This window comes from Brenneria izadpanahii (genome assembly GCF_017569925.1).
Lineage (GTDB): Bacteria > Pseudomonadota > Gammaproteobacteria > Enterobacterales > Enterobacteriaceae > Brenneria > Brenneria izadpanahii.
Map to the genome: position 1 here is coordinate 403,700 of NZ_CP050854.1, position 57,671 is coordinate 461,370.

The window sequence follows — 57,671 nt, forward strand, 5'->3', positions numbered from 1 at the left end:
CTGGATGTGCTGTCTAAAAACAAGGACGGTTTCTTCCTGATGGTGGAATCCGCGCTGATCGACAAAGCCTCGCATCCGCTGGACTGGGAACGCGCATTTTATAACACCATCATGCTGGATCAGTCGGTGGCGATCGCCAAGAAGTTTGTTGAGAAAAATCCGGATACGCTGATCATCGTAACGGGCGACCACACGCACGGTATCTCTATTATCGGGACGGTGGATGACAACAAACCCGGTACTGAAATGCGCGAGAAGGTGGGCGTGTATGAAGACGCCGGCTATCCGAACTACCAGGACGCCAATAAAGACGGCTACCCGGATGACGTGAATGTCTCCAAACGTCTGGCGGTCTTCTTCAACAACTTCCCCGACTACTACGAAACTTTCCGTCCGAAACTGGATGGCACCTTTGTGCCGGCAATCAAGAACGAGAAAGACGAGTACGTCGCCAATAAAGCCTATGAAAACGTACCGGGTGCCGTGTTCCGCGAAGGTATTTTACCGCGTTCCGTCGATACCGGCGTTCACTCGGTAGACGATATGGTTATCCAGGCCAGCGGTCCGGGGGCCGAGCGTATACATGGTTATATGGATAATACCGAGCTGTTCCGGGTGATTGTGGATGCCCTGGCGGTAAGACCGCAGGATAAGAAATAATCGAACGGTATGATTGAACTTAATGGCAATCCGGTGGGGGAAACCCCGTCAACGTTTGATGCTATGCACGACCCCCTTCCAGCCTCCCCCTTTGCAGGGGGAGAAGCCTCTTCGCTCCCTCTCTTACGAAGGGGAGGGTTGGAATGGGAAGGAGCTGCTTCACTCCCTCCCCTGCGAAGGGGAGGGTTGGGGTGGGGTAAGTGCCGGTATCAAACGGAAGTGGGCAAAATCCCGCTATTTATCTGGTTGAAAGCCGTCTTGCTGATCGTGTTGCTGGCGCTGTCGGCGCAAATAAAAGCGGCGCCGCCGGAACTCTCTTTCGACAAGCTCTATTCGTCCTATGGCGTATTGGGGCTGGAATTCTCCGATGAGGTTAAAGCGTTATCCGGCAAACGGATAAGGATGCGCGGTTTTATGGCGCCGCCGCTGAAAGCCGAGTCGCAATTCTTCGTATTAACCAAAATGCCGATGGCATTGTGTCCTTTCTGTTCTTCCGACGCCGACTGGCCGGAAGACATCGTCGTGATCTATCTGGCCAAACGGCAAACCTTCGTCCAGAACAACACCATGATTGAGGTGGAAGGCGTGCTGGAGTATGGCTCATGGACCGATCCGGAAACCGGTTTTGTCAGCCTGCTGCGGATGCGTGAAGCGACATTCGACACTTTGTAGGAGAAACCATGGCTGAATTACTGATCCAGGGGCTGAACGTCACTTTCCCTGATACCTCTGATGCCGTGCTGGATATTCCGGCGCTGCATATTGCCGCGGGTTCGCTGGTCGCGGTAATGGGGCCTTCCGGTTCGGGAAAAACCACGCTGGTGAATGCCATTACCGGTATGGATAACAGCGGTACGGGCAGCGTGCTCTGGGCGCGGCAGGATATCCGGCGGCTAAATGAAGCCGAACGCGATCGCTGGCGGGCCGGACATGTGGGCCTGGTCATGCAGGATTTCCATCTCTTTCCCGGAATGAACGCGTTGGAAAACGTATTGCTGCCTATGCATTTTCATTACTGGCGAATACCGGGCGAGCTAAGAAAACGCGCGGCAGATTTGCTGTCGCAGGTCGGATTGTCAACCGGCGGCCGTCCGGTTGAAGTGCTGTCCCGCGGCGAGAAACAGCGGGTGGCCGTCGCCAGAGCGTTATTGAGCTCGCCGGAAATTATTGTGGCGGATGAGCCGACGGCAAGTCTGGATGCGCACAGCGGCGAGCAAATCGCCGATCTGCTGGCGACGCTGGCGCGCGACAATAACGCCACGCTGGTTGCGATCACCCACGATAAACGTTTGGCATCGCAGATGACGCGTTGTCTGCAATTGGAAAAAGGGCGGCTGGTTGCGGATAGCGACAGCGATCGACAGGAGGCGAAATCATGATCCCATGGCGTTTGATCTGGGTAGACTGGCGCCGATTGTGGCCCGGCGTGCTTGTCGTGGTGCTGTTGATTGCGATGGCCACGGCGTTGAGTATCTCCGTCAGCTTGCAGGAAAGGGCGCTGCGTATGGGAAGCGCCAAGGCGGCGGAGCGTTTTGATTTAGTCATCGGCGCGCCGGGAAGCGAAACCCAACTGGTGTTATCGTCGGTTTTTCTGCAACCTTCGGCGCTGACGCTGATCCCCGCGCAGATACTGGACGATCTGGCGAAAAATCCGCTGGTTGCCTGGGCGGCGCCGATAGCGTTCGGCGATTTCTATCAGGGGATGCCGATTGTCGGCACCACGGCGCCGCTGGTGACGGATAACGGCAAACGCCGACTGGCGGCCGGACGGGTATTCAACCAAAATTTTGAAGCGGTGGCGGGGGCGAATACCGGCCTGGCGCTGGGGGATACCTTTAGTCCCGTGCATGGGCAAATCGGCACGGAGGGCGCTCATGCGCATGAAGGGGTGAGTTATACCGTGGTGGGCATTTTACCCGCGGATGGCAGCGCATGGGATAAGGCGATTCTGGTGCCGGTGAATGCAGTCTGGCTGGTTCATGGCATTCATCCGCATGAGGGAGAAGACGGGCACGATAGCCATGAGGCGGATGAACATCATGAGGCAGGCGGCGAACGCCACGACGACGATGAAGTGCATCATCATGAAGGCGAAGCGGATCATGCGGATGAACATAGCCATCCGGCGGGCGTGCCGGCCATTGTGGTGAAACCCAAGACCATTGCCGGAGCCTATCAGCTGCGCTCACTGTACCGCAACAACTCGACGCTGGCGGTCTTCCCTGGTGAAGTTTTGGTGAAGCTCTATTCCATTCTGGGTGATATCAGGGAACTGCTGGTTTACATCTCGCTGGGCACTCAGGCGCTGGTTGGCGTGGCGGTGGCGATGGTGGCGGTGATCCATCTGAAACAGCGGCAAAGACAGATTGGCGCTCTGCGCGCATTCGGCGCGCCGCGTTACGGTATTTTCGCGCTTATCTGGTGCGGACTGATGTCGCTGGTCGGCGCCGGGGTGCTATTGGGGGTCGGCGTCGGCTATGCCGCCGCACGCGCTATCGCCGTGGTAATGAGCGAAAAAAGCGGTTTTGTGCTGCCCATTACGCTGGAGCGGGAGGACGTGACGTTCGTGCTGATTCTGTTACTGGTTGCCGCCGCGGTGCTGACGCTGCCCGCCATGCTGGCCTACCGTCAGTCGCCGGCGACGGCGCTGCGGGGGGAATAGCGGCAGTTGTTCGCGGTTGGCCGGAGACTTTCCTTCGTACGGTACTAACGGGCTGATGTTACATCAATACTTTCAGCCCGTGTTTTTGTACCACCGACAGCAACTTCAGAGATAGCCCGCTAGGGCGTTTTACCCCGGTTTCCCATTTCTGGACCGTTGAAACACTGGTATTCAGATAATGAGCGAAAACCGATTGACTTACATTGAGTTTTTCACGTAATGCTTTGATCTCCAATGGCTTTAGATCATTAACACTACAGATGCAGGTTTTATCAAAATTACGCATCGTTTCCTGTGGGATCGCGCCAACGCTGAATAACCCGGAAGCCGCACTATGGATTGCTTCAAATGCAGGACTTTTGAATTTACTTTTTGTGGTCATAGCCAATCTCCACCAGTTCTTTACGCATAATCAGCTCTGTAATCTTTTCATCTGAAAGGCTGGAATAATGTTTTGCCAATTCTCGGAAGCTCGCTAATTCGCTATCGGCAATGTTTGCCATGTCCTGTTTGGCATAGAGGAAAGTATAGAACCAATGTTCCCCGCCTTTAGCCAATATGATGGCGCGATCGCGATTCCGGTTAAGGCGTTTTTTATAGACTCCGCCGCCAAGATCGCTTGCTTTTCCTTGCACAACGGCTTCAATAGCCCGGCATAGCTCGCTATCTTTGATTGAATGAGATTTAGCTGCTTTAGTAAACCATTTGGTTTTGAATACGCGCATCAGGCTGACATCCTGTTACCCTTAGATATAGCACTTGGTGCTACATTACCTTTTTTCTGCTACAGATCCAATCTGTTTGAATATTCGCCAAAGGTTTGTCATAGCGATAACCACCGCAATCTTTTATCAAAGATGGATATATTCCTGAGATCTTGAAATAGCCAGCCCGATACCAGGCTAATGCCGCAGCGTGCATGGCGTAAATCCTGCTCGCCATACACGCTGCGATACAGATTCAGCGCTTTTTGAACGCCGCGGCCAGCGCGTCGCTCATGGCGCTGTTGCCTGCCGCAGGGGAATTGGCCGGACGGGAGCGGGATTTGCCTGCCGGACGGTTGCCCGGCGCGTTGTTCTCGCGCGCGCCGCCGCGCCGCGAAGCGGTTTCGCCGGGCTGTTCGTCCAGCCGCATGGTCAGCGCGATGCGCTTGCGTTGCAGATCAACCTCCATCACTTTCACTTTCACGATATCTCCGGCTTTCACTACCTTGTGCGGATCGTCGACAAAGCGATCGGCCAGCGAAGAGATATGCACCAGACCGTCCTGATGAACGCCGATATCGACAAAGGCGCCGAAGTTGGTGACGTTGGTCACCGATCCTTCCAGGATCATGCCCGGCGTCAGATCGTTAAGGGTTTCCACGCCGTCGGCGAAGCTGGCGGTTTTGAACTCCGGCCGGGGGTCGCGTCCCGGTTTTTCCAGCTCTTTGATAATGTCGCTCACCGTCGGAACGCCAAAGCGTTCGTCGGTGAAATCCGCCGCTTTCAGGTTACGCAGCGCGGCGGGGTTGCCCATCAGATCTCGCAGCGCCTGTTCAGTGGCCGCCAGTATTCGTTCCACCACCGGATAGGCTTCCGGGTGAACGGTGGAGGCGTCCAGCGGATTGTCTCCGTGATTGATGCGCAGAAAGCCGGCGCACTGTTCAAAGGCTTTCGGTCCCAGGCGGCTGACCTTCAGCAACTGTTCCCGGCTGCGGAATCGGCCGTTTTCGTCGCGCCATGCCACAATGTTCTGCGCCATCATCCGCGTTAGGCCCGCCACGCGGGTCAGCAGCGCAACCGACGCGGTGTTCAGATCGACGCCGACGGCGTTCACGCAGTCTTCCACCACCGCGTCCAGCTTTTTCGCCAGCAGGCTCTGGCTGACGTCATGCTGATACTGGCCGACGCCGATGGATTTCGGGTCGATTTTCACCAGTTCGGCCAGCGGATCCTGCAGGCGGCGGGCGATGGAGACCGCGCCGCGCAGGGAAACGTCCAGATCGGGGAATTCCTGCGCGGCCAGTTCCGATGCCGAATAGACCGAAGCGCCGGCTTCGCTGACGATAACCTTCTGCGCTTTCACCTCAGGGAACTGTTTTTGCGTATCCAGGAAGAAACGCTCGGTTTCGCGCGACGCGGTGCCGTTGCCGATCGCCACCAGTTCGACCTGATGTTTGATGCACAGGGCGGCAACGATGGCCGCTGCTTTGGCGGCCTGGCCGGTGTGAGGATAAATCGTGTCGGTGGCGACCAGCTTCCCGGTGGCGTCCACCACCGCGACTTTTACGCCGGTACGCAAACCCGGATCCAGCCCCATGGTGGCGCGCATGCCGGCCGGAGCCGCCATCAGCAGATCGTGCATATTGCGGGCGAATACGTTGATCGCCTCCTCTTCCGCTTTTTCACGCACGCTGCCCATCAGCTCGGTTTCGAGATGCAGCAGGATTTTAATGCGCCAGGTCCAGTTGATGACCGCGCGCCGCCAACTGTCCGCCGGCGCGTTACCCAGACGCAGATTCAGGTGGTCGATAATAATCTGTTCGCACTGGCTTTCACGCGGCGCTTCTTCAAATTGCGGATCGGCATTCAGCGACAGTTGCAATATCCCTTCGTTGCGGCCGCGGAACATGGCCAGCGCACGGTGGGACGGCACCTGGGAAACGGGTTCGTGGTGATCGAAATAGTCGCGGAATTTTGCGCCTTCTTCCTCTTTCCCGTCGACCACTTTGGAAACCAGATGGGCGTTTTTCCACAGATAGCGGCGCACTTTGGCCAGCAGCGCCGCATCTTCGGCGAAACGCTCCATCAGAATATAACGCGCGCCATCCAGCGCGGCCTTCACATCCGCCACGCCTTTGTCGGCATCGACGTAAGCCTGCGCCGCCTGCTCCGGCTCCTGGCCGGGATCCTGCCATAGTCCGTCGGCCAGCGGCTCCAGCCCGGCTTCAATCGCAATCTGTCCGCGGGTGCGGCGTTTGGGCTTGTAAGGCAGATAGAGATCTTCCAGTTCGGTTTTGCTCAGCGTGCCGTTAATGGCCTTGGCGAGTTGTTCGGTCAGTTTTCCCTGCTCGTCGATGGATTTCAGAATTGTCTGGCGCCGATCTTCCAGTTCACGCAGGTAACTCAACCGGGTTTCCAACTGACGCAACTGGGTGTCGTCCAGCCCGCCGGTCACTTCCTTACGGTAACGTGCGATAAAAGGGACGGTGTTTCCTTCGTCCAGCAGGCGGACAGCGGCGTCCACCTGCTCCGTTCTGGCCTGCAATTCGCTGGCGATAATCTGGCTTAATGAATCATTCATAGGTCTGATATCGATGGTCATCAATTAATGGGTTAAACAACTGGAGGACAGTTATACGGATTGGCGGCGGAAAATACCAGCCGTACCCGCTTGAGAAAAAGGGGGGATAGCGTTCCCACAAGGATGCCCGATTGTGGTAGCTTCAAATATCCGGCTCTTCAAACTAGCGGTAATGGGGAGGCGGGTAGGGTAAACTTTATCTAAATCAATATAACGTAAGATTATTATAACCGCGCGGCCTTTTTAGCGTATTAAATAAACAGTAGCGTTGTTCAACGGCGGGGTATGACGTTTGCCGGCCCTGGCAAAAGATAACAACCACGATTACTTATTCGGTCAGGAGAGATAATCAATGACAGCAAAAAAGTCCACCCTGATAGTCGACGGGCAGGAAGATGTCACGCTGAATATTCGTTCGGGGGTGATGGGAAAAAATGGCGTGGATATCCGTCCGTTAGGCGAGCAGGGGTTATGTAGCTACGATCCCGGATTCGCCAATACGGCAGGGTGTGAATCGGCGATTACCTACATTGACGCCGCCAACAGCGTGTTGTTACATCGGGGCTTTCCTGTCGAACAACTGGCCGCTCAATGCGACTTTACCGAAGTCTGTTATATCCTGCTGCACGGCGAAGCGCCTACGAAGGAAGAGTACGCCAAATTCGCCAATACCATTACCCGCCATACCCTGGTTCATGAGCAGATTAGCCGTATGTTCAGCGGTTTTCGCCGCGACGCCCATCCGATGGCGCTGATGTGCGGGGTCGTCGGGGCTTTGGCCTCGTTCTACCATGATGTGCTGGATATCGATAACGTGGAACACCGTGAACTGGCGGCGGTCCGGCTGCTGTCGAAGATGCCGACGCTGGCGGCGATGAGCTACAAATACTCTATCGAACAGCCTGCCGTTTATCCGCGCAATTCGCTTTCCTATACCGGCAATTTCCTGCATATGCTGTTTTCCATTCCGGCGGAAAAATATGAGGTGAACCCGGTGCTGGAAAGCGCAATGAACCAAATCCTGATTCTGCATGCCGACCACGGCCAGTGTCCGTCCACCATGGCGGTTCGCGCCTCCGGCTCATCCGGCGCCAATCCGTTCGCCTGTATCGCGGCGGGGCTGGCTTCCATGTGGGGGCCGTTGCATGGCGGCGCGAACGAAGCCTGTATGCGTATGCTGGAAGAGATCAAAACCGTGGATCGTATTCCCGAATTTGTGCGTCAGGCGAAGGATCGGCGCAATTCGCTGCGGCTGATGGGATTCGGCAATTCGGTCTATCAACATTTTGATCCGCGGGCCGCCATTCTGCGTAAAACCTGTTACGACGTACTCAGCGAACTGGGGATGGAAGATAGCCTGTTGCAGGTCGCCATCGAACTGGAGCACATCGCCATCACCGATCCTTACTTCCTGGAAAATAAACTGTATCCCAGCGCCGATTTTTATACCGCGGTTATTCTGAAGGCGATGGGGCTGCCGTCATCCATGTTTACCGTGATCTCCGTCGTTGGCCGTACCGTGGGGTGGATCGCCCACTGGAATGAAATGCATGAGCAGGAGCTCAAAATTTATCGACCCACCCAGATTTACACCGGCCAGCCGCGCCGGGATTATGTTTCCCGCTTGGATAAATAACGCGGGCGCGTAATTGATGTCCTGACGCGTTGAGTCATTCGCTGTTCCGGGAGCCGCGAAGCCGCAGCGGCCCCGGTCAGCGCCGCTGCGGTTTTAACGCAGCCAGTTGGTTTTAGCCAGTTCAATCACTTCATCGCCGCGTCCGTTGATAATGGCGCGCAGCATATAAAGACTGAAGCCTTTCGCCTGATCCAGTTTGATTTGCGGCGGCATCGCCAGCTCCGAGGTGGCGGTGATAACGTCGATCAACACCGGGCCGTCGTAGGCAAACGCCTCTTCCAGCGCGGCGTTTAGCTCAGAGGCTTTCTCCACGCGGATTCCCTTGACGCCGCAGGCGTTGGCGATAGCGGCGAAGTTGGGATTTTCCAACTCGGTGCCGTCCGTCAGGTAACCGCCGGCCTTCATTTCCATGGCGACGAATCCCAGCACGCTGTTGTTAAACACCACGATTTTCACCGGCAGCTTGAGCTGGGCGATAGATAGAAAATCCCCCATCAGCATGCTGAACCCGCCGTCGCCGCTCAGCGAAATGACCTGGCGTTCGCGATTGAGCGATTGCGCGCCCAGCGCCTGCGGCATTGCATTGGCCATCGAACCGTGGCTGAACGAGCCGATAAGGCGGCGTTTGCCGTTCATTTTCAAATAGCGCGCCGCCCATACGGTCGGCGTACCCACGTCGCAGGTGAAAATGGCGTCCTCACTGGCATAGCGGCTGATCTGCTGCGCCAGATACTGCGGGTGGATCGCCTGTTTATCATTGGCCGTCGCCAGATCGTCGAGCTCTTTACGCGCATCGGCATAGTGTTTCAACGCTTTGTCGAGAAAATCGCGTTTGGTTTTCACTGTTAAGCGCGGCAGCAGCGCGGTCAGCGTGGATTTGATATCGCCGATCAGCGCCATGTCGACGTGGCAGTGCGAACCGAGGCTGCCGGGATTGATATCGATTTGAATGATGGCGGCATTGGTCGGGTAGAAGGCGCGATAAGGGAACTGGGTGCCCAGCAGCACCAGCGTGTCGGCACTCATCATCGCATGGTAGCCGGATGAGAAGCCAATCAGACCGGTCATGCCGACGCTGTACGGGTTGTCATATTCAATGTATTCCTTGCCGCGCAGCGCGTGTACCACCGGCGCCTTCAGCACCTCGGCCAGTTGCACTACTTCGTCATGCGCGCCCGCACAGCCGCTGCCGCACATCAGCGTGATATTTTTCGCTTCGTTCAATAGGTCGGCCAACTTGCCCATCTCGCTTTCGTTTGGCTGGACGATGGGGAGCTGTGGCGGATACCAGTCTGATGTCGCCTCTTCCGGCGCGGGTTTTAGCGCCACATCGCCGGGCAGCACCACAACGGAAACGCCGCGGTTGAGGATCGCTTTGCGCATCGCGATGCCCAACACCTGCGGCAACTGTTCAGGATTGGAAACCAGTTCGCAGTAGTGGCTGCATTCGCGGAATAGCTCCTGCGGATGGGTTTCCTGGAAGTAGTTGCTGCCGATTTCACTGGAAGGAATATGTGCCGCGATGGCGAGAACCGGAACGTGATTGCGGTGACAATCAAACAGGCCGTTAATCAAATGCAGGTTGCCGGGGCCACATGAACCGGCGCAAACCGCCAACTCGCCGCTAATCTGCGCTTCTGCGCCGGCGGCGAATGCGGCCACCTCTTCATGACGCGTGGGCATCCATTCGATGGTGCCCATGCGATTCAGGCTATCGCTCAGCCCGTTAAGCGAATCCCCGGTTACGCCCCAAATGCGCTTTACGCCAGCGCTTTCCAGAGTTTTTGCTACTAAAGCGGCAACGGATTGTTTCATACTCTTTCGCTCCTTTCAGATGAATGACCATTTTCCCGATTGAGAATCACTACACTGAAAAAAGCATACACGCATTACGCTGAATGAGACGGCTAAGCGCGCGGTAAAATTGTGAACCGATGTTGTGACGGCGTTTCCAGACAGGAGAAAGCATTCAGATAAGGGAATACGGCGGGAGATTGCGCGGTCAGTGCATGGTCATGCCGCCGGTGACGTTCAACGCCTGTCCGGTCATATAGGATGAGAGCGGGCTGGCAAGAAAGGCCACCACATTCGCCACGTCCTGCGGTTGCGCCGTGCGGCCGAGGGGAATTTGCGAGCAGTCTTCCGCCAGAATATCGTCGGCCGTCATTCCCCGTAATGCCGCGCCTTCAATGCGTTCGCGCCGCTTCATGGCGGTTTCGACAATCCCCGGACAGACGGCGTTGACCAGTATATTGTCCCGCGCCAGTTCAATCGCCATTACTTTGGTTAACCCAAGCACGGCATGTTTTGAAGCGACATACTGCCCCATCAGCCGATAGCCGTTTTTACCCGCCTGCGAGGCGATATTAATGATGCGTCCACCTCCTTGTCTGCGCATCGGCGCAATCGCCGCCTGGGATACCAGATAAACGCCCTTCGCGTTGACGTCCATGACCCGGTTCCAGTCGGCCTCGGTTATGTGTTCAATACGGCTCATTACGGAAATGCCGCTGTTGTTGATAACGAAGTCCACCGCGCCGAAATGATCGAGCGTGCTGTCGATCAGCGTTTGCGCATCCCGCGTCCGGGTAACGTCGGCCCGGATTTCAAGGCGGTTAGCGTCCCTGAGCCGCTGGCCGGGCGCGCAGCCGATATCGCCGATGGCGACGCGCGCGCCGGCCCGCAAAAACATATCGCTAATCGCCAGGCCGATGCCCTGCAGACCGCCGGTGACAATGGCCGTTTTGCCGCGGAAATCCAGCGTCAACATGGCGATCAGGCCCGGAACGGATCGTCGCTGATGCCGGCTTCAAGCACTATTTTGGCGTACTCTTTGGCGGAAAACAGCGAATGGTCGCGGTAGTTACCGCACTCCAGCGGTGAAACGGCGGGAACGCCGTCGGCCGTCAGCACCTTTTCCAGCACTCTGGTCAGCGCGGCGGCGACATCGCCGGGGTTGTGCTCATTCCAGAGAATCAGGTAAAAGCCGGTGCGGCAGCCCATGGGCGAGACGTCGATAATCCCCGGCAGTTCATCGCGCAGCCAGGTCGCCAGCAGATGTTCCAGCGTATGCAGCGCCGCAGTCGGCAGGGCGTTCTGATTGGGTTGCAGCAGGCGCAGGTCATATTTTTGTACGATGCTGCCGCGATCGTTGGTTTCCGTGCCGGCCAGACGCACATAGGGCGCTTTGACCTTGGTGTGATCCAATTTAAAACTTTCTACTTCAGCCATGATGATAGTTCCAGTTAATGAAAGGAGATGGCGTCAGGCTCTGGTAAGGAACGCCCGGTGCCGGTTAACGTTCGAGCCTGCCGGCTATTCGCGGCGAATCCGCCGGGCGATATGGTTTCCCAGCGATTGCAGCAGTTGCACCAGCGCGATCAGCACCAGCGCGGTGGTGACGGTGGCAAAGGTGTCGAAGCGTTGGTAGCCGTATGTGATCGCCAGATCGCCGATTCCGCCGCCGCCCACGGTGCCGGCCATCGCCGTTGCGCCAATCAGGCCGATGGTCGCGGTGGTTAGCGCCAGAATCAGCGATGACAGCGCCTCGGGCAGCATGAAGTGCCAAATGGTCTGCAGCGGCGTGGCGCCCATCGCTTTGGCCGCTTCGATGATGCCTTCATCGACCTCCAGCAGCGAGTTTTCCACCAGCCGGGAAATATAGGGCGCAATAAAGATAATCAGCGGCACGGTGGCGCCCGGCGTGCCTATCGTGGTGCCCACGATCAGCCGGGTTAACGGCAGGATGACGATCAGCAGGATAATGAACGGCAGCGAACGAATGATGTTTACCAGCGGGTTCAATACGCCGTACAGCACCGGGCTTTGCAGCAGTCCGCTGGGGCGGGTGACCACCAATAAAATGCCGAGCGGAATGCCGAACAGCGAGCCGAGCGCCAGAGAGACGCTAACCATGATCAGCGTATCGTGCAGGGCCAGGAGGAATTGATCGGCGGTTATCGCGGTTTCAAACATGGCTACGGCTCCTGAATAATCACGCCGGCGGCGGCCAGATAATCCATGGATTGGGCTATCTGCATCTCATCGCCGTTCAACAGCACCATCATAAAGCCGAGGGTGGTGTCCTGAACTTCGGACATGCTGGCAAACAGGATGGTGATCTCTACGTCGTACTTCTTGATCGCGTTGCAGATCACCGGCCGGCCGGCAGATGGCCCGACAAACTCAAGGCGCAGCAGCTTGCCGCTTTCCGCATGAAGGGTTTGCGCCAGACTGTCCGGCAGGCGATCCTGGATCACCGTGCGGACAAAATTGACCGTGGCGGGGTGGACGGGCCGGCCGAAAACATCGATCACCGCGCCCTGTTCAATAACCCGGCCTTTCTCCATCACCGCCACTTTATTGCAGATCTTTTGAATAACCGACATTTCATGGGTGATCAGCACCACCGTAATGTTGTATTCGCGGTTAATGCGTTTTAGTAGCAGGAGTATCTGAGCGGTAGTCTGCGGATCGAGCGCGGAAGTCGCCTCGTCGCACAATAGAATGGACGGATTCATCGCCAGCGCGCGGGCAATGCCGACGCGCTGTTTCTGACCGCCGGAGAGCTCGTTGGGATAACTGCGGGCGCGATCGCCCAGGCCGACGTAATCCAGCAGCTCGGCCGCCCGCTGACGGATAAACGCTTTGCTTTTTCCCGCCAACACCAGCGGCATCGCCACATTTTGAAAAACGGTTTTCGATCTCAGCAAACTGAAATGCTGGAAGATCATGCCGATATCTCTTTTCAGGGCGCTTAACTGACGCTGATGCAAGGTATTCAACGACACGCCGTTAATGCTGACCTCGCCGGCTGTCGGCGTTTCCAGCGCGTTGATCATCCGCAGCAAGGTGCTTTTCCCCGCGCCGCTATAGCCGATAATGCCAAATATATCGCCTCTCTCTATGCGTAAATCAATATTCTGTAGCGCGTTAACGGCGATGCCTTTACGCTGAAAGGTTTTACTTACATTTTTCAGCTCAATCATTATTTTTACTCATACACTCCTGCCGCGCGCGCTATTTTAAATAGTCAGGCAATAGGTAACCTTCATACTGTTGATGAGTTTGAATGTATTGTTTAAATTCCGCGGAGTGATAGCCGGAAATAATATCTTTGGCGAACTGCGCATCTTTATTTCTGCCCGCGACGGTCACCACATTAATGAAGCCTTTGGTCGGATTTTCGAGTTTCAGCGCGGAATTGAGCTTCATACCGCTTGATACCGCAAAATTGCCCTGAATCGCGCCATAGTCGACATCGGGCAATGCCCGCACCTGTTGGGCGTTATCCATCTCTTTCAAAACAATTTTATAAGGATTCTCGCTGATATTTTTCTGTGAAAAGGTAGCGGGCTCCGCATTATCCGCAATTTTTATCCAGCCTAAATCCTGCAGCAACAACGCGGCCCGGTATTCATTAGACGGCTGGTTGGGAACAGAGATAACGGTGCCGGGCGCCGGTTTGTCCGCCTGTTGATGCTTTTGCGAATAAAGGCCCATCGGCGGGGTAGGCACTTGCACGATGCCGACATTCTCAATGCCCAGCCGTTCGTTTACCGACTGAAGGTATACCGGATGCTGCATGATATTGGCGTCGATATCGCCCGTATTGACCGCATTATTGACCTGGATGCCATCGCTGAAATCAAGGTATTCAATTTTATATCCTTTCTGTTGCAGATAAGGCGCCACGCCTTCGGCGAACTGCTCTTTATAAGGGCCGGGATTGAAGCCCAGCTTCAGCGTTTTTCCATCACCTTCCGCCCCCTGAACGGCATAGGCGCTCATCAATGCTACGGCGGAAAAAAACAATATTGAGATACGCCATTTCATTTTTAATATCCTAAAAACAATGAGTAATTATTTTATTGGTGATAATGATTAGCCTGGTAATAACAGCTTTAGTGATTCAAACATGACGGAATTTAATTGAAAACGATGAATTTGATGTTTGCTTATCTGCTTTTTTGCTAATGTGGATGATACGGGTGAATTAATAATTATGGTGTGAAAGCCGTTTGCTTTTACCTGGTTTTATTCGCCTAAAGACAAATATAATGATTTATCATGTCATATGTTTTTTATTTATAATTGCGGCGATTCTTTTTCGGCATTATCAGCGGCATAGTACTGATATTCATTATGCGTCTGCGAAGGATAATTCATGCCTTGGTTTGTTCCTGCCCGGCGAGTCGGCCAATTGACGGAAAATTTGTTCAGTCGGTTAGAGAATCAGGCTCGTTTGATGAACGATGAGACGCGTCCGTTGATCGATCTGTCCAAAGGCAGCCCGGATGGATTACCGCCCCCGGAGGTGATCGAACGGCTGCACTCGGCGATTGGCGAACCGGCCAATCATGCTTATCCGCCTTTTCTCGGCAAACGCAGCACTCGTTTGGCGGTAGCGAATTTTTATCAGCGTGAATACGGCGTCGAACTGGATCCCGATACCGAAGTGTGTCTGTTTCAGGGATCGCATATCGGCATCATCGGCATCCCTCAGGCGATAGTGAACCCAGGCGAAACCATTATTACAACCGACCCTTGTTATCCGATGTACCGTTCGGCGGCGACGCTGGCGCAGGCCCGGCTTTATACCATCGCCGTCGATGAGCGGCGGGGGTTCCTGCCGGATTATCGCCAGGTTCCAGCGGATATCGCCCGTCAGGCGGCGCTGTTGATGCTTAATTACCCGAATAATCCAACCGGCGCCGTGGCTTCGCGGGCGTTTTTCGAACAGACGCTGGCGTTTGCCCGCCATCATCGGCTCGCCATTCTGCATGATTTCGCTTACGCCGAACTGGGCCGCCGCGTGGGCGAACGGCCTTTAAGCCTGTTGCAGACGCCGGGCGCGAAAGAGTATGCGGTGGAGACATACACGCTATCAAAAACTTTTAACATGGCCGGTTGGCGTTTGGGGTTCGCTGTGGGCAATGCGTCGATTATTCAGGCGTTTAATAAGCTGCATACCAACAGTTACAGTACGATTTTCGGCGCGATTCAGGATGCGGCGGAAACCGCGTTATCGTTGCCGCGGGAGCGCATTGACGAAATCGGCGCGGTTTACCATCGGCGCCGTCGGATATTGACCGAGGGGTTGCGAAATATTGGTTGGCCGTCGCCGGCGGCGCAGGGGACTTTTTTTGTCTGGCTGCCGGTGCCTGAAGGCTATGATTCGCTGACGTTCGCCAATCTGTTGCTGGAGCGGGCGCAGGTGCTGGCGGCGCCTGGCGAAGGGTTTGGTCCCGCCGGCCGGGGATTTATCCGGCTGAGCCTGACCAGTCATCAGGATCGGCTAACCGAGGCCGTGGCAAGGCTCGGTCAACTTGCTCTGTTTTAATCCTTCTCCGCTATGCCGGCCTCATCATTGGCTTTAATAAACGGCGCGATGTAACGCTGATAGCGGGAGGGTTTCAACTGTTGAAGATCGACCAACACCAGCCCGTCGATGCAGTTGTTGAAATCCGGATCGATACCGAAATCGACGAACTGTACCCCGCCGTGTTCACAGAGTTCCGAATATTGCTTGTAAAGCGTGGGGATGCCGCATCCCATATTGCTGAGCATGCTTTTCAGCCGGATTAAATCCTGCTGGTAATCGGCGCCCTCAAACTGTTGCAGCACATCGGGCAGCGAAGCGGGATACGGACGGCGGGAGTGAGCCAACTGCTGGCTGGGGGCGAAATGCAGCCGGTAAAAAGCAATCAGCAGATCCCGCGCCGTTGGCGGTAAAGCGCCGGATAAGGAAACCGGCCCGAACAGATAACGGCACTGCGGATAACGGGCCAGATACGCGCCGATGCCCAGCCAGAGATAATCCAACCCTCTTTTGCCCCAATATTTGGGCTGAATGAAACTGCGCCCAAGTTCGATGCCGGAAGCCAGTATTGGATTCATCTCTTCGCCGTAATGGAACAGGCTGTGGCTGTACAGGCCATTTTTGCCTTTTTCGGCGATTTGCCGGGCCGTTGGAATAAAACGATAGGCTCCGACGATTTCCAGTTCGCTCTCATCCCACAAAATAAGATGCAGGTAGTCGTCATCGTAGCTATCCAGGTCGCGCCGCTGCCCCGATCCTTCGCCTACGGCGCGGAATGCGATTTCCCGCAGCCGTCCGAGTTCGCGCAACAGCGGCGAATAATCTTCTTCTCCCCGGCGATACAGATACACGTTTTTACCGTCGGGGGTCGTCCCCAAGGTTTCGCAATCGGCCAGCGCGCGCTTTAACAGGACGCGATCTTCAGCCAGCGCGATGGGTTTTTCACCGGCAAAACAGCCGGATTTTCCTTGTCCCAGCCGGTAAACATGGCGGCGGAAACGGGCCGCCAGATCGTTAACCTGCAGGCCGCCCTGACTCCAGGCGGCGTAGGGAATGCGCGCGCCGATGCGGATTTTGAGCTTATGCCCTTGCTGATGAAACATTTCCCTGACCAGCAGCAGCGTCGATAGCGGGCGGTAGATGAGGGACGAAAGGTAAAACAAGGCGCTGTTGCGTCCGCTGATATGTATCGGGACTATCGGTGCGCGGGCCTTCCCGGCCATACGGATAAAACCGCTGTGCCAGTGGCCGTCGCGGATCCCTTGCAGGCTGATTCGGGAAACCTCGCCGGCCGGGAAGACGATAATGGCGCCGTCGTTACCAAGATGTTGCTGTATCGCGTTAATCTGCTGGCGTTTGGTGCGGTTATTAAAGTTATCGACTGAAAAGAACAGGTTCTTCAGCGGCTCAACGTAAGAGAGCAGTTGGCTGGCGACGATACGTACATCGGGCCTGACGCTGGCGACCGTGCGCAGCAACGCCAGACCATCAAGGGAACCGATCGGATGATTCGCCACCAGCACCACGGGGCCCTGGCTGGGGATATTTTCTAAATCGCCTTCGACCATCTCACAGTCGAAGTGGAAATAATCGAGGATTTGCTCAACCAGATCCAACCCTTTCAGATAGGGGTAACGTTGGGAGAATTGCTGGATTTGGTTCTCGAATAGCAGAGCCCGTAATAAGGTCCGTTGCCAGGAAGGCGTGTGGCGATCAGGTGCAATGTCTTGAAGAATGGCATCTAAGCTAAACATAAAGAGTTCTCCGTTGCCCACCGTTGCCAAAAGTAAGGGATGGAGGTGACACATTTATGTCAGTGTAGAAATAATATCTAAATTGTTCCACTCGATATCAACCAGATATTAAAAGGTAAATTATGGCGAGTGGAATGATGATAACGGGCGACGTTATTTTCTATCGCTAAGCAGGCGGTTTATTTATTCCTCTTCGTACCGGGTATAGACGATAGAATTGACGAACCACTGTTTGGCGCCTTCCGGCGTGTTGACGGTGAACTCCTCATCGACCTCTTTTTTCAGCAACGCGCGCGCCATCGGAGAATCAATAGAAATATAGTCTTTTGATTCGCCATAGATTTCATCCGGGCCGACGATGCGAAAACGTTTTACCTGACCGGCTTCATTTTCAATTTCGACCCAGGCGCCAAAGAAGACTTTTCCCTCCTGCTGAGGGGAGTAATCGACGATCTGCAGTTCGGTCAGACACTTTCTCAAGTACCTTACGCGCCGGTCAATCTGACGTAATAAGCGTTTGTTGTAAGTGTAATCGGCATTTTCCGAGCGATCCCCCAGACTGGCCGCCCACGACACAATTTTGGTTATTTCCGGCCGTTTCACATTCCAGAGATGATCATGTTCCGCTTTGAGCTTGTTGTATCCTTCCCGGGTGATCAGGTTCGTTTTCACTCGTTTTCAATCTCATGCTAGTGGGGAAATTGGCCGGCATTATATCAAGTCTTGCCGATGCGGCGCGCCTGGTTTCATCGGCGATCGCCTGCAGCAGGCTCGCGCGCTACGCGCTGGTGGCCCGGCTATAGATCGGGAACGCCGCTTCGGCGGCAGCGGCATCATCGGCGCAACCCAGGCGTTGGATGAGGCTTTTCGGCTTGATGCGCGTCTGAAGCAACTGCCGCGTTCGCAAACCCTGCTGTGCCGCTGTGAAAATGTACCGCTGGGGCTGGTGACGCAAGCCGCCGATTGGCGACAGACAATATATTATACAGCCGGTGCGGGATGGGCGCCTGTCAGGGTAAAGTGTGCGGCGCGGCGGGCTAGGTATCCGGCATGTCCAACGCCTTCCCGCAGGAGGAAGAAACCCTGTTCCGCCTCGCCAAGGCGGGCCGTTTCGCCGAAGCGATGCAACTGTACGAGTGGTTTATGCCGTTGCTGCATCTGGATGCGCGGCCGGATCTGGTTCAATGCATTAAACTATGTGAAGCCGTCATGGGAAGGGGGCCGCGCTGACGCGGCCGCCGCGTCTGCCCTTGCCGGAACAGGAACGGCGACAGGTGGAGACGATTATGCGGCAGGCGCTGGCGCGGCGCTCCTCCCTGCCGGACGCGGGGCTGTAACGCGGGAAGAGGAAACGTCCGGCGCTGCGCAATTTATTGGGTATCTCATAGGGAGACATTGTCATGACGGCTGATAGAGAAGAAACCCCCGTAAATGAACTCAGTTCACCACCATCCTACCGGCCTTTTCACGGGCTGATGCCGGAAACCGGCGAATGGGATAAGCAGAGAATGGCGATCGCCCATGCATGGGCGTTACCCGAGCCGGAGCTGGTTCCTAAGCTGTTGGCGAGGGCCAGGGTGCCGGACGAGGTGAATAAAGGCGTGCACGATCTGGCCTATTCGCTGTCATCCGCGTTGCGGGGAAATAAGGGATCCGCGGATCGCGCCTCGTTGGTGCAAAATCTGTTGCAGGAATATTCGCTGTCTTCACAGGAAGGCATCGCGCTGATGTGCCTGGCCGAGGCGCTATTGCGCATACCGGATGACGATACGCGCGACCTGTTGATCCGCGATAAACTCGCCGGGCGCGACTGGAAACGCCACCTTGGCGGCAGCCGCTCGCTGCTGGTCAACGCGGCGACCTGGGGGCTGCTGATTACCGGGTCGCTGGTGCGGCCCGGCGATCGGGACAAGGTCGCGCATGGCATGAAAGAAATCATAAAAACCGGTTCGGCGCCGTTGATCAGAAAGGCCATGACCGTCGCCATGCATATCATGAGCGAACATTTCGTCACCGGCGAAAAGATCACGCAGGCGCTGGAGCAGGCGGTAAAAATAGAGGCGCAGGGATTCACCTATACCTACGATATGCTGGGCGAGGCGGCGTTGACCGGCGGCGATGCGGAGAATTACATCGCGAGATGCCAGAGCGCCCTGCACGCTATCGGTCGTCATGCCAGGGGAAAGGGCATCTATGCGGGGGCGGAGTTTTCGCTCAAGCTGTCGGCGCTGCACCCGCGCTATAGTCTTCATCAATATGACCGGGTAATGAATGAAGTTTATCCGGCGCTGAAATCCCTGGTGCTGCTGGCGCATTCCTATGATGTCGCCATCACGATCGACGCCGAAGAAACGGAGCGCCTGGATATTTCGCTGGATTTGCTGGCCAAACTGTGCGGCGAGCCCGAACTGGCGTCGTGGAACGGCATCGGCTTCGTGGTGCAGGCGTATCAAAAGCGCTGTTCCTACGTCATCGACTATCTGACGGATCTCGCCAAGAAGCATCAACGCCGGCTGCGCGTGCGCCTGGTGAAGGGAGCCTACTGGGACAGCGAAATAAAACGCGCTCAGATCGCCGGTCATGACGACTATCCCGTCTTCACCCGCAAGGTCTACACGGATATCTCCTATCTGGCCTGCGCCAGAGCGCTGCTCGCCGCACCCGAACATATCTATCCGCAGTTCGCCACGCACAACGCCCGCACGCTGGCCGCCGTATATCACCTGGCCGGTTCCCGCTACGTTGCGGATCAGTATGAATTCCAATGTCTGCATGGCATGGGGGTTCCTCTTTATCAGCACGTCGTCGGGAAAGATAAACTGGATCGTCCCTGCCGCATCTATGCCCCGGTGGGAACGCACGAAACGCTGCTGCCCTATCTGGTGCGGCGCTTGCTCGAAAACGGCTCCAACAGCTCTTTCGTCAACCAGATCGCCGATCCGTCGATCTCCATTGAGAGCCTGATCGCGGATCCGGTGGCGAAGGTCGAGGCGCTGGGAATGAAGGAGCAGGGCGTCGGTTCGTCCCATCCTGGGATCCCGTTGCCCGGCAACATTTATGGCGATGGCAGAAAAAATTCAGCCGGGCTGAACCTGTATAACGAGGATTGTCTGCGCGAGCTGTCCGCCGTTTTGCGCCACAGCTCGCGCGAACCGGTCGCCGCCGCGTCCATCATCGCCGGCGAGGCCGTTCCCGTCGCGCCCAGAGCGGTCGTCAATCCGGCGGAGCCCGCGGATATCGTCGGTTACGTGCATGAAGCGGCGGACGGCGATATCGCGCTGTCGCTCGCGGCGGCCGAAAAGGCCGCCGGCCGCTGGGCGGCGGAGTCGCCCTCGCGGCGCGCGGATATACTCCTGCGCGCCGCGGCGCTGCTGGAACAGAACATGGGGCCGCTTATCGGCGTGCTTGTCCGCGAGGCGGGCAAGACGTTTAATAACGCCGTCGCGGAAGTGCGCGAAGCGGTCGATTTCCTGAATTATTACGCGGCGCAGGTGAAAACGACCTTCGACAACGCCACCCATGTTCCTCTTGGCACGGTGGTGTGCATCAGCCCCTGGAATTTTCCGCTGGCTATTTTCACCGGGCAGATCGCGGCCGCGCTGGCCGCGGGCAACGCGGTCATCGCCAAGCCGGCGGAACAGACGCCGTTAGTCGCCAGCCTGGCGGTGAAGCTGCTGCTTGAGGCCGGGATCCCGCATGATGTGTTGCAGATGCTGCCCGGTCTGGGGGAAACCGTCGGGCAAACGCTGATTGCCGACGCGCGCGTGAAAGGCGTCATGTTTACGGGCTCCACCGCGGTCGCGTCGCTCATCCAGCGAAAGATTGCCGACAGGCTCGACGCCGCCGGCCGTCCGGTGCCGCTGATCGCCGAAACGGGCGGGATCAACGCCATGATTGTCGATTCTTCGGCCCTGCCGGAACAGGTCATCATTGATTGCATCAATTCGGCCTTCGACAGCGCGGGCCAGCGCTGTTCCGCCTTGCGGCTGCTCTGCGTGCAGCAGGATATCGCCGATACGCTGCTGGAAGCCCTGCGCGGGGCGATGGTCGAATACCGGTTGGGCAACCCGGAGCGGCTGTCCACCGATATCGGGCCGGTGATCGACGCCGAGGCGAAAAACGGTATCGATGCGCATATCAGACGCATGACGGATAGGGGGCTTAAGGTCTACCAGGCCGCTTACGGCGAGCCGCAAGCCCGCGACGGCTACTTTGTCACCCCCGCCCTGATCGAACTGAATGACATCGGGGAACTCGACCGGGAAGTGTTCGGGCCGGTGCTGCATGTGCTGCGCTATGAGAGCGGTCAGCTTCCCGCACTGGTTGAGCGGATCAACGCCCTTGGCTATGGGCTGACCTTCGGCATTCACTCGCGCATCGATCGCACCGTCCGCCAGGTCACGGAGAGCGTCGAAGCGGGCAATCTGTATGTCAACCGGAACATGGTGGGCGCGGTGGTCGGCGTACAGCCTTTCGGCGGCGAGGGATTGTCCGGCACCGGACCCAAGGCGGGCGGGCCGCTTTATCTTTACCGCCTGCTGGCGGAACGGCCTGCCGATGCGCAGTGGCGGGGGCTGCGCTACACGGCCGCGGCCGAGCCGGAAGCGCTGCCGGATCGCGCCGGTTTGCTGGCCGCGCATGAGGCGCTGACGGCGTGGGCGACGCGGCGTCATCCCGATATTCACGCGCTTTGCCTGCGCTTTCGGGCCGACAGCGCGAGCGCCACGCTTTGTTATCTGCCGGGACCGACCGGGGAAGAGAATAGCTACCGGCTGCTGCCCCGCGAAAGGGTGCTGGCCCTGGCGGAAGATCCGCAGGATCTTTTGGTGCAGTTGGCGGCGATCGTCAGCGTCGGCTGCCGGGTTCTGTGGCCGGATGCGCCGCAATATCTTGAGATATATCAGCAGTTGCCTGAAAGCGTCCGGCGGCGAGTGGACATCGCCCCGCAGGATTCGCTGATGACGCAGCGTCTGGATGCCGTCATCCACCATGGCGATACGGATGCGTTGCGCGCGCTTTGCCGGCAGGTTGCCGGGCGGCAAGGGGCCATCGTCTCGGTCCAGGGCTTCGCCAGCGGAGAAACCGATATCCGGCTGGAGCGTTTGCTGCTTGAACGTTCCCTGAGCGTCAATACGGCGGCGGCGGGAGGAAATACTCGCTTAATGAGCATCTAACGCGGCGTTAAACGGCGAGGTCGGCGGATGCGGCCAAAAAATCATCGTAGCGACGATAATTCAATTCACCTATTGGCATTGATTTCCCTGCGCGGCAATGCCAATTTCCCTCCTGTTTTTCCCCAACCTATACGGCAGCGCGATGCCTTTTATATGGCAAGTTGCAGATATGTTGTGTATCGCCTTTCTTTAATTACTCGGTTTATGGCTAGATCGTTATAATTATTAAACCAAGGAAATAGTTGATTACACGTGTTTTAATATGCTTTGTAACAATTTCGCCTAGAATGTATACCAGAAACGACTGTCAGTAATTCGTATGTTTCTGAACAATAGCGGCATCGGCGGCTATTACGCCTTTGGAGAAAGAGAATGCAAGAGAACTATAAAATTCTGGTTGTAGATGACGATATGCGTTTACGCGCGCTGCTTGAACGTTATCTGACCGAGCAGGGTTTTCAGGTACGTAGCGTTGCCAATGCTGAACAGATGGATCGTTTATTGACCCGTGAGTCATTTCACCTGATGGTGCTGGATCTGATGCTGCCGGGTGAAGACGGTCTGTCTATTTGTCGCCGTTTACGCAGCCAAAGCAACCCCATGCCCATCATTATGGTGACGGCGAAAGGGGAAGAGGTTGACCGTATCGTCGGCCTGGAAATCGGCGCGGACGACTACATTCCCAAACCGTTTAATCCGCGCGAACTGCTGGCCCGCATTCGCGCGGTGCTGCGCCGTCAGGCCAATGAGCTGCCGGGCGCGCCGTCGCAGGAAGAGGCGATTATCGCTTTTGGCAAATTCAAACTGAATTTGGGCACGCGTGAAATGTTCCGTGATGATGAGCCAATGCCGTTAACCAGCGGCGAATTCGCCGTTCTTAAAGCGCTGGTCAGCCATCCGCGTGAACCGCTGTCGCGCGACAAACTGATGAATCTGGCGCGCGGGCGCGAATACAGCGCGATGGAACGTTCCATTGACGTGCAGATTTCGCGTTTGCGCCGCATGGTGGAAGAAGATCCGGCGCATCCGCGTTATATCCAAACGGTTTGGGGCCTGGGTTACGTCTTTGTGCCGGACGGCAGTAAAGCATGAGGCGATGGCGCTTTTCTCCGCGCAGCTCATTTGCCCGGACGCTGTTACTGATTGTCACATTGTTGTTTGTCAGCCTGGTGACCACCTATCTGGTGGTGCTTAACTTCGCCATCCTACCGAGTTTGCAGCAGTTTAATAAGGTGCTGGCTTACGAAGTAAGAATGCTGATGACCGACAGTCTGCAATTGGAGGACGGCTCTACTCTGGAAGTGCCGCCGGCGTTCCGTCGTGAGATTTACCGCGAGCTGGGTATATCGTTATATACCAATGCCGCGGCGGAGGAGAGCGGCCTGCGTTGGGCCCAGCATTACAAATTCTTGAGCCAGCAGATGGCGCAACAGTTGGGCGGGCCGACCGACGTCCGGGTCGAGGTAAGTAAAAATACCCCGGTCGTATGGTTGAAAACCTGGCTGTCGCCGGATATCTGGGTGCGGGTGCCGTTAACCGAAATTCATCAGGGCGATTTTTCACCGCTTTTCCGTTACACGCTGGCGATCATGCTGCTGGTGATTGGCGGCGCGTGGCTGTTTATCCGGGTACAAAACCGTCCGTTGGTCGAGTTGGAACATGCCGCCCTGCAGGTCGGGAAAGGCATCATTCCGCCGCCGTTGCGGGAATATGGCGCCTCGGAGGTGCGTTCGGTCACCCGGGCCTTTAATCAGATGGCGTCCGGCGTGAAGCTGCTGGCCGACGATCGCACCCTGCTGATGGCGGGGGTGAGCCATGACCTGCGCACGCCGTTGACGCGCATCCGTCTGGCAACGGAAATGATGAACAAAAGCGATGACTATCTGGCGGAGTCCATCAATAAAGACATTGAAGAGTGCAATGCCATTATTGAACAGTTTATCGACTATTTGCGCACCGGTCAGGAAATGCAGACGGAAGTGGCCGACCTCAATGCCATCATGGGCGAGGTAGTGGCCGACGAAAGCGGTTATGAACGTGAGTTTGACAGCGAGTTTTTCGATGGCGAATTGCTGGTTCGCGTCAGTCCGTTATCGATTAAACGCGCCGCGCTCAATCTGGTGGTGAATGCGACCCGCTACGGCAACGGATGGATAAAAGTCACTACCGGACGGGAAGGGCGGCGCGCTTGGTTTCAAGTCGAGGATGATGGGCCGGGCATCGATCCTGCGCAACTCAAACATCTCTTCCAGCCTTTTGTGCGGGGCGACAGCGCGCGCAGCACCAGCGGCACCGGCTTAGGGCTGGCGATTGTGCAAAGAATCATTGATGCGCATAACGGCGTGCTTGATGTCGGCGCCAGCGATCGCGGCGGCCTGTGCGTGCGGGCCTATTTGCCTTTGCTGCCCGAACTTTCCGATTCACACAGCGGTTCAGCGAAAGAGTAGCAAGAATAAAGGCGCGGGAGCCGCGCCTTTATTTATGTGAAGAACCGTCGTGAAGTTACAGCTTCGGTCCCGCCTTCACTAGCGCGGCGCCTGCTGGCGCATCGGTGTATTTATCAAAATTGGTGATAAACCGACGGGCCAGATCTTCCGCTTTCTCCTGCCATTGCGCCTGATCCGCATAGGTATCGCGCGGATCGAGGATATCAGGATTAACGCCTGGCAACGATTTGGGGATCGCCAGACTGAAGATCGGCAAGGTCTGCATTTCTGCATCATCAATGCTGCCGCTCAGGATGGCATCGATAATTCCCCGGGTATCTTTTATCGAGATACGTTTTCCGGTTCCGTTCCAGCCGGTATTGACCAGATATGCCTGAGCGCCTGCCGCTTTCATCCGTTTCACCAGCACTTCCGCGTATTGCGTCGGGTGCAGCGTCAGAAACGCGGCGCCGAAGCAAGCGGAGAAGGTCGGCGTCGGTTCCGTTACCCCGCGTTCCGTACCTGCCAGTTTGGCGGTGAAGCCAGACAGGAAATGGTACTGCGTCTGGTCGGACGTTAGGCGCGATACCGGTGGCAATACGCCGAATGCATCCGCCGTCAGGAAAATGACTTTTGTCGCATGTCCGGCCTTGGATACGGGTTTGACAATATTCTGGATATGGTAGATCGGATAGGAAACCCGGGTATTCTCGGTTTTTGACGCGTCATTGAAGTCAACGTTGCCGTCAGCCAATACCATAACGTTTTCCAGCAGCGCATCGCGCTTGATGGCGCCATAAATATCCGGTTCCGCCTCTTTGGACAGTTTAATGGTTTTCGCGTAGCAGCCGCCTTCAAAGTTGAAGACGCCATCGTCATCCCAACCGTGCTCGTCATCTCCAATCAACTTGCGTTTGGGATCGGTGGACAGGGTGGTTTTCCCGGTACCGGAAAGGCCGAAGAACACAGCCACATCGCCTTGTTCGCCCACGTTAGCCGAACAATGCATGGAGGCGATGCCTTTCAGCGGCAGCAGGTAGTTCATGATGGAGAACATCCCTTTTTTCATCTCGCCGCCGTACCAGGTGCCGCCAATCAACTGAATACGTTCCGTCAGATTGAAGGCGACAAAGTTTTCAGAATTCAGCCCCTGTTCCCGCCATTGCGGGTTGGTGCATTTAGCGCCGTTCATGACGATGAAATCAGGTTCGAAACCCTGTAATTCATCATCGCTTGGGCGAATAAACATGTTTTTCACAAAGTGCGCCTGCCAGGCGACCTCGGTAATAAATCGGACTTTCAGGCGGCTGTCCGGGTTGGCGCCGCAGAAGGCGTCGACGATAAACAGACGTTTACCGGACAATTGTTTGGTGACGATCTGTTTGAGATGCGTCCAGATTTCCTGACTCAGCGGATGATTGTCATTTTTACCTTTCCCCTGATCCGACCACCATACGCTATCGCGGGTGACGTCATCGCGAACGATGTATTTATCTTTTGGGGAACGGCCGGTAAAAATGCCGGTATCGACGGCTACTGCTCCCAACCGGGTTTCTGTGCCGCGTTCATAACCTTGTAGGGTTGGGTCGATTTCCTCTTGAAAAAGTAAATCGTAGCTGGGATTGTAGACAATATCGCGGACATCCTGGATTCCATAAGCCGTAAGGGCCGTTGGTGTCATACCTTTGATCTGCATGTTGCTACTCCTCAATTGTTATTCCCTTTATCTTTCGCGTGCAACTGTGTCGGTTGCTTTTAGTCCCCCAGCCACTTCGTTGCTTAAGTCTTTGAGGATCATTTAGTTACCGCCTGACTGCATCTTGAAATCTATCGGGGTTATAGTTGTGCTAATAAACATTGTAGAGCGTGAGTTTATTTTAACCGCGATAGCAATCATAAAATTAAATAAATTCATTAATAACAATTTATCAATATTTTGTTTATTCAATGTATTGGAATATTTAACAGAATAAAATGCTGCAGCGCTGATGAAGAAATAAACGGGCGCGTGGCCGCGCCCGTGGAAGGATTAATGCAGTAAATGATTCGGCGAGTGCTGTTTGAGCGCTTGCACATCCCCGGCATTGAATACATAGTGATTTCCGCAATAGTCACAATGCATATCGATTTCACCGTCTTCTTCCAGCATTTCAGTTACTTCGTGTTCGGGAAGCGTCATTAATGCTTCCGCGCAGCGCTTGCGTGAGCAATGACACTGGAAAACAACCTCTTGCGGTTCGTATACCGTCACTTCTTCCTGATGATAAAGCCGGTAGAGCACATCGTTAGCCGCAAGCGTAAACAGCTCATCGGCTTTGACCGTGGCCGTGAGCTGCGCCAGGTGATCGAAATCATCGCGTTCGGCGTTTTGGGCGGGCAGCACCTGTAACAACATGCCCGCTGCGGCCATCCGCCCTTCATGCCGACCGGTGCGGATAAATAGCCGGGTAGGGAGCTGTTCCGATTGCAGGAAATAGTTTTCCAGGCAATCGGCAATGGTATCGCCTTCCAACCCTACGACGCCCTGATACCGTTCGCCTTCCGTCGGCGTAATGGTAATGACCAGATAACCGTTGCCGACCATATCCTTGAGCGAACTATCCTGCGCAATTTCACCTTGCAGACGGGCCACGCCGCGCATCTGTTGCTGATGGTTGCCGTTGATAACGGCCAGCTTCAACGGTCCGTCGCCCTGAAGCTGAACGGTAATGTCGCCGCTGAATTTTAACGTGGCCGTTAACAGGCTGGTGGCCACCAGCATTTCTCCCAGCAGGTTTTGCACCGGCTCCGGATAGTCATGATTCGCCAGAATATGCTGGTAGGTGTCGCTGACTGTCACCAACTCGCCACGGACGGCATAATTTTCGAACAGGTAACGATGTAGTTGGTCATGAGTGGACATAATTTTCTCTCGCTATGGTGACAGTTATTGCTTTCATGTTTCCAGTCGCTGGCGTATTGATTTCCCGCAACATGAAATCTACCGGGATTATTGCTAATCGTTGTATTTAAATTTGATCAGATCCCGTCGTTCTTTCTTATCAGGGCGGCGATCCGGGTGCGGCATGGTCAACGCATTCATTTTTCGCGCCAGCGCCAGCTTTTCCCGTTTTTCGATACTTTCGGCGGTTTCCTGATACAGAGCCTGTGCTTCCGTCGCCGTTCTACGTTGCCCGCTGATGGCGCGGACAATGACGGTACGCTCGTCGTTGCCCTGACGTAGCTTGATTTCGGCATTCAGTTCAACCAGTTTGCTGGGCTTGCTGCGTTGACCGTTGTAATGCACTTTGCCGCCATCGACCATTTCACGGGCAATGGCCCGGGTTTTATAGAAACGGGCGGCCCAAAGCCATTTGTCCAGACGGACGGTATCGTCAGAATTCTCGGTTGCTTTCATCGTGGCCCCTTCTGATTAACTGAGATTTACCGAGCGATGCAATGACGGTAACAGCGCAAGATAATCATTCATCGATGGATACTGCTGGAATGATTTTTCCCGCTGGCTGGAGTCAGGGTTGCTGACGCCCAGACAGTAACGGATACCAAAGGTCTTGGCGGCGTCCAGAATCGGTTCGCTGTCATCAACAAACAGCGTTCTGGTCGGCTCGAAACCGGTTTCCCGCTGCACGGCCTGCCATAACCGCTGATTTTCTTTCGGATACCCATACGTATGGGTGGAAAGTAATAAATCAAGGTGTTTGTCTAACCCGGTATGTTCAATTTTAACCGCCAGGCTGTGCGGATGCGCATTAGTCAGTAAAATCGTGCGTTTGCCGCTGTCGCGCAAAGCGTGCAGAAATGGCTCGGTGTCTTCCCGCAGGCGGGCGCGCGGGCCGATATCCGTGGTCATTTGATAAATGTCCAACCCCAGCCTTTCACTCCAGTAATCGAAACAGTACCAGTTCATCGTATGCTGCACCGCCTGATACTCGGCGGCAATCAGCCGTTGGGCCTGCTGCAGGCTGATGCCACGTTTGTCGCTGAGTGATTGCGGCACAAGCTGTAACCAGAAGTAGCTATCGAAAGCCAGATCGAGCAGCGTGCCGTCCATATCCAATATAACGGTATCAATATCGTGCCAGTTAAGGTCGGGGCTCATAAATACTCCAGATACAGAATGACGCCGGATACCGAACGGTGGGTAAGGTTGATAAGAGGATGTATACCCGTCAGATTTCAGATTGCCGGCGAGATAATCTCTCAGCCTGAAGCCCGGTAAGTATAAATACGGCAGTCCCGTCAGAATAGCATAACAACGCCTGCCGCACGATTGTCAAAACTGGTGGGTCCGGCTGTCTATCAGCGATGGCGTGAAGCCGAAACGAGAAGCGTAATATTGCTGAATGTTGGCCATCCGCTGTTTGCTTTTCACTATTCTCATGCCCAATAACACGGCGTTGACCAGCAGCGTAATGGAAAAGAGCAACAGCAGCAGACAGCTGCCAAGATAACGCCACAGCGTGATGACATCCGGTTCGCTGTGCAGGCTGACGTGCTGAGTGCCGTTGGCGTCGGTGCTGAGGTTCGTGATGACGCCCGCCGCTCTAAACGGCGTGTGCAGCAACATGGCCGATAACCGCTGAAGCTCTTTCCACTGATCGGCGGCGTGGTATTCATTCAGCGGTATGAGCGGCAACGGATGGTTAACGAACTGGCGCCCTTCATCGCTGCGGATTAAAAATCCGCCAGGGGGAGGGCTATTGAGCGAGTCGGCCGCGCTGTTGACTTCCTGCTGAAAGAAAAAGTCCGTGGCGCTGTTGACGAGCGATTCCAGCGTCTCTGCGCTTACCGGTCGCAGCAAGACGTTCATTCCTTTGAATGAGCCGGTGCGCGCCTGCTTTACCAGCGTATCCCAGTCTTTTACGTTGCCCAGGTTGACCAGCGCGTTTTTCAGACGGAAGCAGTCTCTCTCTTGCTCACAGAGATCCTGTGTTTTCAGCACTATATCGGAAAAGTCATTCAACAGAATCATGCCTGATTTCTGAATGGCGGAGGCAAGCTGCGAGTTAACCCGGCCTTCGACATCGGTTTGCGGGTGTAACTGATCGTTCACCGTTTTAAGCAATGCCGACGTTTTTTCAATGATCTCTGATTCTGGCAGCGGTAACGGCGAGGCTTTATTCCAGTAAATCGCCGAGCAGTCAAAAGGCGTAAAGGCGTAGGCGGGGGCATTGTTCGACACGCGAATGCCCGCTGGAACATAACACATGCCCGAACCTTGAACTTTCAGGGTATCGCCGATTTTCAGCGGTATTTTTTCCAACTCGTCAACCTGGTTGACCTGAATGTTTTGCGCGCCATGCAACCAGGCCATACTGAGTTTTAACGGTAGTTCCATGGGAACGTAGGCCAGCAAGAGGATTAGGCTGAGCAGCGCCCCGGCGGACAATATCAGATTTTTGCCCCATCGCTGCAAAGGGAAATTTTTTACTTCGTCATGCAGCGACAAATACTGCCCCTGACGAACAACCTGATGATTAAGGTAAATATCGACATCCGTTTTTTTCCCTAAATCATAAGCGATGTAAGGATGCCAGTAGGGGGATAAATCAGATCGATATTGCCGAGCGAGACGCTGCCGAACTGTCCTTGATTTGATTCGCCAAAAAGGCCAAGAGCCTGCGGAGTGCCGAGAAGACAGTGAACGTCCTGCCGTTCTTGTTCCGAGGGGAGCGGAAAAGCCGCCAGATGCTCCAGGCGGCGAGCAGCGCGGCTGTGCCGGTGAGCCAGGGCAGCAATGCCATCGGGCTGTTGATACTGATGAATAGCAGCAGAAACGACAGGCTCAGCGCGCCGGCTTCTTTAAGCCCTTTCGAATGATGTATGGCGTGCTCTTCTTTCGTTTCCTTACGAATGCTTACCAGCTCCGCGTGTTCATCCTCTTCGTGACGAATGGATGCGTTTGGCATCGGATCGTCGGGAACCGTCACGATATGATGGTTATCGTTGTTGATGCATTCGACTAACGAGTGTCCGTTCAAGGAGATAACCAGCGGGATGGAGCGGGTTTTAATCAATTCAACGGTGTTATTCTCAGTAATATATTGTTCCCAACAGGGAGGCAGGTGAATTTCCTGCGTATCAATATAATATCGCCACTTATTCTGAGAATCAGTGCTCAGCCCATAACGCGTGATGGTATGGGTGATCGGATATACCCGATTGCTTTGCAAGGTGCGGGGCAGTTTGGGCTGGGTATTGGGTATGTCGAGCGGCGTCGGTTGCTGAGTATTCTCCAGGGCAAGGTAACGCTCGACGGCGACGCGTTCTTCCGGGGTCAATTGACGAAGTAAGGCAGGCTCCACCGGTAACGGAGTGACAAATGACAGGCGCTGGCGCATACGGTAGACAATGAAACCTCCGATAGCGAACAGACAGGCAAACAATATAGCCAATATGGTAAATATTGTGCTCATGTCATTTCCATCCCAAAGTGACGTACTCCCTGTTTGCATCGGATTTTAACAAATTTGGACAATCGATGATAACCTGCATGGTTTTGTTTTATTAAATTAATAACTAAAAAATAACAGAAATTATCTACGCGAAGGGATGATGGTAACAACCAGGCAGGGCGTCTAAAATGAGGATAATCCGATTTTTTGGGGTGGATATTGACTTTTAATTTTTCATTTTAATAGTTCATACTGATAATGTGTATTTAATGTTATAAGCAAGTAAATTAATAATTGTGATGGTTGCAGCAAAGGTTGCTGTTAACGCACAATGTGGGTAACAGCAAAAATCTAGCAAAATCAAAAAAGAGTATTAACGATCGCTTTTCATTCAGCGGCACGCCGGTATTTATGGTGAAGGCAATATAGCCAGCATTCAGGTTGGGCTGCCGTTCCGGTCGTAATTGCTCTACGAGGCCATCATGAGTCATAACCTGCAAAAACCTAAAATTCTCAAGGTAGAAACGGTCGCGAGTTCGCGTTTGTTCAATGTTGAATCCATCGATCTGGAATTCAGTAACGGCGTCCGCCGGGTATATGAACGAATGCGTCCGAGCGGACGGGAAGCGGTGATGATTGTGCCTATTATTGATGATGAACTGGTGCTGATCCGTGAGTACGCCGTTGGTATCGAACAGTATGAACTCGGATTTCCTAAAGGGTTGATTGATCCCGGCGAGACGGTATTTGAAGCGGCTAACCGGGAACTGATGGAAGAGGCGGGATTCGGCGCGGAACAGATGGATTTGTTGGCGAAGTTGACCATGGCGCCGTCCTATTTCTCCAGCCAGATGAATATTGTCGTTGCGCGGGGGCTGTATCCGCAAAGCCGCGAAGGCGATGAGCCGGAACCGTTGCCTAAAGTGCGCTGGCCGCTAAAAGATATGATGTCGCTGTTGCAGGAGCCCGACTTTCGGGAAGCGCGTAATGTCAGCGCTCTGTTTTTAACTCAGGATTGGCTGCATCGCCAGTAAAGGCTGCTGGTCGCGCGGTACGAATGGAATGGCAAAGGCGCAGAATCTGCGCCTTTGCTGTTTTGGCACTTCGAAGCGGGCAATCAGAATAACTCTTCGCTTTGCCCGTTATCCATCAACGTGGTGCCGACTTCATGCACTTCATATTCCGTCGGCTGGGTTCCTTCAATGAAATATTCGGAACGGCTGTTGCCGCCGCCGTTCGACAGCTTGCCGCTGCTGCGGTCGATGGTCACGCTGACAATGCCGGGCGGCGGCGTCAGAGGCTGTTCAGGAACGCCTTCCAGTGCGGCTTTCATAAACTCATCCCAGGCCGGCTGAGCTGTTTTGGCGCCGCCTTCGTAGCCTGAAATCTGGTCTTTGATCACGCCGGACGCGCTGCTGGTGCCCAGGTTGCGGCGGTGGTCGTCGAAGCCGATCCAAACCGAGGTCACCAGATTCGGGCCATAGCCGGAAAACCAGGCATCTTTGGAGCTGTTTGTGGTACCGGTTTTACCGCCGATATCATGACGTTTCAGCTCTTTACCCGCACGCCAGCCCGTACCCATCCAGCCAGGTTCGCCAAAAATATTGCTATTAAGCGCGTCCTTAATCAGGAAGGACAACGGGGTGCTGATAACATGCGGCGCATAAGGCGGCGCGGTATTTTGCTGGGCGATCGGCGGCGTAACCGGCTCCACCTCCGGCTGGGGCAATGCGCCCGGCTGCGGATTTTCTCTGGATGTCGCGACATTTTCCGTATTGTCCGCCGACAGAACCGTATCGCGCCGCGTTTCGCCGTACACCAACGGCAGGTTGCAGGTGTCGCACACCACTTTAGGCGTGGCGGTAAAGACGGTGTCGCCTGATTCTTTCTCTATTTTGGTAATGAGATAGGGATCGACCAGATAACCGCCATTGGCCATTACCGCATAGCCGCGGACCACCTGCAGCGGGGTGAAGGACGCGGCGCCCAGCGCCAGCGATTCCGTCGGGACAATGTTTTGTTTCGGGAAGCCAAAGCGCTGCAGATACTCAGCGGCGTAATCCACGCCCATCGCCCGCATGGCGCGGACCATCACCACGTTTTTGGATTGGCCTAGTCCTTGACGCAAACGGATTGGCCCGTCATAGGTCGCAGGTGAGTTTTTTGGCCGCCAGTCTGAGCCGGCGCCCGGATCCCAACGTGTAATCGGCACGTCGTTAAGGATGGTGGCCAGCGTCAGACCTTTGTCCATCGCGGCGGTATAGAGGAACGGCTTGATGTTGGAGCCAAGTTGACGCAGCGCCTGCGTCGCGCGATTAAACTTACTTTGGTTGAAATCGAACCCGCCGACCAGCGCTTCAATTGCGCCGTTGTTCGGATTGATGGATACCAGCGCCGAGTTTACGTCCGGCACTTGGGCAAGCCACCAGTCGTTATCCACTTTCCGGACCCACACCTGCTGACCGGCCTGAACAACATCGATCACTCGTTTGGGCGTCGGGCCCTGCTGCGTATCGGAACGATAAGGGCGCGCCCAGCGCATGCCGGCCATCGGCAGTGAGATGTTGCTGCCGTCGGCCATCATCGCAATGGCTTTATCGCTGTCGGTATCGGTAATGACCGCCGGAAACAGCGGGCCATAAACCGGCAGTTTTTTCAGTTCGGTGACGATTCTGGTGCGATCCCAGGCGCTTTCGCCGACTTTCCACAGCACCGCGGTCGGGCCGCGATAGCCGTGACGCATATCGTATGCGAGAACGTTGTTGCGCAAAGCGTCCTGCGCGGCTAGCTGCAATTTCCGCGTGATAGTGGTGTAGACCTTATAACCATCGTTATAGGCGTCGTCGCCATAACGATTGATCATCTCCTGACGCGCCATTTCCGCCACATAAGGCGCAGAGAAAGCTATCTGGGGCGCGTGATAGTCAGCATCCAGTTTTTCATTCCGGGCCTGGTCGTATTGCGCCTGGGTAATGTAGTTTTCATCCCTCATTCGCGCCAGAACCACGTTACGCCGGGCTATCGCGCGATCGTACGAGTAGAGCGGGTTAAAGGTGGAGGGCGCTTTCGGCAAGCCGGCGATCATCGCCATTTCACCCAGCGTAAGCTGGTCTACCGGACGGCCGAAATAGACATACGCGGCCGCGCCGACGCCATAAGCCCGGTAACCGAGATAAATTTTGTTCAGATACAGCTCAAGAATTTCATCTTTGGTAAGGAGCTGCTCAATACGGATAGCCAGGAAGACTTCTTTGATTTTACGAATCAGCGTGCGTTCCGGGCTAAGGAAAAAGTTTCTGGCAAGCTGTTGCGTAATGGTGCTGGCCCCCTGCGAGGCATGGCCGGAGGTTAGCGCGATAGAGGCGGCGCGGATAATCCCCACCGGGTCGACGCCGTGGTGCTCATAGAAACGGCTGTCCTCAGTCGCGATAAACGCCTGAACCAGAACCGGAGGAATTTGATCCAGTTTCAACGGGATGCGCCGGTGTTCGCCAAATTGAGCAATCAGCTCGCCATCGGCGCTGAATACCTGCATAGGCGTCTGCAGCCGGATGTCTTTCAGCGTGGCGACATCGGGTAACTGGGGTTCGATATAGCGGTACAAACCGTATATCGAAGCTGCTCCCAGCAGGATGCAAGTCACTGCAAGGATGAGTAGATACTTTACGAACTTCACCTGAGATTTTCCATTCAATAGCGTTTGGACGGTTTATAAACAATCGGCGCTAGTATAAAGGTAAGCCAGCACTGTGGATACGTTCTTTTAATTGATACGGAATCGGATTGAACATGGCTTATCACATCTGGCGGGTTGGGTTAGATATACAAAACGGGTTTATGCGCGCGTTGGCGGTGCAACGCCGTCGCTATGGTTGGCAGCTTCGCTGCTGGTGGCAGTTCCCACTGCCAAACGACACGTTACGCGCGGGTAGTCTACACCATACCGAAGCGCTTTGTGAGGTCTTGTTGAAATGGCGCAGGCTATTGCCTCGCAATATTTCTCTACGGGTCGGTTTTCCCGCCCAGTTGGTACTACAACAGCGTTTACCTCTGCCGGATAAGCGGTTGCGAGGGCCGGAGCGCAATGATTATATTGAGGCGATGGCCGCCCGTAAGCTGCCGGTAAGCAGCGATTCATTGGCAATGGATTACCGTGCGGCGCCCCATGAACCCGGCACGTTGCTGGTTACCGCTGCCCGGCGGCGAGAGTTGGATAACTGGCTTGACTGTCTGCATCGCGCGGATCTGCATCCTGACGTCGTTGAGGTTTCAACCTGCGCCATTCGTTGTATGGCGAAGTCCGCGGGGCTTAAACATGATTATCTTTTCCTGCATCGTCTGGCGGACAGTTGGTTATGGATATCTCCGCTGAACCATGCTTTTCAATGCGGCGTGATACATTCCGAGGAACTGGCCGCCGAAGAGGATCTTCTTTCGTTAGTAAATGCTCGCTATCAAAAAAATACTCATGATACAGCCTATTACAGCAGCACCTTACCCACGTTAACCCATCAAATCTCTGACGTATTCGTGCCGTGGTCTCCGCTTGCGGCCTTTGACCAGATGCAGCCTCCCTTACCCGATTTCCCTCCGGCATTTGTTATCGCCGGTGGTTTGGCTTTGCGCGCTGGAGATGACGAACATGCTGCTGGTTAATCTTTTACCCTGGCGTAAACGGCGATTACGCCAGCGGGCGCGCCGCTGGTTGACGCTATTGCTGCTGCAACTGACGTTGGCCGCGCTCATTATCGCGGGTTTCTACATCACGTTGCGCCAGCAACGCCTGATGTCGCAGCGTGAATTGAGCGGCATCTCGGCGCAGCAGCGGCAATTGACGCAGCAATATCAGCAAACTCGCCGGATGTGGGATCGACTGCGTGATTATCAGGCGCAGCATGATGCCGATGCGGCGGCGCAACGCCACAATCAGCGTTATCTGAGTCTGTTGGAACAACTGGTATCAATGATGCCCCGGCGTCTCTGGCTGACGGATATCGCCGATCGCGGAAATCACCTATTAATCTCTGGTTTGAGTGAAAACTATACCGACATTGTGGCCCTGAATCGGGCGTTGATGGCGCATCCCGATCTGGAGCGAGCGCAGGTGCTTCAGGCTTTGAGGGAGCAGAACGATAGAACGCTATTAAGTTTTTCGCTTCAGGCGGACTGGACACTTACGGACTCAACAAAGAGCGGGCGGATTGGTGATTAACGCGATATTGAACTGGTCTGGATGGGGAAGTAAACCGCTGTGGATGCTGGCGGCCGCGCAAGCCGTTTTGGTCGGCGGTTTTTTACTGCTGGGCATAGAGATGATTTTGAAAACGGAGCGGCAGCAGATCATGCAGATTAACCAGCGGGTAGATCGGCAGCATGCCGCTATACGCCATCTTCGGCAGCAGCTGCAAACGCTGCCGTCCTTCGCCATGCTGAAGACGCAGTTGGCTCAACGGAAAACGGCCAATCCGCCATTCCACGCCGACATGCCGTCGCTGCTGGTTACCGCTCCGTTATCGCAATCCGGCGCGACGCTGCTTTCCTGGCAGCCAGAGGGGCATCAAAACGATAACGATCGCAACGCCTGGCTATTAAGTTTTAGCGCCGACTATCAGGGAATGGCGCGCGTACTGCGCAAGTTTATCGCGCTGCCTCATGTGCTGCGGATTGAGCAACTGGCAATGAAATCGGTGGACGGCGTTTTGCATATTAGTATGCGGTTGGTGAAGCCGGCTGCGGAACGGAGGAGCGATGTTGAATAGCGCTGCCGCCACTCGCTTTCTCCTGCTTTTCAGCATGTTATCCGACATCACGCCGGCAGATGCGGTAATGATGAGCCGGGATCCCTTTCAGCCGGTATCCGCGGTCCGCTGTTCCCAGGACAACACGACGCAGCGCTGGCGGTTAAAAGGCGTCATTGGCTCCGGGCAGGCATGGATAGGGTGGCTGGTTCTACCGGAACAACAGTGGCGGCGGTTAACGCCGGGAGCCGTGATCCCGGAGGAAAACTGGCAGGTACGTCGTCTGGATAAGTCCGGTGCGACGCTGGCGGCGATTGAGGGGGCGGACCGTTGCGACGGCGCGTCAGCGGAGGTTTTTCTGGCATCGCCCTTCATTAATAACGCTGCCGCGCAATAGCGTATTTTTTCGGAACAGGGAATGTTATGGCGATTAGAACGGTTAAGAAAATGCTGTTTTTGGCGTTGTTGCTCGTTGGCGGCGTATCGGCGCAGGCAAGAAGCGATGCGCCGGTGTCAATGGCGTTTGAGGATTCTCCCATACAACGCATATTACAGGCTCTGGCGGACCATCAGCAGCTAAATATGGTGGTAGCGCCGGGAGTTGAAGGGACGATCAGTCTGCGGTTGGCGGAAGTGCCCTGGCAGCAGGCTCTGGATATCGTTTTGCATATGGGGCAATTGGCGGTGGAGCGGGACGGCAATGTCCTGCTGGTTTATCCCGCTTCCCACCTTGAAGTCTTGCAGCGTCAGAAAGAGGAACGTCTCGCCCAACAGGCGCAGAACCAGCCATTGCACAATCTTTCGGTTGCGTTGCAGCACGCCGATGCCGCCGAGATCGCCGCCGGCGTTCAGGCCCAACGCGGCGCTTTACTGACCGAACGAGGGATCGTCACCGTGGATAAAAGAACCAATACGCTGCTGATCCGCGATACGGCGGCAGCGCTGGAGCAACTGAAGTTGTGGGTGAACGAGCTCGATTTGCCGCTAGCGCAGGTACAGCTTGCGGCGCATATTGTGACTATCAGCAGTGGAAATTTACAGGAATTAGGCGTCAACTGGGGGCTGGGCACCGATGAAGAAACGAATAAAGCGCTGCGGTTGAATAATTTTAATATCAGCCTGCCGGTGGAGTCGCCGGCGATCAACGCGGGCTTTCATCTGGCGCGGCTGAACGGGCGCCTGCTGGAACTGGAACTGATGGCCTTGGAACAGGAAAATCAGGTGGAAATTATCGCCAGCCCTCGTTTGCTTACGGCTCATCAGCAAACCGCCAGTATCAAACAGGGTACGGAAATTCCCTATCAGGTTTCCAGCGGAGCCAGCGGGTCGACATCCATCGAGTTCAAGGAAGCGGTATTGGGGATGGAGGTGACGCCGAGCATTTTGCGGGCCGGACGGATTACGCTAAACCTGAAAATCAGTCAAAACATGCCGGGACAAACGATAAAGCAGAGCGATAACGGCGAAGCGCTGGCGATCGATAAGCAGGAAATACAAACACAGGTCACGGTCGCGGACGGCGAAACCATTGTTCTGGGCGGTATATTTCAGCGGCAGAAACAGCGCGGCGGCAACCAGATTCCGGTTTTAGGCAATATTCCTGTATTCGGCCATTTGTTTAAAAACAGTACGCGGCAGGATACCCGGCGGGAATTGGTTATTTTTATTACGCCGACTCTGCTCCCAGCGGATAAACGGTAAAAGTAGCGGAAATTTCATAAAATCAGCGCAATATTTTAATTGATTCATGCCTTCTAAGTTTGACGCTGCGACAGATTTAGCTTACAAGGGTTAGCGAATTGAGCACAGAAGTGTTGTTCCACCGAAAATGTCGATAAAATATACGTTATATCCAACGTAATTGATGTTGCAGCCAGACGGCAAACGAAACGATTCCAGACGCTGAGCCAGCGATGCGCCTGGCGTGAGGACGTTAAGCCAATTATGGATGCAGCTTGAATGATGGCGGTGCATTCCTCACCTATGGGGAATGTGGCATTTTATTCGGTTGCCAAACTACCCTGAGTATTGAGATAATTTTTTGTCTGATTCTCGCACTATCGCTCATGAGGTTTCAGTTTAGGTCCCGTCGCTGGGTTGATTGGCGGGGCGGGTTATCATTAACGAATTGTCTTAGTAATACCAAAAAACATGGCAGAGAAACGCAATATCTTTCTGGTTGGGCCTATGGGTGCCGGCAAAAGCACTATTGGCCGTCAGTTAGCTCAGCAACTCAATATGGAGTTTTTCGACTCCGATCAAGAAATTGAGCGACGCACCGGGGCTGATGTGGGCTGGGTATTCGATTTGGAAGGCGAAGAAGGCTTCCGCGATCGTGAAGAGAAAATCATCAATGAATTGACGGAAAAACAAGGCATCGTGCTGGCGACAGGCGGTGGTTCGGTCAAATCACGTGAGACACGCAATCGTCTTTCTGCGCGTGGGGTGGTCGTTTATCTGGAAACGACGATTGAGAAACAACTCGCCCGCACGCAGCGCGATAAGAAACGTCCGCTACTTCAGGTTGAAACACCTCCGCGTGAAGTTCTGGAAGAGTTGGCGAGGGAGCGGAATCCGTTATATGAGGAGATCGCCGACGTCACCATTCGCACCGACGAACAAAGCGCCAAGGTAGTTGCTAACCAGATTATCAATATGCTGGAAAGTAACTGAATGTAATGCATCATCTGCGGCATGCAGATTTTGAATAGGTTATGAAACGAGCATGGAAAGAATTACCGTAACATTAGCCGAACGAAGTTATCCTATTACGATAGCCGCCGGATTGTTTAATGATTCGGCTTCTTTTATGCCGTTGAAAGCAGGGGAGCAGGTCATGCTGGTGACTAACCAGACGCTGGCTCCCCTCTATCTTGAACGCGTTCGCCGTGTGCTTGAGCAAGGCGGAGTGCATGTCGATCAGGTCGTGTTGCCTGACGGCGAAAAATATAAATCCCTGACCGTACTGGATCAGGTTTTTACCGCGCTGCTGACGAAACCTCATGGCCGCGATACGACGATTGTCGCGTTGGGCGGCGGCGTAATCGGCGACCTGGCCGGCTTTGCCGCAGCGAGCTACCAACGCGGCGTGCGTTTCATCCAGGTGCCGACAACGCTGTTGGCGCAGGTTGATTCCTCCGTTGGCGGCAAAACCGCGGTGAATCACCCGCTGGGTAAAAACATGATCGGCGCTTTCTATCAACCGGCATCGGTTGTGATTGATCTGGATTGTCTGAAAACGCTGCCCGCGCGGGAGTTGTCGTCCGGGTTGGCGGAAGTGATTAAGTACGGCGTCATTCTGGATAGCGATTTCTTCCACTGGCTGGAAGAGAACATTGAAGCAGTGCGCGCATTGGAGCATGGCGCGCTGGCTTACTGCATTCGTCGTTGCTGTGAACTAAAAGCCGCGGTGGTCGCCGCCGATGAACGTGAAAAGGGCATGCGCGCGTTGCTCAACCTTGGGCATACTTATGGTCATGCCATTGAAGCGGAAATGGGATACGGCAATTGGCTGCATGGCGAAGCGGTTGCCGCGGGTATGGTGATGGCCGCCTATGCCGCCCGGCGTCTTGGGCTATTTTCCGTCGATGATATTACGCGTATAACATCCCTGTTGGTTCGAGCCGGCTTGCCCGTTACCGGACCGGCGCAGATGTCGCCAGAATCTTATCTTCCCCACATGATGCGTGATAAAAAAGTGTTGGCCGGCGAGTTACGGCTCGTATTGCCGACATCCATTGGACATTCTGAGGTCCTTGGCGGAATAGCGCACGATCTTGTTCTGGCGTCAATAACTGATTGTCTTGCTTAAGCGCTTTTCTTTTTTGTTAACAACAAATGTGTTAACGACAGATAAGTGCTTATGGTTTATGGTTAATAAAATATAATGCATTATGACTTGATAATTCGCTCCGGGGATGAGGTTGCGGATTTTAGCCTTTCAGTTGGGGGGTTTTAAATGGATGAGTTTAAGCCGGAAGATGAGTTAAAGCCTGATACTAGCGACCGTCGGCCAACACGTCAGCAAAAAAGAAGTAGCAGCTTTTCCGTACCGAAAATCACGCTTTCCAGACAACACCTGATGATAGGTATCGGGGTGTTGGTATTGCTGCTGCTGATCATCGGCATTGGTTCCGCTTTGCAGGCGCCTTCTCATCCGCAGACTTCTCAGCCCCAAAACCAAACAGGCGGTGAAAAGAGCATCGATCTCTCTTCATCGACCCCCATGACGCAGGGAACGGAAACGTCGACGCCCGCTGAAACTACCCCAGCCGCTCCCGGACAGCCGCCGCAAACGCTCAGCGCGCCGCCTATCTCCGGTACGCCGACCGAAGCGCAGGTTCAGCCGCCGGTAACCGGTCAGCAACGTATTGAACTGCCTGGTAATATCACTGATGCGCTTTCGCAGCAGCAGGGGCGTGTTAACGAATATTCCCAAGGCGCGATGGAGAGCGGCGCGTCAACCCTGCCGACGGCTCCGGCCACGGTGGCGCCTGCGGCGAAAACGCCTGCGCATGCGCCGGCGGCGAAGTCTACGCACAGCAATAATAATGTTACGCATAGCGCTAATCCTGCGCATACGACGAATAAACCGTCAGCGCCGAACAATCAGAAGGCCGCAGCGCCAACCGCGGCGAGCAAATCCGCGGCCGCCGTCTCTGCCGGCGCGGGCAGCTCTATTCAAAATGCGCCGGCTAGCCATTTTACCCTGCAATTAAGCGGCGCTTCCCGTCCGGACACGCTGCAGGCTTATGCGAAACAACATAATCTGACTCGTTCATGGGTTTATGAAACTAAACGTGACGGAAAATCCTGGTATGTGTTAGTTAATGGCGTCTATGCTTCTTCTGCAGAGGCGAGGCAGGCGATTGCTGCGCTACCCGCTGATGTGCAAGCGAAAAAACCTTGGGTTAAGCCGATCCGTCAGGTGAAGCAGGACTTGAATAAGTAACACCAAATTTTAGCCCTGATGTGCTGTCTGACACAGAGTACAATCCGCGGCTCTGAAAAGTATGAGTAACTAACGACGGCATGAAAAAAAACCGCGCTTTTTTAAAATGGGCTGGTGGTAAATATCCGCTGGTGGAAGAAATTCGTCGCTATTTACCTGCAGGAGACTGCCTGATCGAGCCGTTTGTTGGCGCTGGCTCTGTATTTTTGAATACAGAGTACGACAACTATATATTGGCCGATATTAATAGCGACCTCATTAACCTCTATAACATCGTCAAGTCAAATGCGGACGATTTTATTCGCGATTCCCGCAAGCTTTTTACTGATGAAGTAAATACGTCAGAGACTTTTTATTTGCTGCGGGAAGAGTTTAATCTTTGTACTGACGCCTATCGACGCGCGGTGCTATTTCTTTATCTGAACCGGCATTGTTATAACGGTCTGTGCCGTTACAACATGCGCGGCGAATTTAATGTGCCGTTCGGCCGTTATAAAAAACCTTATTTCCCGGAAGAAGAAATTCGCTGGTTCGCTTTTAAGGCAAGAAGCGCGACTTTTGTTTGCGAGCATTATCAGCAAACGCTGATTAAAGCTGAACCCGGTTCGGTGGTTTATTGCGATCCTCCCTATGCGCCATTATCGGCGACGGCAAACTTTACGGCGTACCACACCAATAATTTTAATACCGTCGATCAGCAGAATCTGGCCCGGCTGGCGCACCGTTTGTCGGTTGAAAATCAGATCCCCGTACTGATTTCCAATCACGATACGTTGCTGACTCGCGAGTGGTATCAGGATGCATCGCTTTACGTGGTAAAAGCGCGCCGGACGATTAGCCGTAATATCATGGGACGGAGTAAAGTAAACGAGCTTTTAGCATTGTATTGTTGATCGTGGTTATGTCGCTCGGATCGCGACCGGTTGTAAGCTGTGCAGTGTGATAGCAAGATAAGTATGATTGACTGAAAGTTGGCGTTGCTTGAAAACTTTTAGTTTAAAAATCGTCGCTGAACGGGATGATGGGTAAACGGCCATCCCAAGCAGCAGGATTCAGACTTGATCGTTTGGAGAAGCGAATGAAACCGTTTTTAATCGCCCCGTCTATTCTGTCGGCTGACTTTGCCCGGCTTGGTGAAGATACCGCTAACGCGCTGTCGGCAGGCGCCGACGTGGTTCATTTTGACGTAATGGATAACCATTATGTGCCGAATCTGACCATCGGTCCGCTGGTGCTGAAATCCTTGCGGGATTACGGCATCACGGCGCCGATCGATGTTCATTTGATGGTTAAGCCCGTTGATCGCATTATTCCCGACTTTGCGCAGGCGGGCGCCAGTTTCATTACGTTTCATCCCGAAGCCTCAGAGCATGTCGATCGTTCTCTGCAACTGATCAAAGACCACGGCTGCAAGGCCGGCCTGGTTTTCAACCCGGCGACGCCTCTCAGCTACCTTGATTACGTTATGGATAAGCTGGATATTATTTTGCTGATGTCGGTTAACCCCGGCTTTGGCGGTCAGTCGTTTATTCCGTCTACACTGGATAAACTGCGGCAGGTGCGCAAGCTGATTGACGCCAGCGGTTATGATATCCGTCTGGAAGTGGATGGCGGCGTGAAGGTTGATAATATCGGCGCCATTGCCGCGGCGGGCGCCGATATGTTTGTGGCGGGCTCCGCGATTTTCAGCCAGCCGGACTATCGGGCGGTTATCGATCGGATGCGTGAGGAATTGGCGAAGGTGGCGGATGAGTAACGCCGTGTCCATCAAAACCACGCCTATCCGGGGACTGGCGTTTGACCTGGATGGCACGTTGATTAACAGTTTGCCCGGATTGGCCGCCGCGATAGATTTAGCGTTGCAGGCGCACTCTCTTCCCGCCGCGGGCGAAGCGCGGGTCGCCGCCTGGATTGGCAACGGCGCCGATGTTCTGGTTGAGCGCGCGCTGCGCTGGGCCGGCGCAGAACCCACGCCGCAGCGCATTCGTGAAACCCGTGAGACGTTCGATCGCTATTATGAGCAAACGGTCAATGGCGGTAGCGAACTGTTTCCCCAGGTTAAAGAAACGCTGGCGCATCTGTCTGCTCAGGGTTTCCCGATGGCCGTCGTCACCAATAAACCGACGCCGTTTGTCGCGCCTTTGCTGGCGTCTCTGGGCATTGACGCGTACTTTTCCCTTATTATCGGCGGTGATGACGTCATCGTCAAAAAGCCGCATCCGGCTCCTCTGTATCTGGTGTTGGGCAAATTAGGATTGCGCGCGGATGAATTACTTTTCGTTGGTGATTCCCGTAATGATATTCAGGCGTCTCAGGCTGCCGGCTGTCCCTGCGTCGGTATGACCTATGGATACAACTATGGCGAAGCGATCGAGTCGAGTCATCCGGATATTGTGCTGGATCGTTTTGCCGATTTATTGCCCATTGTCGGGCCGTCATCTTCAAAAAATCAGGAAACATTAGTATGAGCAAGCCCATTGTATTTAGCGGAGCACAACCGTCTGGTGAACTGACTATTGGTAACTACATGGGTGCGTTACGCCAGTGGGTCAATATGCAGGATGACTATGACTGCATCTACTGTATCGTTGATCTGCACGCCATTACGGTGCGTCAGGATGCGCAACAGCTGAGAAAAGCGACGCTGGATACGCTGGCGCTTTATCTGGCCTGCGGTATCGATCCGCAGAAGAGCACCATCTTCGTTCAGTCGCACGTTCCTGAACATACCCAGTTAAGCTGGGTTTTGAACTGCTACACCTATTTCGGCGAACTGAGCCGTATGACGCAGTTTAAGGATAAATCCTCGCGCTATGCCGAGAATATCAATGCCGGCCTGTTTGATTATCCGGTGCTGATGGCGGCTGATATTCTGCTGTATCAGACCGCTCAGGTGCCGGTGGGCGAAGATCAGAAACAGCATCTGGAGCTTAGCCGCGATATCGCGCAGCGCTTCAATACGCTTTACGGCGATATTTTCAAAGTTCCCGAACCGTTTATTCCGAAGTCCGGCGCCCGGGTGATGTCTTTGCTGGAGCCGACCAAAAAGATGTCCAAATCCGACGATAACCGCAACAACGTTATCGGCCTGCTGGAAGATCCCAAGTCGGTGGTGAAAAAGATCAAACGTGCGGTGACGGATTCGGATGAGCCGCCGGTCGTTCGCTACGATGTGGTGAATAAAGCCGGGGTTTCCAATCTGCTGGATATTCTGTCTGCCGTTACGGGAAAAACCATTGCCGACCTGGAACAGGAGTTCAGCGGCCAGATGTACGGCCACCTGAAAGGCGCGGTAGCCGATGCGGTGTCCGGCATGCTGTCGGAATTGCAGGAGCGTTATCATCGCTTCCGCGACGATGAGGCTCTCTTGCAGCAGATCATGCGTGAAGGGGCGGAAAAAGCCAGCGCCCGCGCGCAGTTGACATTGAAGAAAGTATATGAAGCGGTTGGGTTTGTTGGCCGTCCGTAAATGTTAAGCGAGTCTGGAGATCGCTCTCCAGACTCTTTCATTTTCGCCAATTACTGCGGCAGCGGCGGATAGACATCATCCGGAATCGGGTTCTCAAACGGCGTTTGCCGTAATTGAGCCTGCAGATCGGCTTTGGCCTGTTCGATTAATTCCGGGGTCGTTAACAGATCTACCGCCAGCGAGGCCATCGCTTTGGCGGCATATTCCATCCCCTTGTGCGCCGCCGGCGCTTTGCCCTGCGCCACCAACTGCCATGAGTGAGCCGGGGTTCCAATCGCGTAAGTCGCGCTGCGAATCTGAACGGTCGGCACCACCCAACTGACCGTCCCTACATCCGTTGAGCCGATAAAGGCGGGATCGGGACTGTAGAGCGGATAGATCCCCTCATGCAGCGCTTGACCGGGTTGAGGTCTTAACCCAAAGCGAGCGTAAGAATTGGCGATATCTTCCGCCGTCATCGCGGCCTGGAATTTCGCGGCGAACTGGCGATCCTGCTCATCAAACTCAATGGGACCCAGCGCCAGCAAATGCTGGTGCATTCGATGTTCCAGCGGTGCGTTGCCGAGAAGGTTGGCGTCTCCGCTCAGCACTTCATGGCTGACCTCGGTTTCCGTCATCAGCGCGGCGCCTTGCGCGATTTTCTTAACCCGGTTTACTAACTGATGCAGTTCCGGCAGCCGCCGGGCCCGCACCAGATAGCGAACGGTTGCGTTGGCCTGCACCACGTTGGGCGCGTGGCCGCCGCTGTCGGTAATAGCGTAATGCACACGGGCGGAAGAGGGCATATGCTCGCGCATATAGTTAACGCCAACGTTCATTAACTCGACCGCATCCAATGCGCTGCGGCCCAGATGCGGGCTGCTGGCGGCGTGGGAAGCGCGGCCTTTGAAGTAGAAATTCAGTTCGTTGCAGGCCAGCGATTCCGGGCTGTTTACCCCGGTAAACGCGGCCGGATGCCAGCAGATGGCGATATCGACATCGTCGAACACGCCGGCTTTGACCATGAAACCTTTTGACGAACCGCCTTCTTCCGCCGGGCAACCGTAGAAACGAACGGTGCCGGACATCGCATGTTTTTGCAGATAATCTTTAACGGCGGTAGCCGCCTGCAATGACGCGCTGCCGAGTAGATTGTGTCCGCAACCGTGTCCGTTGCCGCCATTTTCCAACGGCTTGGGTTCGGCGACGTTCGCCTGCTGGCTTAAGCCCGGCAGAGCATCGTATTCGCCGAGAATGGCGATAACCGGCGAACCTGAACCAAATTCGCCCAATAAGGCGGTGGGCATGCCGGCAATGCCGGTCGTCAGGCGAAATCCTTCCGCTTTCAGCACGGCTTCATGCTGGGCGGAAGATCGGTATTCCTCATAGTTCAGCTCCGGCGTATCCCAGATAGCGTCGCTGAGCGTGCAGAACTGTTGCCGTTTCGCCGTAATCAATCCGCAGATTTCCTCTACGGCGCTCTGGTCGACCGGCGGCAATGTCTTGTCAGTTTGTGTCGAATTCATTTACTTGGACTCTTTTATCGCATGGTAAGAAAACGGATACGCATCGTCTGAGAAACTCAGAGCGGCGCGGTATCCATGCCAAACCATTTCTCGCTCAGGGTTTTCAGCGTGCCGTCGTTTTTGGCTTTCTCGATAGCGGCATTAAACATGGCTTTTAATTCCGGGTCGGATTTCCGCAGGCCAACCGATGAACCGCTGCCCAGAATGCCGCCAACAAACTGCGGCCCCGGCAATACGATGTTTTCGTTGCCCGGTTTTTTGGTCACGCCGGTCAGGTAGGCCGGGGAGGCGATAACCAGATCCACGCGCCCCGCTTTCAGATCGAGATCGTGCTCTTGCGTGGTTTTGTACTCACGTACGGTCATCACGCCTTTGAAGTATTTATTCAGAAAGGTGCTGGCGATAGACGCGGACTGAACGCCAATAGTCTTGCCCTTCAGCAGCGGTTTCAGCTTTTCAATTTCTTCCTGCGCGGCGGCTTCGCTTTCTGGTTTCAGCGAGAAACGTTTACCGGCGTCGGGAAACGCTGCAGCCAGCGGGCTGGATTTCAGCGTCGCGAAGGTCTGCCCGCTTTGGCTATACGGCTGGCTGAAGTCGATGACTTCACGGCGCTTTTCAGTGGCGGACATGCCGGAAATGATAGCGTCGAACTTGCCGGCGTTCAGCGCGGGAATCGAACTGGTAAATGGCTGCACCATGATTTCGCATTTCACCTGCATGCTGCTGCACAAGACCTTGTACAGATCGATTTCGAAGCCATCCAGTGAGCCGTCCGGCTTGGTGAAGTTATAAGGATAGAACGCGCCTTCGGTAGCGAGCCGCACCGTCGTCCATTTCTTCTCTTCCGCCGAGGCGTTGAATGCCGCAACCAGCGTGCTTGCCAGACACAGAGAACAGGCGATCATTTTTAATCTTGATTTCATCATATAAGGTATTCTCCTGGTGTAAATATGTTTAATAATTAGTATGATACGTTACCAACTGGCGATGAATTGCCGGAAGCGGGCGGACTGGCTGGCGGTGAATACCTGCTCCGGCGTACCCTGTTCTTCAATCTCGCCTTGATGCAGAAAGACCACGCGATTAGAAACTTCACGGGCGAAATCCATCTCGTGAGTGACCACCAGCATGGTCATGCCTTCATCGGCCAGAGTGCGCATAACGCGCAACACTTCGCCGACCAGTTCAGGATCGAGCGCCGATGTCGGTTCGTCGAACAACATGACTTTCGGCGCCATGGCTAATGCGCGGGCAATCGCCGCCCGCTGCTGTTGACCGCCTGACAGATGGGAAGGGTAGTAGTGCTGTTTGTCGGCCAATCCCACCTTCTCCAGCAGGTGTCCGGCGTGCTCCACGCACTCCGCATGGGGGCGTTTTAATACGTGCACCGGCGCTTCAATCACGTTTTCCAGCACGGTTTTATGCGACCACAGGTTGAAATTCTGGAATACCATGCCGAGCTGCGTGCGTATGCGATCGATTTGTCTGGGGTTCGACGGCCGGCTCTGGCCTTTGCGGTTTTTTTGCATTTCGATGGACTCCCCGGCAACCACGATCTCGCCTTGATCGGGAAGTTCCAACATATTGATACAGCGCAACAGCGTGGATTTTCCTGAACCGGATGAACCGAGAATGGAAACCACCTCCCCCTGGCTGGCATCAAAAGAGATACCTTTCAATACTTCCAGAGAACCGAAACTTTTATGAATGTTGCGCAGGCTGATCGCTGGTGTGGTCATTGAAAGTCTCCCAGTTTTTTAATTTTTTCCGCCGACGATTGTACGATGGGCGCACGTGAATAGGGGGTAATGGTGAACTCCGCCCAAATCAGCAGGCGCGTCAGAATCAGATTGATAAACAAATAGATGGAGCCGGCGATCAGAAAAACTTCAAGCGCCCGGTAGGTTTCCGAGATAATGCGCGCCGCGATGCCGGTGATCTCCATCAGCGTAATAATGGAGGCCAGCGAGGTGGATTTGATCATGGAGATCAGCTCATTGCCATAGGCCGGCAATGCCTGCCGGATCGCCAGCGGAAAGATAATACGCCTGAAAATCATCAGCGAAGGCATACCGCAGGCGCGCGCCGCTTCTATCTGTCCGGCGGGAACCGACAGCAACCCGCCGCGGATAATTTCGCTGGCGTAAGCGCCGGTGCACAGGCTGAGCGACAGCAAGGCGCACCAATAAGGTTCGCGCAGTAGCGGCCAGAGAAAACTTTCCCGGATCCACACGAACTGGCCCAATCCGTAATAGATCAGGAATAGTTGCACCAGTAGCGGCGTACCGCGGAAAAACAGGACATAGGTGCGCGCAAAGGATCGCAATAATCCATTGCCGGACAGCTGCATCAATGCCAGCCCCAGCGCCAGAAAAAATCCCAGAAAAACAGAGCCGACGGCGAGCTGCAAGGTCAGAGGGATGCCGGGAATAATTTCCAGAAAGGTTGCATAAATAAAAGGAAAATCCATCAGCGTCTTACACCCCGGGAATAATATGACTCCGCCCGGCGCATGATCCAGCCGGAACAGATAGAGATAATTAGATAAAGCACCGCCGCCGCCATAAAGAAATCGAACGGCTTGCCGGTTGAGCCGGAACCAGTTTGGGATTGGGTCAATAGTTCCGCCACTCCGGTTACCGATACCAGCGCCGAAGCTTTCAGCACCAACTGCCAGACATTGCCTAAAGCCGGTATCGCATGGCGCAGCAGGAGCGGCATAATGATGCGCCGCAGACGCAGGAGAGTGGACATGCCGCAGGCTTTGGCGGCTTCAATTTCACCTTTGGAGACTGCATAAAACGCGCCGCGGAACACTTCCGTCTGCTGTGCGCCGGAAGAGATCCCGACGGCGATCACCCCGGCGACGAAGCCGGGAAGTCCGATAAATTCATTACTGCCGAACAGCTTGGCTATCATGGTTAATGCCGAGCTGCCGCCAAAATAGAGCAGGTAGATGATCAGCAGATCCGGTATGCCGCGTATGATGGTGGTATAGCCGTCAGCAAGGTAACGTACCGGACGATTACCGCAGATTTTTGACCAGGCGCCGAGCGTGCCGATAAGCGCGCCGAGTAGGAATCCGCAGCTCGCCAGCGCGAGCGTCATTCCTGCGCCGAGTAGTAATAATTTCCCCCAGCCATTTTCACCAAAACTGATGAGTTGCCAGAAAGTTACTTCTTCCACAAATAGCTCCCAACTGCTTTTGTTCTGTGATCAGAACTGTTTTTATGATTGGCGGACCACATCATGTTCGGGAACGACGATGTAGATAGGTGATTTTTCAGGTACACACATCTTCAGGTACAAACAACGAGGGGCGCGATTAGGGATTATCTCCGGGTATCGCACGGCTCTCCTGTAGAAGCGCTTAGGGTGCAAAGCAATATTCGGACCATTTTTTATCTGTTCCGCGACTGACTATTTATTCATATATTTTGCTTATTAATTAATATCAAATAGTTCAACATTAAGTCATGTAGAACATAAAGCAAGGCACTAAGATGATGCTTGGAACATGCGTATAACCAAAATGGTGCATCGCTATGCTCAATTATGGTTCAGTGCATTAATGTGGTGCATTGACGGGATGCGACCCTCGCCGGAACGGCGTATGTTCCGGCGAGGGCTTGCTAAAAAGGGAGGATGTCGAAGCGGCGATTATTCCGGACGCCCCGTGAACCAGTTCAGTTTTTCTCTCAGGCCGACGACGTTGCCGATAATGATCAAGCTCGGACTGACGGCCCGTTTTGCCAGTTCCCCAAGCTGTGAGAGTTGCCCGGTGAATACCCGCTGCGCCGTGGAGGTGCCGTTTTCGACCAGCGCCACCGGCACCGTATCGGGCAGCTTCTGTTCTATCAGTTTGCGCTGAATGTAATCCGCCTGCTGAAGCCCCATGTAGAATACCAGCGTTTGCTTTTCCGCCGCCAGGCTGGCCCAATCGAGTTCGGCGTCATGCTGAACATGCCCGGTGATCAGTCTTACGCCCTGGGAATAATGACGGTGGGTTAACGGAATACCGCTGTAGGCGGAGCAGCCGGAAGCGGCGGTAATTCCCGGCACGACGGAGAAAGGGATCCCGGCTTGTTGCAAATGTTCCAACTCTTCGCCGCCGCGGCCGAATATGAAAGGATCGCCGCCTTTCAGCCGCACAACCCGTTTACCCGCCAGCGCTTTCTCCTGCAATAGCTGATTAATCTGTTCCTGAGGAACGCAGTGATGGCCGGATTGCTTACCGACAAAAATGCACTCGGCGTCACGCCGGATCAGATTAAGCACATCTTCTGAAACCAGACGATCGTAAACCACGATATCCGCCTGTTGCAGTTTCTGTAAGCCTTTCAGCGTTAGTAATCCGGCATCGCCGGGGCCGGCGCCCACCAGCACCACTTCCCCTCTGTCATCCAGCGGTTCGGAGAAAAGCTGCTCGGTAAGCTGCTGTACGCCGGCGTCGTCGTTATTCGCCAGCGCTTGGCCCAAGCGGTCGTGGATAAACAGCTTTTCCCAGAAACGGCGGCGTGTATCCGCTTTTCTGAAACGGCCTTGTACGCGTTGACGCAATTCCCCGGCAAAGGCGGCCAGCTTGCCAAGATGCAGCGGCAGGATGCCTTCCAGTTTTTCTCGCAGTATGCGCGCCAGCACGGGCGCGGTCCCCCCGGACGACACGGCGACCATCAAGGGTGAACGGTCGATAATGGAAGGCATAATGAAACTTGCGCTTTGCACGTCGTCCACGGTGTTGCAGAAGATCTGCCGTTTGCTGGCGCACTCATAAACCTGCTTGTTGATGTCGCGATCGTCGGTGGCGGCGATCACCAGCCATACGCCGGTTAACAGCGAAGGCTCAAAGGAGCCTTGCACCAGCGTCGCCCGTTTTTCTTGCTGCCAGCGAAGAAATTTTTCACTGAAGGCGATGGCATTCACCGTAAGGGTGGCGCCGGCGTCCAATAGCAGCTTGGCCTTACGTTCGGCGACTTCTCCCCCACCTACCAATAAACAATGTTTATCGTGTAACTGACAGAATATTGGCAGGTAATCCATGTGGAACCTCTTGGTGAGTGTGGGTTAATAAAACCGGCTGCCGCCAGAACAGAATACGGGGGAGCGATGCCGATGATGATGTTCTATTCGCCGCCGCCGTCAGCGATGGGTAAATTTCGGCTGCGCGCCGCCATCTGTGACCTGAATTTCATCATCCGCAACGGATTGGGCTGCATCATTTCGGGCCGCGACCATCATATAGGCGAAAATGCTTTTTTTTCAATGGGCTGGTAACTAATAATTCACTTAACTTTTGTGTGCCGGCGCCGCGAAATGACCGTGGGTTGATCGAACAGCGCCGCCGCTATTCAAAATACCGAACCGGATATCGCGCCAGGAAGGGGAAACGCCCGCCGGCGCGTGAACGGCCGACGCCAAAACGCGTATGTCATTCGATGGATTACCCGTAATAAAGACAAGTCTTTTGATTTCTCTAGTGATAATGCTCACAAGGTTGTGGGCAATTGCCTAATTATCCGCACCATAATTTCTTTATATGAAAGAAATTGCCTAATGACTAAACCGGCAACAGTCCCAATAATTAAAAAATAAAACGACATTTTTTTTTAATTAACACGCGATTTCTTTTTTTGTGATGGCGATCTCTCTGTAAGCAGGCGCAAATAGAAATATCTGTTTTTTCACTTATACAGATCTTATCCGCACATGAATCGCGCCCCTTAATATGTGCGTTTTTTCACTGAAAATCATTGGAAACGAGCTGTGTTTAATAGCAAAAAAGGCAGGTAACAACGTGAAAATAGAGTCAATTGATGTCACCGTCTTTACGTACCCGACGTTCCGGGTTTCCGACAGCGCGGGGCATTCTCATCCCGGCGCCGAGAATCAGGCTAAAATGGCGATGCTGACGATAAGCGCGGACGACGGTCATAAAGGCTATGCCTTTGCGCCGCCGGAAGTGATTCGTCCCCACATCATTAACGCCTTCTTCCGTAAGGTTCTCATCGGGCAAAACCCGTTCGACCGCGAGCGTCTCTGGCAGGATCTGGCGCACTGGCAGCGCGGCAGCGCCAACCAGTTGACCGATCGGGCGCTATCTATCGCCGAGTCGGCCTTATGGGATTTACTGGGGCGCACGCTCGATCTTCCGGTACACAAGCTGTTGGGCGGGTTTCGTGAAAAAGTGCCGGCCTACGGCAGCACCATGTGTGGCGATGAATTGCCTGGCGGTTTATCCACCCCGGAAGAGTATGCGCAATTCGCTGAAAAGCTGGTTCAGCGCGGTTATCAAGCCATCAAGCTGCATACCTGGATGCCGCCGGTTTCTTTCGCTCCCAGCCCTAAAATGGACGTAAAAGCCTGCGCCGCCGTGCGTGAAGCCGTTGGGCCGGATATCTGTCTGATGCTGGACGGCTACCACTGGTACAGCCGCAGCGACGCCCTGTACATCGGCCGAGAGCTGCAGAAGCTGAACTTCACCTGGTTTGAAGAGCCGATGGAAGAGCAAAGCATGGCCTCTTACAGCTGGCTGACCAAAAGCCTGGAGATTGATGTCATCGGACCGGAAAGTCTGTCCGGTAAGTACCTTAGTCGAGCTGACTGGGTGAAAGAGGGGGCGTGCGATATTTTACGGGCCGGCGTCCAGGGCGTCGGTGGTATTTCGCCATGCCTGAAAGTGGCGCATCTGGCGGAATCCTTTGGCATGGACTGTGAAGTTCATGGTAACGGCGCGCCGAATCTGGCGGTGGTGGGGGCGATAAAAAACTGCCGCTGGTATGAACGCGGATTATTACACCCCTTCCTGAATTATGACCAACCCGCCGCTTATCTGAACGCCATTGTGGATCCGATGGATGACGAAGGATTCGTGCATCTGCCGCAGCGCCCCGGTCTGGGGGAAGACATTAATTTTGATTGGATTGAGGAGCATACCTTAAGTAAAGCGTGACGTTCGTTTTCTGAAAGAGAACATCATTAAAAAATAAAAAGTTGTCGTCTTCCATATTTCCACACCTGGAGAAAATGATGAAAGTACGAGCAATACTTCGAACCCTACTATTAAGTTTACTCTGCGTCGTTGCAACACCTGCATTACTGTCGGCAAAGACGCCCGACGATCAGCTGATTGTCGGAATCAATATGAATAACATGCTATCGCTCGATCCGGCGGCCATGACGGGCAACGAAGTGGTTGGCGTGGTGGTGAATCTCTATGATTCGCTGGTGGAGCTTGACCCCGACAATCTAAACCATGTTTTACCTTCCCTGGCGAAAAGCTGGAGCGTGAGTGATGACGGCAACGTGATTACTTTCAATCTGGTGGATAACGCCAAATTCCATTCCGGTCATCCGGTAACGGCGGATGATTTCGTCTGGTCGATGAGCCGGTTATTGCACCTGAATATGGCTCAGGCCACCACCTGGAAATCTTATGGTTTCACCGCGGACAACGTGGAGAAAATGATCCGCGCCAAAGATGCGCATACGGTGGAGATAGAACTCCCCAAGCCGAATGACCCCAAGCTGGTGATTTACTCGCTGGCGACCTTGGGCAGCGGCTCGGTGTTGGATCGCCAGACGGTTATGCAGCATGAGAAGAACGGAGACTGGGGCAACGGCTGGTTGACGACCAATGAAGCGGGCTCCGGCCCCTTTAAGCTGGACGTGTGGCAGGCGAAAGACGTGCTGCGCATAAGCCGTGTTGATGGCTATTGGCGCGGCGATGCGAAAATGAGGCGCGTTATTTTCCGTCACATGACCGAATCGCAGGCGCTGCGCCTGATGATTGAAAAAGGGGATATCGATGTGGCGACCGGCATGTCGGTGCCCGATATCAATGCGTTGAGGCGGAATAACGACATCGCCGTCAAAGAAGTCGTCAAAGGCACGCTGTATTACGTAGCGATGAGTCTGAAGAATGCGCATTTCGCCAATCCGAAAGTCCGTGAGGCGGTACGCTATCTGATCGACTATGACGGCATCAACAAAACCGTCATGACCGGCTATGGCTTCTACCACCAGCGCCCTATTCAGAAAGGAATGGACGCCACGCTGCCGGATCCCGGCTATAAGCTGGACGTCGCACGGGCCAAATCTTTGCTGGCGGAAGCGGGGTATCCGAACGGGTTTGAAACCACGCTGCGCGTTCTGTCGGACCAGCCTTTCCTGAATCTTGCCACCTCGGTGCAGTCAACGCTGGCCCAGGGCGGCATCAAAGCCAAAATCCTCTCCGGCACGGGTAATCAGGTGTACGGCGCGATGCGCGATCGTAACTTCGATATGCTGGTCGGCCGCGGCGGCGGCGGCGTGGATCCCCATCCGCACTCCAGTTTGCGGTCGGTGGTCTATAACCCGGATAACAGCGATGCCGCCAAACTGACCAACTTCCAGGGCTGGCGCACCTCTTTCTACGATAAGCAACTGAACGAGATGATCGACCAGGCGCTGCTGGAGAAAGATCCGCAGAAACAGAAGCAGATGTATATCGATGTGCAAAACCGTTATGAAGCGTTGTATCCGGCCATTATTCCGGTTTCCCAGATGATCGATTCCGTGGTGTTGCGTAAGGACGTGATGGACTATGTGCCGCATCCGTCGTCAACAACATTTCTGCGAGAGGTCTACAAGCAACGCTAGTTAGCTGCGACGGATTTATGCGATCGGTTGGTCATTAGCCGGTTCGGTTTGGCCGGTTAGTGCGCCTGAGCCACAACGCCAGAATGCAATGACCGCGCTAGTGGGCGTTTCGCTTCACCATTAGCCGGGATATCAGGAGAAATAACATGGTTTTCTCTGATTGGATCAAGCCAGGCGGATTACTGCGTCGGTTGGCAAAACGCTTATTTCAGGTCGTCGTCACGCTGTTAGGATTATTGGTCCTGACATTCGTGATCGGCCGCGTGATGCCTATCGACCCAGTCCTGGCTATTGTCGGACAGGATGCCGATCAAAGCACCTACCAGCAGGTTTATCAGCAGTTGGGCCTGGATAAACCGCTGTATGTGCAATTCTTTATCTACTTTAATTCGCTGCTGCATGGCGATCTGGGCAATGCCCTGCTGACCGGCCGTCCGGTAATCGACGACATTATCCGCGTTTTCCCCGCCACCATAGAGCTGGCCACGATGGCGATTATCGTCGGCGCGGGCCTGGGGGTGCCGTTAGGCGTGCTGGCTGCGGCTCGGCGCGGGAAAATCGCGGACTATATCGTGCGTTTCATCAGTCTGGCCGGTTATTCCACGCCGATATTCTGGGTGGGGATGATGGGGCTGCTGGTTTTTTACGCCTGGCTTAACTGGGTAGGCGGCGCCGGACGGGTAGACATGGCCTACGACGGCCTGGTGGAAAACCGTACCGGGCTGCTGTTGCTTGACGCCATGCTGGAGGGCAACTGGGAGGTATTCCGCAGCGCGCTTAATCACCTGCTGCTGCCCGCCACCATTCTTGGTTTCCACTCCCTGGCTTATATCAGCCGTATGACGCGCAGCTTCATGCTGGCGCAGCTATCACAGGAATACATCATTACCGCGCGGGTAAAAGGACTGACTGAATTCCGCGTGGTGTGGGCGCACGCGTTTCGCAACATTCTGGTGCAGTTGCTGACGGTTGTCGCGCTGGCTTACGGCTCGCTGCTGGAAGGGGCGGTATTAATCGAAACCGTATTCTCCTGGCCGGGGTTTGGCTCTTATCTCACCGGCAGTTTGTTGCTGGGCGATATGAACGCGGTTATGGGCTGTGTCCTGTTGGTGGGGTTGATCTTCGTCACCCTGAACCTGCTGTCGGACATGCTGTATCAAATATTTGATCCGAGGACCAACGCATGAGCATTTCCTCTGAATCGGCGTTCGGCGCGCCATCGGAAAAGCGCGCCGGTCGCCTGAAGCTACGCTGTATGCGGATATTGGGATTTCTATTGCTGATGATGCGCAACCCGCTGACCGCCATCGGCAGCGCCATTGTGCTGATGTTGATGCTGGTGGCGATATCGGCGCCGTGGATCGCGACGCACGATCCGCTGATGCAGGATTTATCCAACGCATTACAGGCGCCGGGCGCGGCGCATTGGTTCGGCACCGATGAGTTCGGTCGGGATGTGTTCAGCCGTCTGGTTTATGGATCGCGCATTACGTTGTATATCGTGGCGCTGGTATCGGTGACCGTCGGGCCGATCGGCCTGCTGTTGGGCGTTGTCGCCGGTTACTACGGCGGCGCGGTCGATACCGTGCTGATGCGAATCACCGATATTTTCATCTCTTTTCCCAGCCTGGTGCTGGCGCTGGCTTTTGTCGCCGCGCTGGGGCCGGGGCTGGAACATGTGGTGATTGCCATTACGCTGACGGCCTGGCCGCCTATCGCCCGTCTGGCGCGGGCGGAAACCCTGTCGCTGCGCCATGCGGATTTCGTTTCCGCGGTGAAATTACAGGGCGCTTCGTCCATCCGTATCTTGCTGCATCACATCGTCCCGCTGTGTCTGCCTTCGGTCATTATCCGCATCACCATGAATATGGCCGGCATCATTCTGACCGCCGCCGGGCTGGGTTTCCTGGGATTAGGCGCGCAGCCGCCCGATCCGGAGTGGGGGGCCATGATCTCCGCCGGCCGCCGCTACATGATGGAGTGTTGGTGGCTGGTGACTATTCCGGGGCTGGCGATTTTGATTAACAGCCTGGCATTCAATTTTTTAGGAGACGGCCT

General features: G+C 54.8%; 49 protein-coding genes and 2 pseudogenes (2 of these 51 running past the window's edge). 28 read left to right on the forward strand and 23 right to left on the reverse strand.

The window, feature by feature from the left end:
• From HC231_RS01810 to HC231_RS01825, 4 genes are all read left to right on the forward strand, one after another.
• On the forward strand, positions 1–660 hold the 3' end of the coding sequence (locus HC231_RS01810; protein WP_208229478.1) for an alkaline phosphatase. It extends 1,086 nt beyond the left edge of the window; 660 of the gene's 1,746 nt are visible here — the last part of the coding sequence; its start codon lies off the left edge, out of view; it ends in the stop codon at positions 658–660.
• Positions 661–846: 186 nt separating this feature from the next.
• On the forward strand, positions 847–1,332 hold the full coding sequence (locus HC231_RS01815) for a hypothetical protein (RefSeq protein WP_208229479.1): 486 nt from the start codon (positions 847–849) through the stop codon (positions 1,330–1,332).
• 8 nt (positions 1,333–1,340) lie between these two features.
• Positions 1,341–2,039, forward strand: a complete 699-nt coding sequence (locus HC231_RS01820) for an ABC transporter ATP-binding protein (protein WP_208229480.1) — start codon at positions 1,341–1,343, stop codon at positions 2,037–2,039.
• Complete coding sequence (locus HC231_RS01825) at positions 2,036–3,322, forward strand: ABC transporter permease (RefSeq protein WP_208229481.1); 1,287 nt, start codon at positions 2,036–2,038, stop codon at positions 3,320–3,322. The genes HC231_RS01820 and HC231_RS01825 overlap by 4 nt, the downstream gene beginning before the upstream one ends.
• A gap of 58 nt (positions 3,323–3,380) precedes the next feature.
• On the opposite strand, the gene HC231_RS01830 is transcribed toward HC231_RS01825, so the two are convergent.
• From HC231_RS01830 to HC231_RS01840, 3 genes are all read right to left on the reverse strand, one after another.
• The gene (locus tag HC231_RS01830; RefSeq protein ID WP_208229482.1) at positions 3,381–3,704 is read right to left on the reverse strand and encodes a helix-turn-helix domain-containing protein; all 324 of its coding nucleotides are present in this window, start codon (positions 3,702–3,704) and stop codon (positions 3,381–3,383) included.
• On the reverse strand, positions 3,688–4,047 hold the full coding sequence (locus HC231_RS01835) for a type II toxin-antitoxin system RelE/ParE family toxin (protein ID WP_208229483.1): 360 nt from the start codon (positions 4,045–4,047) through the stop codon (positions 3,688–3,690). Before HC231_RS01835 ends, HC231_RS01830 begins: the two co-directional genes overlap by 17 nt.
• Before the next feature lie 235 nt (positions 4,048–4,282).
• On the reverse strand, positions 4,283–6,607 hold the full coding sequence (locus HC231_RS01840) for a Tex family protein (protein ID WP_208229484.1): 2,325 nt from the start codon (positions 6,605–6,607) through the stop codon (positions 4,283–4,285).
• 352 nt (positions 6,608–6,959) lie between these two features.
• Here HC231_RS01840 and HC231_RS01845 point away from each other — a divergent pair, with 352 nt between their 5' ends.
• Positions 6,960–8,243: a citrate synthase gene (locus HC231_RS01845; RefSeq protein ID WP_208229485.1), complete on the forward strand. Its 1,284-nt coding sequence runs from the start codon at positions 6,960–6,962 to the stop codon at positions 8,241–8,243.
• A 93-nt stretch (positions 8,244–8,336) separates the two neighbouring features.
• On the opposite strand, the gene poxB is transcribed toward HC231_RS01845, so the two are convergent.
• The 6 genes from poxB to HC231_RS01875 all read right to left on the reverse strand — a co-directional run bounded on the left by poxB (position 8,337) and on the right by HC231_RS01875 (position 14,033).
• On the reverse strand, positions 8,337–10,058 hold the full coding sequence (gene poxB, locus HC231_RS01850; protein WP_208229486.1) for a ubiquinone-dependent pyruvate dehydrogenase: 1,722 nt from the start codon (positions 10,056–10,058) through the stop codon (positions 8,337–8,339).
• Between the two features lie 187 nt (positions 10,059–10,245).
• A complete protein-coding gene (locus HC231_RS01855) occupies positions 10,246–11,013 on the reverse strand; it encodes an SDR family NAD(P)-dependent oxidoreductase (RefSeq protein WP_208229487.1) in 768 nt (255 codons plus the stop codon).
• 5 nt (positions 11,014–11,018) lie between these two features.
• Entirely contained in the window at positions 11,019–11,474 is a 456-nt protein-coding gene (locus HC231_RS01860) for an S-ribosylhomocysteine lyase (protein ID WP_208229488.1), read from the reverse strand.
• An 84-nt stretch (positions 11,475–11,558) separates the two neighbouring features.
• Positions 11,559–12,218, reverse strand: a complete 660-nt coding sequence (locus HC231_RS01865) for a methionine ABC transporter permease (RefSeq protein ID WP_208229489.1) — start codon at positions 12,216–12,218, stop codon at positions 11,559–11,561.
• A 2-nt stretch (positions 12,219–12,220) separates the two neighbouring features.
• Complete coding sequence (locus tag HC231_RS01870; RefSeq protein WP_208229490.1) at positions 12,221–13,231, reverse strand: methionine ABC transporter ATP-binding protein; 1,011 nt, start codon at positions 13,229–13,231, stop codon at positions 12,221–12,223.
• Between the two features lie 31 nt (positions 13,232–13,262).
• Entirely contained in the window at positions 13,263–14,033 is a 771-nt protein-coding gene (locus HC231_RS01875; protein ID WP_246494783.1) for a MetQ/NlpA family ABC transporter substrate-binding protein, read from the reverse strand.
• A gap of 376 nt (positions 14,034–14,409) precedes the next feature.
• Between HC231_RS01875 and HC231_RS01880 the strand changes: the two genes are divergently transcribed.
• The gene (locus HC231_RS01880) at positions 14,410–15,585 is read left to right on the forward strand and encodes an aminotransferase class I/II-fold pyridoxal phosphate-dependent enzyme (RefSeq protein WP_208229492.1); all 1,176 of its coding nucleotides are present in this window, start codon (positions 14,410–14,412) and stop codon (positions 15,583–15,585) included.
• Here the strand turns inward: HC231_RS01880 and olsF are convergent.
• Positions 15,582–17,318 carry a bifunctional ornithine lipid synthase OlsF gene (gene olsF, locus HC231_RS01885; RefSeq protein ID WP_208229493.1) on the reverse strand — a complete coding sequence of 579 codons (1,737 nt, stop codon included), beginning with the start codon at positions 17,316–17,318 and terminating at the stop codon, positions 15,582–15,584. The genes HC231_RS01880 and olsF overlap by 4 nt on opposite strands.
• 183 nt (positions 17,319–17,501) lie before the next feature.
• Complete coding sequence (greB, locus tag HC231_RS01890) at positions 17,502–17,990, reverse strand: transcription elongation factor GreB (RefSeq protein WP_208229494.1); 489 nt, start codon at positions 17,988–17,990, stop codon at positions 17,502–17,504.
• A 369-nt stretch (positions 17,991–18,359) separates the two neighbouring features.
• Between greB and HC231_RS23810 the strand changes: the two are divergent.
• The 4 genes and pseudogenes from HC231_RS23810 to envZ all read left to right on the forward strand — a co-directional run.
• Positions 18,360–18,655 (forward strand): annotated as a pseudogene (locus HC231_RS23810) (dihydrodipicolinate synthase family protein); the annotation flags it as partial.
• A 63-nt stretch (positions 18,656–18,718) separates the two neighbouring features.
• Positions 18,719–22,492: a trifunctional transcriptional regulator/proline dehydrogenase/L-glutamate gamma-semialdehyde dehydrogenase gene (putA, locus tag HC231_RS01900; RefSeq protein ID WP_208229496.1), complete on the forward strand. Its 3,774-nt coding sequence runs from the start codon at positions 18,719–18,721 to the stop codon at positions 22,490–22,492.
• 372 nt (positions 22,493–22,864) lie between these two features.
• Positions 22,865–23,584, forward strand: a complete 720-nt coding sequence (gene ompR / locus HC231_RS01905) for an osmolarity response regulator transcription factor OmpR (RefSeq protein ID WP_005969424.1) — start codon at positions 22,865–22,867, stop codon at positions 23,582–23,584.
• On the forward strand, positions 23,581–24,939 hold the full coding sequence (gene envZ, locus HC231_RS01910; protein WP_208229497.1) for a two-component system sensor histidine kinase EnvZ: 1,359 nt from the start codon (positions 23,581–23,583) through the stop codon (positions 24,937–24,939). The genes ompR and envZ overlap by 4 nt, the downstream gene beginning before the upstream one ends.
• Before the next feature lie 55 nt (positions 24,940–24,994).
• Here the strand turns inward: envZ and pckA are convergent, their stop codons facing one another.
• The 5 genes and pseudogenes from pckA to HC231_RS01935 all read right to left on the reverse strand — a co-directional run bounded on the left by pckA (position 24,995) and on the right by HC231_RS01935 (position 31,373).
• Positions 24,995–26,614, reverse strand: coding sequence for a phosphoenolpyruvate carboxykinase (ATP) (pckA, locus tag HC231_RS01915; protein ID WP_208229498.1), 1,620 nt, complete (start codon positions 26,612–26,614; stop codon positions 24,995–24,997).
• 333 nt (positions 26,615–26,947) lie between these two features.
• Positions 26,948–27,820, reverse strand: a complete 873-nt coding sequence (gene hslO, locus HC231_RS01920; RefSeq protein WP_208229499.1) for an Hsp33 family molecular chaperone HslO — start codon at positions 27,818–27,820, stop codon at positions 26,948–26,950.
• A gap of 93 nt (positions 27,821–27,913) precedes the next feature.
• Positions 27,914–28,315 carry a ribosome-associated heat shock protein Hsp15 gene (gene hslR, locus HC231_RS01925; protein WP_208229500.1) on the reverse strand — a complete coding sequence of 134 codons (402 nt, stop codon included), beginning with the start codon at positions 28,313–28,315 and terminating at the stop codon, positions 27,914–27,916.
• Positions 28,316–28,330: 15 nt separating this feature from the next.
• Positions 28,331–29,017: a GMP/IMP nucleotidase gene (yrfG, locus tag HC231_RS01930; RefSeq protein WP_208229501.1), complete on the reverse strand. Its 687-nt coding sequence runs from the start codon at positions 29,015–29,017 to the stop codon at positions 28,331–28,333.
• A 174-nt stretch (positions 29,018–29,191) separates the two neighbouring features.
• Positions 29,192–31,373: pseudogene (locus HC231_RS01935) on the reverse strand (IgaA/UmoB family intracellular growth attenuator).
• Between the two features lie 422 nt (positions 31,374–31,795).
• Here HC231_RS01935 and nudE point away from each other — a divergent pair.
• Positions 31,796–32,347: an ADP compounds hydrolase NudE gene (gene nudE, locus HC231_RS01940; RefSeq protein ID WP_208229502.1), complete on the forward strand. Its 552-nt coding sequence runs from the start codon at positions 31,796–31,798 to the stop codon at positions 32,345–32,347.
• 83 nt (positions 32,348–32,430) lie between these two features.
• Here nudE and mrcA read toward each other — a convergent pair whose 3' ends face one another.
• Positions 32,431–34,989, reverse strand: a complete 2,559-nt coding sequence (gene mrcA / locus HC231_RS01945) for a peptidoglycan glycosyltransferase/peptidoglycan DD-transpeptidase MrcA (protein WP_208229503.1) — start codon at positions 34,987–34,989, stop codon at positions 32,431–32,433.
• Positions 34,990–35,102: 113 nt separating this feature from the next.
• Between mrcA and pilM the strand changes: the two genes are divergently transcribed.
• The 12 genes from pilM (at position 35,103) to trpS (ending at position 45,471) form a co-directional block, all read left to right on the forward strand.
• The gene (pilM, locus tag HC231_RS01950) at positions 35,103–35,969 is read left to right on the forward strand and encodes a type IV pilus biogenesis protein PilM (protein WP_208229504.1); all 867 of its coding nucleotides are present in this window, start codon (positions 35,103–35,105) and stop codon (positions 35,967–35,969) included.
• Positions 35,956–36,525 carry a PilN domain-containing protein gene (locus tag HC231_RS01955; protein WP_208229505.1) on the forward strand — a complete coding sequence of 190 codons (570 nt, stop codon included), beginning with the start codon at positions 35,956–35,958 and terminating at the stop codon, positions 36,523–36,525. The genes pilM and HC231_RS01955 overlap by 14 nt, the downstream gene beginning before the upstream one ends.
• The gene (locus HC231_RS01960; protein WP_208229506.1) at positions 36,518–37,072 is read left to right on the forward strand and encodes a hypothetical protein; all 555 of its coding nucleotides are present in this window, start codon (positions 36,518–36,520) and stop codon (positions 37,070–37,072) included. Before HC231_RS01955 ends, HC231_RS01960 begins: the two co-directional genes overlap by 8 nt.
• Positions 37,062–37,448, forward strand: coding sequence for a HofP DNA utilization family protein (locus HC231_RS01965; RefSeq protein WP_246494663.1), 387 nt, complete (start codon positions 37,062–37,064; stop codon positions 37,446–37,448). The genes HC231_RS01960 and HC231_RS01965 overlap by 11 nt, the downstream gene beginning before the upstream one ends.
• A gap of 50 nt (positions 37,449–37,498) precedes the next feature.
• A complete protein-coding gene (hofQ, locus tag HC231_RS01970; RefSeq protein WP_425490544.1) occupies positions 37,499–38,752 on the forward strand; it encodes a DNA uptake porin HofQ in 1,254 nt (417 codons plus the stop codon).
• Positions 38,753–39,202: 450 nt separating this feature from the next.
• On the forward strand, positions 39,203–39,724 hold the full coding sequence (gene aroK, locus HC231_RS01975; RefSeq protein ID WP_048637206.1) for a shikimate kinase AroK: 522 nt from the start codon (positions 39,203–39,205) through the stop codon (positions 39,722–39,724).
• 52 nt (positions 39,725–39,776) lie between these two features.
• Positions 39,777–40,862, forward strand: coding sequence for a 3-dehydroquinate synthase (gene aroB, locus HC231_RS01980; protein WP_208229508.1), 1,086 nt, complete (start codon positions 39,777–39,779; stop codon positions 40,860–40,862).
• Between the two features lie 147 nt (positions 40,863–41,009).
• Positions 41,010–42,002, forward strand: coding sequence for an SPOR domain-containing protein (locus tag HC231_RS01985; protein ID WP_208229509.1), 993 nt, complete (start codon positions 41,010–41,012; stop codon positions 42,000–42,002).
• Between the two features lie 80 nt (positions 42,003–42,082).
• Complete coding sequence (dam, locus tag HC231_RS01990) at positions 42,083–42,895, forward strand: adenine-specific DNA-methyltransferase (protein ID WP_208229510.1); 813 nt, start codon at positions 42,083–42,085, stop codon at positions 42,893–42,895.
• Positions 42,896–43,080: 185 nt separating this feature from the next.
• Positions 43,081–43,758 (forward strand): ribulose-phosphate 3-epimerase, encoded by a 678-nt coding sequence (rpe, locus tag HC231_RS01995; RefSeq protein ID WP_208229511.1) that lies wholly within the window; start codon positions 43,081–43,083, stop codon positions 43,756–43,758.
• Entirely contained in the window at positions 43,751–44,470 is a 720-nt protein-coding gene (locus HC231_RS02000) for a phosphoglycolate phosphatase (RefSeq protein WP_208229512.1), read from the forward strand. Before rpe ends, HC231_RS02000 begins: the two co-directional genes overlap by 8 nt.
• Positions 44,467–45,471: a tryptophan--tRNA ligase gene (trpS, locus tag HC231_RS02005; protein WP_208229513.1), complete on the forward strand. Its 1,005-nt coding sequence runs from the start codon at positions 44,467–44,469 to the stop codon at positions 45,469–45,471. Before HC231_RS02000 ends, trpS begins: the two co-directional genes overlap by 4 nt.
• A 50-nt stretch (positions 45,472–45,521) precedes the next feature.
• Here trpS and HC231_RS02010 read toward each other — a convergent pair whose 3' ends face one another.
• The 6 genes from HC231_RS02010 to cysG all read right to left on the reverse strand — a co-directional run bounded on the left by HC231_RS02010 (position 45,522) and on the right by cysG (position 52,016).
• A complete protein-coding gene (locus tag HC231_RS02010) occupies positions 45,522–46,976 on the reverse strand; it encodes a M20 family metallopeptidase (RefSeq protein WP_208229514.1) in 1,455 nt (484 codons plus the stop codon).
• 56 nt (positions 46,977–47,032) lie between these two features.
• The gene (locus HC231_RS02015) at positions 47,033–47,902 is read right to left on the reverse strand and encodes a transporter substrate-binding domain-containing protein (RefSeq protein ID WP_208229515.1); all 870 of its coding nucleotides are present in this window, start codon (positions 47,900–47,902) and stop codon (positions 47,033–47,035) included.
• A gap of 48 nt (positions 47,903–47,950) precedes the next feature.
• Positions 47,951–48,715 (reverse strand): ABC transporter ATP-binding protein, encoded by a 765-nt coding sequence (locus tag HC231_RS02020; RefSeq protein ID WP_208229516.1) that lies wholly within the window; start codon positions 48,713–48,715, stop codon positions 47,951–47,953.
• A complete protein-coding gene (locus HC231_RS02025; RefSeq protein WP_208229517.1) occupies positions 48,712–49,446 on the reverse strand; it encodes an ABC transporter permease in 735 nt (244 codons plus the stop codon). The genes HC231_RS02020 and HC231_RS02025 overlap by 4 nt, the downstream gene beginning before the upstream one ends.
• Entirely contained in the window at positions 49,446–50,162 is a 717-nt protein-coding gene (locus tag HC231_RS02030; RefSeq protein WP_208229518.1) for an ABC transporter permease, read from the reverse strand. The genes HC231_RS02025 and HC231_RS02030 overlap by 1 nt, the downstream gene beginning before the upstream one ends.
• Before the next feature lie 474 nt (positions 50,163–50,636).
• Entirely contained in the window at positions 50,637–52,016 is a 1,380-nt protein-coding gene (gene cysG, locus HC231_RS02035; RefSeq protein WP_208229519.1) for a siroheme synthase CysG, read from the reverse strand.
• Positions 52,017–52,088: 72 nt separating this feature from the next.
• Here cysG and HC231_RS02040 point away from each other — a divergent pair, with 72 nt between their 5' ends.
• From HC231_RS02040 to HC231_RS02060, 5 genes are all read left to right on the forward strand, one after another.
• A complete protein-coding gene (locus tag HC231_RS02040) occupies positions 52,089–52,250 on the forward strand; it encodes a hypothetical protein (RefSeq protein ID WP_208229520.1) in 162 nt (53 codons plus the stop codon).
• 520 nt (positions 52,251–52,770) lie between these two features.
• A complete protein-coding gene (locus HC231_RS02045) occupies positions 52,771–53,925 on the forward strand; it encodes a mandelate racemase family protein (protein WP_208229521.1) in 1,155 nt (384 codons plus the stop codon).
• A 77-nt stretch (positions 53,926–54,002) separates the two neighbouring features.
• Positions 54,003–55,613 (forward strand): ABC transporter substrate-binding protein, encoded by a 1,611-nt coding sequence (locus HC231_RS02050; RefSeq protein ID WP_208231188.1) that lies wholly within the window; start codon positions 54,003–54,005, stop codon positions 55,611–55,613.
• Between the two features lie 146 nt (positions 55,614–55,759).
• Complete coding sequence (locus tag HC231_RS02055) at positions 55,760–56,800, forward strand: ABC transporter permease (protein WP_208229522.1); 1,041 nt, start codon at positions 55,760–55,762, stop codon at positions 56,798–56,800.
• A 68-nt stretch (positions 56,801–56,868) separates the two neighbouring features.
• Positions 56,869–57,671, forward strand: partial view of an ABC transporter permease gene (locus HC231_RS02060; RefSeq protein WP_425490545.1) — the 5' portion only. The gene runs 31 nt beyond the window's last position; the window shows 803 of its 834 coding nt (coding positions 1–803); its start codon is at positions 56,869–56,871; its stop codon lies beyond the right edge, outside the window.

What these genes read in the sequence shown, in the direction of transcription:
- HC231_RS01820 (WP_208229480.1), top strand. Translation starts at nt 1,341, where the DNA reads ATGGCTGAATTACTGATCCAGGGGCTGAACGTCACTTTCCCTGATACC.
- HC231_RS01825 (WP_208229481.1), top strand. Translation starts at nt 2,036, where the DNA reads ATGATCCCATGGCGTTTGATCTGGGTAGACTGGCGCCGATTGTGGCCC.
- HC231_RS01830 (WP_208229482.1), bottom strand. Translation starts at nt 3,704, where the DNA reads ATGACCACAAAAAGTAAATTCAAAAGTCCTGCATTTGAAGCAATCCAT.
- HC231_RS01835 (WP_208229483.1), bottom strand. Translation starts at nt 4,047, where the DNA reads ATGCGCGTATTCAAAACCAAATGGTTTACTAAAGCAGCTAAATCTCAT.
- HC231_RS01840 (WP_208229484.1), bottom strand. Translation starts at nt 6,607, where the DNA reads ATGAATGATTCATTAAGCCAGATTATCGCCAGCGAATTGCAGGCCAGA.
- HC231_RS01845 (WP_208229485.1), top strand. Translation starts at nt 6,960, where the DNA reads ATGACAGCAAAAAAGTCCACCCTGATAGTCGACGGGCAGGAAGATGTC.
- poxB (WP_208229486.1), bottom strand. Translation starts at nt 10,058, where the DNA reads ATGAAACAATCCGTTGCCGCTTTAGTAGCAAAAACTCTGGAAAGCGCT.
- HC231_RS01855 (WP_208229487.1), bottom strand. Translation starts at nt 11,013, where the DNA reads ATGTTGACGCTGGATTTCCGCGGCAAAACGGCCATTGTCACCGGCGGT.
- HC231_RS01860 (WP_208229488.1), bottom strand. Translation starts at nt 11,474, where the DNA reads ATGGCTGAAGTAGAAAGTTTTAAATTGGATCACACCAAGGTCAAAGCG.
- HC231_RS01865 (WP_208229489.1), bottom strand. Translation starts at nt 12,218, where the DNA reads ATGTTTGAAACCGCGATAACCGCCGATCAATTCCTCCTGGCCCTGCAC.
- HC231_RS01870 (WP_208229490.1), bottom strand. Translation starts at nt 13,231, where the DNA reads ATGATTGAGCTGAAAAATGTAAGTAAAACCTTTCAGCGTAAAGGCATC.
- HC231_RS01875 (WP_246494783.1), bottom strand. Translation starts at nt 14,033, where the DNA reads ATGAGCGCCTATGCCGTTCAGGGGGCGGAAGGTGATGGAAAAACGCTG.
- HC231_RS01880 (WP_208229492.1), top strand. Translation starts at nt 14,410, where the DNA reads ATGCCTTGGTTTGTTCCTGCCCGGCGAGTCGGCCAATTGACGGAAAAT.
- olsF (WP_208229493.1), bottom strand. Translation starts at nt 17,318, where the DNA reads ATGTTTAGCTTAGATGCCATTCTTCAAGACATTGCACCTGATCGCCAC.
- putA (WP_208229496.1), top strand. Translation starts at nt 18,719, where the DNA reads ATGACGGCTGATAGAGAAGAAACCCCCGTAAATGAACTCAGTTCACCA.
- ompR (WP_005969424.1), top strand. Translation starts at nt 22,865, where the DNA reads ATGCAAGAGAACTATAAAATTCTGGTTGTAGATGACGATATGCGTTTA.
- envZ (WP_208229497.1), top strand. Translation starts at nt 23,581, where the DNA reads ATGAGGCGATGGCGCTTTTCTCCGCGCAGCTCATTTGCCCGGACGCTG.
- pckA (WP_208229498.1), bottom strand. Translation starts at nt 26,614, where the DNA reads ATGCAGATCAAAGGTATGACACCAACGGCCCTTACGGCTTATGGAATC.
- hslO (WP_208229499.1), bottom strand. Translation starts at nt 27,820, where the DNA reads ATGTCCACTCATGACCAACTACATCGTTACCTGTTCGAAAATTATGCC.
- hslR (WP_208229500.1), bottom strand. Translation starts at nt 28,315, where the DNA reads ATGAAAGCAACCGAGAATTCTGACGATACCGTCCGTCTGGACAAATGG.
- yrfG (WP_208229501.1), bottom strand. Translation starts at nt 29,017, where the DNA reads ATGAGCCCCGACCTTAACTGGCACGATATTGATACCGTTATATTGGAT.
- nudE (WP_208229502.1), top strand. Translation starts at nt 31,796, where the DNA reads ATGAGTCATAACCTGCAAAAACCTAAAATTCTCAAGGTAGAAACGGTC.
- pilM (WP_208229504.1), top strand. Translation starts at nt 35,103, where the DNA reads ATGGCTTATCACATCTGGCGGGTTGGGTTAGATATACAAAACGGGTTT.
- HC231_RS01955 (WP_208229505.1), top strand. Translation starts at nt 35,956, where the DNA reads ATGCTGCTGGTTAATCTTTTACCCTGGCGTAAACGGCGATTACGCCAG.
- HC231_RS01965 (WP_246494663.1), top strand. Translation starts at nt 37,062, where the DNA reads ATGTTGAATAGCGCTGCCGCCACTCGCTTTCTCCTGCTTTTCAGCATG.
- hofQ (WP_425490544.1), top strand. Translation starts at nt 37,499, where the DNA reads ATGCTGTTTTTGGCGTTGTTGCTCGTTGGCGGCGTATCGGCGCAGGCA.
- aroK (WP_048637206.1), top strand. Translation starts at nt 39,203, where the DNA reads ATGGCAGAGAAACGCAATATCTTTCTGGTTGGGCCTATGGGTGCCGGC.
- aroB (WP_208229508.1), top strand. Translation starts at nt 39,777, where the DNA reads ATGGAAAGAATTACCGTAACATTAGCCGAACGAAGTTATCCTATTACG.
- HC231_RS01985 (WP_208229509.1), top strand. Translation starts at nt 41,010, where the DNA reads ATGGATGAGTTTAAGCCGGAAGATGAGTTAAAGCCTGATACTAGCGAC.
- dam (WP_208229510.1), top strand. Translation starts at nt 42,083, where the DNA reads ATGAAAAAAAACCGCGCTTTTTTAAAATGGGCTGGTGGTAAATATCCG.
- rpe (WP_208229511.1), top strand. Translation starts at nt 43,081, where the DNA reads ATGAAACCGTTTTTAATCGCCCCGTCTATTCTGTCGGCTGACTTTGCC.
- HC231_RS02000 (WP_208229512.1), top strand. Translation starts at nt 43,751, where the DNA reads ATGAGTAACGCCGTGTCCATCAAAACCACGCCTATCCGGGGACTGGCG.
- trpS (WP_208229513.1), top strand. Translation starts at nt 44,467, where the DNA reads ATGAGCAAGCCCATTGTATTTAGCGGAGCACAACCGTCTGGTGAACTG.
- HC231_RS02010 (WP_208229514.1), bottom strand. Translation starts at nt 46,976, where the DNA reads ATGAATTCGACACAAACTGACAAGACATTGCCGCCGGTCGACCAGAGC.
- HC231_RS02015 (WP_208229515.1), bottom strand. Translation starts at nt 47,902, where the DNA reads ATGATGAAATCAAGATTAAAAATGATCGCCTGTTCTCTGTGTCTGGCA.
- HC231_RS02020 (WP_208229516.1), bottom strand. Translation starts at nt 48,715, where the DNA reads ATGACCACACCAGCGATCAGCCTGCGCAACATTCATAAAAGTTTCGGT.
- HC231_RS02025 (WP_208229517.1), bottom strand. Translation starts at nt 49,446, where the DNA reads ATGGATTTTCCTTTTATTTATGCAACCTTTCTGGAAATTATTCCCGGC.
- cysG (WP_208229519.1), bottom strand. Translation starts at nt 52,016, where the DNA reads ATGGATTACCTGCCAATATTCTGTCAGTTACACGATAAACATTGTTTA.
- HC231_RS02040 (WP_208229520.1), top strand. Translation starts at nt 52,089, where the DNA reads ATGATGATGTTCTATTCGCCGCCGCCGTCAGCGATGGGTAAATTTCGG.
- HC231_RS02050 (WP_208231188.1), top strand. Translation starts at nt 54,003, where the DNA reads ATGAAAGTACGAGCAATACTTCGAACCCTACTATTAAGTTTACTCTGC.
- HC231_RS02055 (WP_208229522.1), top strand. Translation starts at nt 55,760, where the DNA reads ATGGTTTTCTCTGATTGGATCAAGCCAGGCGGATTACTGCGTCGGTTG.